Source organism: Streptomyces sp. NPDC029139, from assembly GCF_055564335.1.
Genome location: NZ_JBVHWN010000005.1, coordinates 262,087 through 318,397, shown reverse-complemented (window position 1 = coordinate 318,397; position 56,311 = coordinate 262,087). Strand labels below are relative to the sequence as shown.

General features: G+C 72.2%; 49 protein-coding genes, 2 tRNA genes and 1 pseudogene (1 of these 52 cut by a window edge). 19 read left to right on the top strand and 33 right to left on the bottom strand.

The features are described 5' to 3' along the window. Positions 1-1,298, top strand: partial view of a glycosyl hydrolase family 18 protein gene (locus ACZ4VW_RS15360; protein ID WP_467962352.1) — the 3' portion only. Its footprint begins 400 nt before the window's first position; 1,298 of the gene's 1,698 nt are visible here — the last part of the coding sequence; its start codon lies off the left edge, out of view; the stop codon is at positions 1,296-1,298. Between the two features lie 255 nt (positions 1,299-1,553). On the opposite strand, the gene ACZ4VW_RS15355 is transcribed toward ACZ4VW_RS15360, so the two are convergent. Continuing rightward, positions 1,554-3,419, bottom strand: coding sequence for a putative bifunctional diguanylate cyclase/phosphodiesterase (locus ACZ4VW_RS15355; protein ID WP_467962350.1), 1,866 nt, complete (start codon positions 3,417-3,419; stop codon positions 1,554-1,556). A gap of 393 nt (positions 3,420-3,812) precedes the next feature. On the opposite strand from ACZ4VW_RS15355, the gene ACZ4VW_RS15350 reads away from it, so the two are divergent. Next, a complete protein-coding gene (locus ACZ4VW_RS15350; RefSeq protein ID WP_467962348.1) occupies positions 3,813-5,036 on the top strand; it encodes a M6 family metalloprotease domain-containing protein in 1,224 nt (407 codons plus the stop codon). A 59-nt stretch (positions 5,037-5,095) separates the two neighbouring features. On the opposite strand, the gene ACZ4VW_RS15345 is transcribed toward ACZ4VW_RS15350, so the two are convergent. From ACZ4VW_RS15345 to ACZ4VW_RS15330, 4 genes are all read right to left on the bottom strand, one after another. Beyond that, positions 5,096-5,169 (bottom strand) — tRNA-Lys (locus ACZ4VW_RS15345). Then, the gene (locus tag ACZ4VW_RS15340; RefSeq protein WP_467962346.1) at positions 5,160-5,831 is read right to left on the bottom strand and encodes a bifunctional DNA primase/polymerase; all 672 of its coding nucleotides are present in this window, start codon (positions 5,829-5,831) and stop codon (positions 5,160-5,162) included. The genes ACZ4VW_RS15345 and ACZ4VW_RS15340 overlap by 10 nt, the downstream gene beginning before the upstream one ends. A 226-nt stretch (positions 5,832-6,057) precedes the next feature. Next, a complete protein-coding gene (locus ACZ4VW_RS15335; protein WP_467962344.1) occupies positions 6,058-6,414 on the bottom strand; it encodes a hypothetical protein in 357 nt (118 codons plus the stop codon). A gap of 85 nt (positions 6,415-6,499) precedes the next feature. Beyond that, positions 6,500-7,114, bottom strand: a complete 615-nt coding sequence (locus ACZ4VW_RS15330; RefSeq protein WP_467962342.1) for a TetR/AcrR family transcriptional regulator — start codon at positions 7,112-7,114, stop codon at positions 6,500-6,502. Between the two features lie 69 nt (positions 7,115-7,183). Here ACZ4VW_RS15330 and ACZ4VW_RS15325 point away from each other — a divergent pair, with 69 nt between their 5' ends. Then, positions 7,184-7,789: a peroxiredoxin-like family protein gene (locus tag ACZ4VW_RS15325; RefSeq protein ID WP_467962340.1), complete on the top strand. Its 606-nt coding sequence runs from the start codon at positions 7,184-7,186 to the stop codon at positions 7,787-7,789. A gap of 16 nt (positions 7,790-7,805) precedes the next feature. On the opposite strand, the gene ACZ4VW_RS15320 is transcribed toward ACZ4VW_RS15325, so the two are convergent. The 4 genes from ACZ4VW_RS15320 to ACZ4VW_RS15305 form a co-directional block, all read right to left on the bottom strand. Then, positions 7,806-9,143, bottom strand: coding sequence for an AAA domain-containing protein (locus ACZ4VW_RS15320; protein WP_467962338.1), 1,338 nt, complete (start codon positions 9,141-9,143; stop codon positions 7,806-7,808). After that, positions 9,140-10,729, bottom strand: coding sequence for a hypothetical protein (locus ACZ4VW_RS15315; RefSeq protein WP_467962336.1), 1,590 nt, complete (start codon positions 10,727-10,729; stop codon positions 9,140-9,142). The genes ACZ4VW_RS15320 and ACZ4VW_RS15315 overlap by 4 nt, the downstream gene beginning before the upstream one ends. A gap of 133 nt (positions 10,730-10,862) precedes the next feature. After that, the gene (locus ACZ4VW_RS15310; RefSeq protein ID WP_467962335.1) at positions 10,863-12,020 is read right to left on the bottom strand and encodes a hypothetical protein; all 1,158 of its coding nucleotides are present in this window, start codon (positions 12,018-12,020) and stop codon (positions 10,863-10,865) included. Further along, entirely contained in the window at positions 11,953-12,798 is an 846-nt protein-coding gene (locus tag ACZ4VW_RS15305; protein ID WP_467962333.1) for a phosphatase PAP2 family protein, read from the bottom strand. Before ACZ4VW_RS15305 ends, ACZ4VW_RS15310 begins: the two co-directional genes overlap by 68 nt. A gap of 130 nt (positions 12,799-12,928) precedes the next feature. Between ACZ4VW_RS15305 and ACZ4VW_RS15300 the strand changes: the two genes are divergently transcribed. Then, positions 12,929-13,522, top strand: a complete 594-nt coding sequence (locus ACZ4VW_RS15300) for a histidine phosphatase family protein (RefSeq protein WP_467962331.1) — start codon at positions 12,929-12,931, stop codon at positions 13,520-13,522. A 66-nt stretch (positions 13,523-13,588) separates the two neighbouring features. Here the strand turns inward: ACZ4VW_RS15300 and ACZ4VW_RS15295 are convergent, their stop codons facing one another. Continuing rightward, complete coding sequence (locus tag ACZ4VW_RS15295) at positions 13,589-14,875, bottom strand: tetratricopeptide repeat protein (RefSeq protein ID WP_467962329.1); 1,287 nt, start codon at positions 14,873-14,875, stop codon at positions 13,589-13,591. Between the two features lie 225 nt (positions 14,876-15,100). Between ACZ4VW_RS15295 and ACZ4VW_RS15290 the strand changes: the two genes are divergently transcribed. Next, positions 15,101-15,538, top strand: a complete 438-nt coding sequence (locus ACZ4VW_RS15290) for a hypothetical protein (protein ID WP_467962327.1) — start codon at positions 15,101-15,103, stop codon at positions 15,536-15,538. Between the two features lie 30 nt (positions 15,539-15,568). Continuing rightward, the gene (locus ACZ4VW_RS15285) at positions 15,569-16,444 is read left to right on the top strand and encodes a spermidine synthase (RefSeq protein WP_467962325.1); all 876 of its coding nucleotides are present in this window, start codon (positions 15,569-15,571) and stop codon (positions 16,442-16,444) included. Between the two features lie 96 nt (positions 16,445-16,540). Here ACZ4VW_RS15285 and ACZ4VW_RS15280 read toward each other — a convergent pair whose 3' ends face one another. Then, positions 16,541-17,083 carry a hypothetical protein gene (locus ACZ4VW_RS15280; protein ID WP_467962324.1) on the bottom strand — a complete coding sequence of 181 codons (543 nt, stop codon included), beginning with the start codon at positions 17,081-17,083 and terminating at the stop codon, positions 16,541-16,543. Between the two features lie 68 nt (positions 17,084-17,151). Here ACZ4VW_RS15280 and ACZ4VW_RS15275 point away from each other — a divergent pair, with 68 nt between their 5' ends. From ACZ4VW_RS15275 to ACZ4VW_RS15265, 3 genes are all read left to right on the top strand, one after another. After that, complete coding sequence (locus ACZ4VW_RS15275) at positions 17,152-17,862, top strand: response regulator transcription factor (protein ID WP_467962322.1); 711 nt, start codon at positions 17,152-17,154, stop codon at positions 17,860-17,862. Beyond that, positions 17,859-19,289 (top strand): sensor histidine kinase, encoded by a 1,431-nt coding sequence (locus tag ACZ4VW_RS15270; protein WP_467962320.1) that lies wholly within the window; start codon positions 17,859-17,861, stop codon positions 19,287-19,289. The genes ACZ4VW_RS15275 and ACZ4VW_RS15270 overlap by 4 nt, the downstream gene beginning before the upstream one ends. A 142-nt stretch (positions 19,290-19,431) precedes the next feature. Beyond that, positions 19,432-20,922 (top strand): glycoside hydrolase family 18 protein, encoded by a 1,491-nt coding sequence (locus ACZ4VW_RS15265; protein WP_467962318.1) that lies wholly within the window; start codon positions 19,432-19,434, stop codon positions 20,920-20,922. Between the two features lie 109 nt (positions 20,923-21,031). On the opposite strand, the gene ACZ4VW_RS15260 is transcribed toward ACZ4VW_RS15265, so the two are convergent. From ACZ4VW_RS15260 to ACZ4VW_RS15235, 6 genes are all read right to left on the bottom strand, one after another. Continuing rightward, positions 21,032-21,787 carry an alpha/beta fold hydrolase gene (locus ACZ4VW_RS15260; RefSeq protein WP_467962315.1) on the bottom strand — a complete coding sequence of 252 codons (756 nt, stop codon included), beginning with the start codon at positions 21,785-21,787 and terminating at the stop codon, positions 21,032-21,034. 173 nt (positions 21,788-21,960) lie between these two features. Continuing rightward, positions 21,961-23,841, bottom strand: coding sequence for a rhamnogalacturonan lyase (locus ACZ4VW_RS15255; RefSeq protein WP_467962313.1), 1,881 nt, complete (start codon positions 23,839-23,841; stop codon positions 21,961-21,963). A gap of 115 nt (positions 23,842-23,956) precedes the next feature. Next, positions 23,957-24,029: transfer RNA gene (locus ACZ4VW_RS15250), tRNA-His, on the bottom strand. Between the two features lie 187 nt (positions 24,030-24,216). Next, positions 24,217-24,819, bottom strand: a complete 603-nt coding sequence (gene orn, locus ACZ4VW_RS15245) for an oligoribonuclease (protein WP_467962311.1) — start codon at positions 24,817-24,819, stop codon at positions 24,217-24,219. Positions 24,820-24,983: 164 nt separating this feature from the next. Continuing rightward, positions 24,984-26,150, bottom strand: a complete 1,167-nt coding sequence (locus tag ACZ4VW_RS15240) for a helix-turn-helix domain-containing protein (protein WP_467962309.1) — start codon at positions 26,148-26,150, stop codon at positions 24,984-24,986. A gap of 398 nt (positions 26,151-26,548) precedes the next feature. Then, complete coding sequence (locus ACZ4VW_RS15235) at positions 26,549-26,977, bottom strand: hypothetical protein (RefSeq protein WP_467962307.1); 429 nt, start codon at positions 26,975-26,977, stop codon at positions 26,549-26,551. Between the two features lie 334 nt (positions 26,978-27,311). Between ACZ4VW_RS15235 and ACZ4VW_RS15230 the strand changes: the two genes are divergently transcribed. Beyond that, the gene (locus tag ACZ4VW_RS15230; RefSeq protein WP_467962305.1) at positions 27,312-27,833 is read left to right on the top strand and encodes a universal stress protein; all 522 of its coding nucleotides are present in this window, start codon (positions 27,312-27,314) and stop codon (positions 27,831-27,833) included. A gap of 163 nt (positions 27,834-27,996) precedes the next feature. After that, a complete protein-coding gene (locus ACZ4VW_RS15225) occupies positions 27,997-28,563 on the top strand; it encodes a GPR1/FUN34/YaaH family transporter (protein ID WP_467962303.1) in 567 nt (188 codons plus the stop codon). A gap of 208 nt (positions 28,564-28,771) precedes the next feature. Here the strand turns inward: ACZ4VW_RS15225 and glmS are convergent, their stop codons facing one another. Then, positions 28,772-30,589 (bottom strand): glutamine--fructose-6-phosphate transaminase (isomerizing), encoded by a 1,818-nt coding sequence (glmS, locus tag ACZ4VW_RS15220; RefSeq protein ID WP_467962301.1) that lies wholly within the window; start codon positions 30,587-30,589, stop codon positions 28,772-28,774. 33 nt (positions 30,590-30,622) lie between these two features. Continuing rightward, the gene (locus ACZ4VW_RS15215) at positions 30,623-30,898 is read right to left on the bottom strand and encodes a hypothetical protein (protein ID WP_128979109.1); all 276 of its coding nucleotides are present in this window, start codon (positions 30,896-30,898) and stop codon (positions 30,623-30,625) included. 193 nt (positions 30,899-31,091) lie between these two features. Here ACZ4VW_RS15215 and ACZ4VW_RS15210 point away from each other — a divergent pair, with 193 nt between their 5' ends. After that, positions 31,092-32,705 carry a beta-N-acetylhexosaminidase gene (locus ACZ4VW_RS15210; RefSeq protein ID WP_467962298.1) on the top strand — a complete coding sequence of 538 codons (1,614 nt, stop codon included), beginning with the start codon at positions 31,092-31,094 and terminating at the stop codon, positions 32,703-32,705. Between the two features lie 65 nt (positions 32,706-32,770). On the opposite strand, the gene ACZ4VW_RS15205 is transcribed toward ACZ4VW_RS15210, so the two are convergent. The 10 genes from ACZ4VW_RS15205 to ACZ4VW_RS15160 all read right to left on the bottom strand — a co-directional run bounded on the left by ACZ4VW_RS15205 (position 32,771) and on the right by ACZ4VW_RS15160 (position 45,629). Then, the gene (locus ACZ4VW_RS15205; RefSeq protein WP_467962296.1) at positions 32,771-34,543 is read right to left on the bottom strand and encodes an IucA/IucC family protein; all 1,773 of its coding nucleotides are present in this window, start codon (positions 34,541-34,543) and stop codon (positions 32,771-32,773) included. Beyond that, positions 34,540-35,070: a GNAT family N-acetyltransferase gene (locus ACZ4VW_RS15200; RefSeq protein WP_467962294.1), complete on the bottom strand. Its 531-nt coding sequence runs from the start codon at positions 35,068-35,070 to the stop codon at positions 34,540-34,542. The genes ACZ4VW_RS15205 and ACZ4VW_RS15200 overlap by 4 nt, the downstream gene beginning before the upstream one ends. Next, positions 35,067-36,350, bottom strand: coding sequence for a lysine N(6)-hydroxylase/L-ornithine N(5)-oxygenase family protein (locus tag ACZ4VW_RS15195; RefSeq protein ID WP_467962292.1), 1,284 nt, complete (start codon positions 36,348-36,350; stop codon positions 35,067-35,069). Before ACZ4VW_RS15195 ends, ACZ4VW_RS15200 begins: the two co-directional genes overlap by 4 nt. Continuing rightward, a complete protein-coding gene (locus tag ACZ4VW_RS15190; protein WP_467962290.1) occupies positions 36,337-37,776 on the bottom strand; it encodes a pyridoxal phosphate-dependent decarboxylase family protein in 1,440 nt (479 codons plus the stop codon). The genes ACZ4VW_RS15195 and ACZ4VW_RS15190 overlap by 14 nt, the downstream gene beginning before the upstream one ends. 127 nt (positions 37,777-37,903) lie before the next feature. After that, positions 37,904-38,755, bottom strand: a complete 852-nt coding sequence (locus tag ACZ4VW_RS15185) for a siderophore-interacting protein (RefSeq protein ID WP_467962288.1) — start codon at positions 38,753-38,755, stop codon at positions 37,904-37,906. A 4-nt stretch (positions 38,756-38,759) separates the two neighbouring features. Continuing rightward, entirely contained in the window at positions 38,760-39,806 is a 1,047-nt protein-coding gene (locus ACZ4VW_RS15180; protein WP_467962286.1) for an ABC transporter substrate-binding protein, read from the bottom strand. A 177-nt stretch (positions 39,807-39,983) separates the two neighbouring features. Further along, positions 39,984-41,144, bottom strand: coding sequence for an acyl-CoA dehydrogenase family protein (locus ACZ4VW_RS15175; RefSeq protein WP_467962284.1), 1,161 nt, complete (start codon positions 41,142-41,144; stop codon positions 39,984-39,986). Between the two features lie 2 nt (positions 41,145-41,146). Beyond that, complete coding sequence (locus ACZ4VW_RS15170; RefSeq protein ID WP_467962283.1) at positions 41,147-42,085, bottom strand: hydroxymethylglutaryl-CoA lyase; 939 nt, start codon at positions 42,083-42,085, stop codon at positions 41,147-41,149. Then, positions 42,082-44,010, bottom strand: coding sequence for an acetyl/propionyl/methylcrotonyl-CoA carboxylase subunit alpha (locus tag ACZ4VW_RS15165; protein WP_467962281.1), 1,929 nt, complete (start codon positions 44,008-44,010; stop codon positions 42,082-42,084). Before ACZ4VW_RS15165 ends, ACZ4VW_RS15170 begins: the two co-directional genes overlap by 4 nt. An 11-nt stretch (positions 44,011-44,021) precedes the next feature. Then, positions 44,022-45,629 (bottom strand): carboxyl transferase domain-containing protein, encoded by a 1,608-nt coding sequence (locus tag ACZ4VW_RS15160; RefSeq protein WP_467962279.1) that lies wholly within the window; start codon positions 45,627-45,629, stop codon positions 44,022-44,024. Positions 45,630-45,716: 87 nt separating this feature from the next. Between ACZ4VW_RS15160 and ACZ4VW_RS15155 the strand changes: the two genes are divergently transcribed. After that, positions 45,717-46,364 carry an SACE_7040 family transcriptional regulator gene (locus ACZ4VW_RS15155; protein WP_467962277.1) on the top strand — a complete coding sequence of 216 codons (648 nt, stop codon included), beginning with the start codon at positions 45,717-45,719 and terminating at the stop codon, positions 46,362-46,364. A 21-nt stretch (positions 46,365-46,385) separates the two neighbouring features. Beyond that, on the top strand, positions 46,386-47,159 hold the full coding sequence (locus ACZ4VW_RS15150) for a phosphatase (protein ID WP_467962275.1): 774 nt from the start codon (positions 46,386-46,388) through the stop codon (positions 47,157-47,159). A gap of 33 nt (positions 47,160-47,192) precedes the next feature. On the opposite strand, the gene tesB is transcribed toward ACZ4VW_RS15150, so the two are convergent. The 3 genes from tesB to ACZ4VW_RS15135 form a co-directional block, all read right to left on the bottom strand. Beyond that, positions 47,193-48,059, bottom strand: coding sequence for an acyl-CoA thioesterase II (tesB, locus tag ACZ4VW_RS15145; protein ID WP_467962273.1), 867 nt, complete (start codon positions 48,057-48,059; stop codon positions 47,193-47,195). Then, the gene (locus ACZ4VW_RS15140) at positions 48,060-49,217 is read right to left on the bottom strand and encodes an acyl-CoA dehydrogenase family protein (protein ID WP_467962271.1); all 1,158 of its coding nucleotides are present in this window, start codon (positions 49,215-49,217) and stop codon (positions 48,060-48,062) included. Positions 49,218-49,357: 140 nt separating this feature from the next. Continuing rightward, positions 49,358-50,560: a helix-turn-helix domain-containing protein gene (locus ACZ4VW_RS15135; protein ID WP_467962269.1), complete on the bottom strand. Its 1,203-nt coding sequence runs from the start codon at positions 50,558-50,560 to the stop codon at positions 49,358-49,360. Between the two features lie 166 nt (positions 50,561-50,726). Here ACZ4VW_RS15135 and ACZ4VW_RS15130 point away from each other — a divergent pair, with 166 nt between their 5' ends. From ACZ4VW_RS15130 to ACZ4VW_RS15120, 3 genes are all read left to right on the top strand, one after another. Further along, positions 50,727-51,335 carry a hypothetical protein gene (locus ACZ4VW_RS15130; protein ID WP_467962267.1) on the top strand — a complete coding sequence of 203 codons (609 nt, stop codon included), beginning with the start codon at positions 50,727-50,729 and terminating at the stop codon, positions 51,333-51,335. 130 nt (positions 51,336-51,465) lie between these two features. Beyond that, on the top strand, positions 51,466-52,107 hold the full coding sequence (locus ACZ4VW_RS15125; RefSeq protein WP_467962265.1) for an RNA polymerase sigma factor: 642 nt from the start codon (positions 51,466-51,468) through the stop codon (positions 52,105-52,107). Between the two features lie 2 nt (positions 52,108-52,109). After that, the gene (locus ACZ4VW_RS15120) at positions 52,110-53,216 is read left to right on the top strand and encodes a CU044_5270 family protein (RefSeq protein ID WP_467962263.1); all 1,107 of its coding nucleotides are present in this window, start codon (positions 52,110-52,112) and stop codon (positions 53,214-53,216) included. Here the strand turns inward: ACZ4VW_RS15120 and ACZ4VW_RS15115 are convergent. Beyond that, a complete protein-coding gene (locus ACZ4VW_RS15115) occupies positions 53,205-54,695 on the bottom strand; it encodes a PucR family transcriptional regulator (RefSeq protein WP_467962261.1) in 1,491 nt (496 codons plus the stop codon). The genes ACZ4VW_RS15120 and ACZ4VW_RS15115 overlap by 12 nt on opposite strands. Before the next feature lie 183 nt (positions 54,696-54,878). Between ACZ4VW_RS15115 and ACZ4VW_RS15110 the strand changes: the two are divergent. Together ACZ4VW_RS15110 and speB are read left to right on the top strand one after the other, a co-directional pair. Then, positions 54,879-55,133, top strand: a pseudogene (locus ACZ4VW_RS15110) (sodium:solute symporter); the annotation flags it as partial. Positions 55,134-55,217: 84 nt separating this feature from the next. Continuing rightward, positions 55,218-56,213: an agmatinase gene (gene speB / locus ACZ4VW_RS15105; protein WP_467962259.1), complete on the top strand. Its 996-nt coding sequence runs from the start codon at positions 55,218-55,220 to the stop codon at positions 56,211-56,213. Positions 56,214-56,311 lie beyond the last annotated feature (98 nt).

The following is a 56,311-nucleotide window of genomic DNA, read 5'->3' as shown; positions in this document are numbered from 1 at the left end:
ACCAGCCGATAGTGGGCGTCTTCAACCAGTTCAAGGAGCTGAAGGCGAAGCACCCCCACCTGAAGATCAACATCTCGCTGGGCGGCTGGACCTACTCCAAGTACTTCCACGACGCGGCCAAGACGGACGCCAGCCGCAAGAAGTTCGTGGCCTCCTGCGTCAAGCAGTACATCCAGGGCGACCTGCCGGTCGAGGGCGGTTACGGCGGTCCGGGCACCGCGGCCGGCATCTTCGACGGCATCGACATCGACTGGGAGTACCCCGGCTCGCCCGACGGCCACCTCGGCAACCACTACGGCCCCGAGGACAAGGCCAACTTCACCCTGCTCCTCGCCGAGTTCCGCAAGCAGCTCGACGCCTACGGCGCGGCGAACGGCGGCAAGAAGTACCTGCTCACCGCGGCCCTCCCGGCCGGCCAGGACAAGATCAAGCACATCGAGACGGACAAGATCGGCGCGTACCTCGACTACGCGAACATCATGACGTACGACATGCACGGCGCCTGGGACGGCGACGGGCCGACGTACCACCAGTCCCCGCTCCACTCCGGCGCCGACGACCCGACCGACCCGATCAAGCCGGGCACCGAGAAGTACTCGATCGACAACGCGATCGACGCCTGGATCGACGGCAAGCCGGCCTACGGCATCGCGGGCGGCTTCCCGGCGAACAAGCTGACGCTGGGCTACGAGTTCTACTACCGCGGCTGGAAGGGCGTCCCGGCCGGCGCGACCAACGGCCTCGCGCAGCCGGCCACCGGCGCCTCGGCGGCCCGTCCGGTCAGCCAGCAGGCGGGCATCGCGCACTACAAGGAGCTCGGCGGCATCGTCGACAACCCGGCGACGACCTTCTGGGACGACCAGGCCAAGTCGGCCTACTTCTACAAGGACGGGGAGTTCTTCACCGGCCTCGACCAGCGGACCATCCAGGCCCGCGCCGACTACGCGCACCAGCGCGGCCTGGCCGGCGCGATGATGTACTCGCTCCTCGGCCTGGACACCAACACCACGCTCTTCAACCAGATCGTGACCGCGGTCGGCTCCTCCCCGACCCAGCCCACGCCCACCCCGACGCCGACCGTCACCGCCCCCACCACGGGCCCGACGCCGACGCCGACGCAGACCACCACGCCGCCCACCGGCTGCACCGCCCCGGCGTACGTGGCCGGCACGACCTACACCGGCGGCCAGCTGGTCTCCCACAAGGGCCGCACCTGGAAGGCCCAGTGGTGGACCCAGAACGAGGAGCCGGGCACGACCGGCGAGTGGGGCGTCTGGAAGGACCAGGGCGCCTGCTAGGCCGTGTCCGGAGAGTAGCGCTGTCTGCCCGCAGGGCAGGGCCCGCGGCGTCTGGTGCGTGCGATCGCAAGGCGGAGGGCCGCCCTCGTACTGGGCGTACTGGGGCGATCCGACAACGCAGCGAGCGGGCGTGCCAGGCGTCGCGGGCCAGGCGGGACTTTCCGGACACGGCCTAGTGCCCCACTGAGCTGACCACTGCCCCCGCCCGGGATGTCCCTCCCGGCCGGGGGCAGTTCCATGCCCCCGCGTACGGATTCAGACGGGCAGCGGAGCGGACCCGATCAGCTCCGCGATACGGTCCGGGGCCACCGCGCGCGAGTACAGCCAGCCCTGGCCCGTGTCGCAGCCGATGCGCCGCAGCCGGGTCGCCTGGCCCGAGGTCTCCACGCACTCGGCGGTGACCGTCAGGCCCAGCCGGTGCGCGAGCTGGACCAGGGCCTCCACGATCAGCTCGTCCGCCGGGTTGGCGTGCGCCTCGTCCTGGAAGCCGCGGACGAAGGAGCCGTCCAGCTTGAGCACCGAGACCGGCAGCCGGCTCAGATACGCCAGGTTCGAATAGCCCGTGCCGAAGTCGTCGATCGCGATCCGCACGCCCATGTCGCTCAGCGCCTGGAGCGCCTGGAGCGGACGGCCCGCCGAACCCATCACCGCGGACTCGGTCAGCTCCAGCTGGAGCAGATGCGGCGCGAGGCCGGTCTCCGCCAGGATGCCCGCCACGTCCGCCACCAGGTCCGAGTCCCAGACCTGACGTACGGCCACGTTGACGCTCACGAACAGCGGCCGCTCGCGCGGATGGTCCTTCTGCCACTGCCGGGCCTGCCGGCACGCCGTGCGCAGCACCCACCGCCCGAGGTCGACGATCGACCCGTCCTCCTCGGCGATACCGATGAACCGATTCGGCGCGAGCGTGCCGAACTGCGGGTGGTTCCAGCGCACCAGCGCCTCCACCCCGTGCACCGCCCCGTCCGCGAGACCCACCAACGGCTGGTACTCCAGCGCGAACTCGCCGCGCTCCACGGCCGGTCGGAGGGTGGAGGAGAGCGCCTGCCGGGTCATCCGGTGCGCGTTGCGCTCGGGGTCGAACAGGGTCCAGCGGGCCTTGCCGTCGGCCTTCGCCCAGTACAGCGTCGTATCGGCGGCCTGCATCAGCCCCGTCGCGGTCGTCCCGTGGGCGCCCCGCTCCACCACCCCGATCGAGGCCGAGACCGAGAGCCGCTGTCCGGCGAGGTCGAAGGGCCGCTGGAGCGCGCAGAGGACGGACTGCGCCAGATCCGCGAGCTGTTCGGTCCCCGTGGAGTCCTCGACGAGGATCGCGAACTCGTCGCCGCCGAGCCGCGCCACCAGGTGCCCGCCGCTCCTGGTGTACCCGTCGCTGTCCGCACACTCCGTCAGACGGGCGGCCACGGCGGCGAGAAGCCGGTCCCCGACCCGGTGCCCCAGCGTGTCGTTGACCGCCTTGAAACCGTCGAGATCGAGGTAGCAGAGACCGATCCGCCCTGTTCCGCCATGCCCGTACGACTCATAGGACTCGTAGGACGATCGGATGTCCGGGCTCTCCTCCTCGTGGGAGGCCGCCTCCAGGGCCGCCGAGAGCCGCTCGAAGAACAGGGTGCGGTTGGGCAGCCGGGTCACCGGGTCGTGCATCTGGAGGTGGCGGAGCCGCGCCTGCAGTTCACGCCGGTCGCTGATGTCCGCGATCGAGAGGAGGACCCGGCGGCTGTCGGGTACGGGGGAGACGGTGACCTCGGCCCAGAGCGAGCGCCCGTCGGGATGCTTGAGCCGGCGCGTGCAGCGGAAGCGGGAGCGCCGGCCGCGCAGCACCTCGCGGTACGCGTGCCGGGTGCGGCCGTCGGAGGTCAGGTCGACGAGGTCGGCGGCGGCCTGCTCGGTGAGCGCGCCGGTCTCGGTGCCGAGGAGGCTGCCGAGCGCGTCGTTGGCGGAGACGACGAGGCCGTCCTGGTCGACCACGGCCATGGCGAGCTGGGAGGCCCGGAAGGCGGCCCGGTAGTCGTGGAGTTCGACGTCGACCGCAAGGTTGTGATCACGCTCCGTGATCGGGGGCGCGGGCTCCCGTGCGGTCGAGAGCTGGGCGTGCACCGGTCCTTCGGGGGTTCCGCTCACCGCTCGCTCCCGTAGTGCAGTTGGGCCGTACAGACGTGGTCGGGATGGGTCGGGATGGGGTCGGCCAAGGAAAGTGTGCCGATCATAGGGGCTGCGCCGGGGGTCATTCCAGCTCCGTGGGCGCCCTCCCGCTCCGCGGGGCCGTGCGGCTCGCCCCCGCGGCCATCCGGACGATCGTTTCTGCGCGGGTCTGACATGGGACGGCGACGGCCTGACCGATTGTGACGTTCCGTGAGCCGTTGCCCGCTCGTGTCGCGTCGACCCCGTGTCGCGCCCTCACCCGACTGGGGCAGCGGAAAAGTGCGAAACCTCCCAAACCCCCACAAGGTGGGTGGGGTATCCCGCAATCCGGAGCCGGAGGTCTACGTGAGGGGTCAGCAGACACCCGAGGGAGTGGAACGTCCGCGGCTGCGCGCCCCCGCCGCCGCCTTCACCTCCCTCGTGGCGCTCGCCGCGACGGGGCTCGTGGCGGGCCCCGCCGCGGGCGCGCCGACGGCCGGTCCCTGCGCCCTGCCGCGTACCGCCGCCCATCACTCCCTGGGCCTGGACACCTGGAACGGCTCCTACCCCAAGCCCGTCCGCTCCCTGGACGCGGTCATGATCTTCCTGTCCTTCCCCGACTCCACCCCGCTGATCGGCACCGACGAGCTGGCCGCCGACCACTTCCCCGCCACCAGCGACTTCTTCCGGCGCGCCTCGTACGGCCGCTTCACGCTCCGCCCGGACACCCGGCGCGAGTGGATCCGGATGCCGAAGCCCTCCACCTCGTACGCCATACAGCGCGACTGGGACGCGGGGAAGCGGACGGCGTATCTGCGGGACGCCCTGGCGGCGGCGAACGACACGGTCGACTTCTCGCGGTACGACATCGTCTACCTGGTCGCCGACCCGGACGCGCCGGGCGTGGACTCCGACGCCACGAAGGTCGTGAACCTGGAGCACCCGCTCACCGTGGACGGCACGGACGTCAAGCGGGTCGTCACCGTCTTCGAGCGGCATCCGCCGGACCGCAACGTGCTGGCCCACGAGACGGGCCACGTCTTCGACCTGCCCGACCTCTACCACCGGCCGACGGACGGCAAGGGCGACTGGGACACCCATGTGGGGGACTGGGACGTCATGGGCAGCCAGTTCGGCCTCGCCCCGGACCTCTTCGGCTGGCACAAGTGGAAGCTCGGCTGGCTGGACCGGAACCAGGTGACCTGTGTGCAGGGGCAGGGCAGCCGGCTGTTCAGCCTGGAGCCGCTGGCGGCGGCGCCGGTGCCCGGCGGCACGGTCGGGAACCGGCTCGCGGTCGTACGGACGGGCACGGGCACCGCTCTCGCGATCGAGGCCCGCGGCTCGACCGGCAACGACCAGGACACCTGTACGGAGGGGGTGCTGATCTACCGCGTGCGCAACGAGGCGGCGTCCGGGGACGGCCCGGTCGAGGTCGTGGACACCCATCCGCGGACGGATGCCTGCTGGGACCGCTCGGTGTACCCGCCGCTCGCCGACGCGCCGCTGGGGGTGGGCGAGACGTTCACGGTGCCGGGGGAGGGCACCCGGGTGGAGGTGGCGGACCGGACGCGGGCGGGTGTGTGGACGGTGAAGGTCACCCTGCCGGAGAAGTCCTGAGGCGGCGGAGCGCGCACACGAAGAAGCCCCCCGCTTCCGCGAGGGGCTTCTCCCGTCTGTGCGCCGCCAGGGACTCGAACCCCGGACCCGCTGATTAAGAGTCAGCTGCTCTAACCAACTGAGCTAGCGGCGCCTGCTGACGTCGTAGACCTTAGCATCCTGATCGGCGGGAGGAAAAATCGATATCCGCACGTCGGCGGCGGAGGCCGCCCGGACCGCCCGGACGCAGGCCCAGAGCATGACCTCGGGGCCCGGAAGCCAGGGATGACGCGTGTCGGGTGCGACGACCCAGCGGGGGCCGGCGGGCTCGCGCGGGGTCAGCGGAGGGATGGTCACGGCGTCGCCGGTGCCGTGGCAGAGCGGCGGCGGGACGGTGTCACCCCACTCCTCCCACTCGAGCAGCGACGGTAACCGCTGGGCGGTACCGGGCGCGGCGAACAGGAGCATCCGGCCCCGGTACACGGCGACCGGTCCGGTGCCCGGACCTTCCGTCCAGAGCCGGTCGAGCATCCGGCGCCCGAAGATCGTGTCCACGTTCACGACGTCGAAGACCGTGCCGCAGGGGAGAACGGCGGGGGCCGCGGGCCGGGCCTCCCACAGGGCGAGCGTGGAGCGCGGGTGGGAGGCGGCGGAGGCGAGCCAGTCGGCCCCGGCACAGGTGACGTGCGCGGTGTGATGCCGGCCCTCGTCCTGCTCCCGCAGGAACCGGAAGATGTCCGCCCGGTCGGCGCGCCGCTCGTCGGTGTCGCTCTGGGTCGGGCTCAGGGGGGTCTCGTCTCGCAGCCATGCACTCATGGAGCCAGATCTACCGGGAGTGACGACTCCGTTTCCGAGAGTTGGCGGAAACCCGGACACGGACGGTGTCGGAGGAGTATCTTTCGCCCCGGCATATGCCAGGTGCGGGCGGCCCGCGGCGGGTGCCCCCAGGCCGTGCCTGGACGGGCCGAAGCCGTGGGGCGACAGTCCGCCGGGCCCGTGACGGCCTGGCCCGTGACCCCTGGCCCGTGACCCCTGGCACGTCCTAGTCGTCCTGGGGGATTCCGCCCGTACGGATCAGGTCGCGGCCGAACTCGATCATCCGGCGCGCGTAGTCCTCGGTCCACTCCGCCCGCTCGGCGACGTCCGCGGGCGTCAGCCGGTCGAACCGGCGGGGATCGGCGAGCTGCGCGGCCGCCATCGCCTGGAACTCGATCGCGCGGTCGGTCGCCGCCCGGAACGCGAGCGTCAGCTCCGTCGCCCGGGCCAGCAGCTCGCGCGGGTCGTCGATCGACTCCAGGTCGAAGAAGTGCTCCGGGTCGGCGGTCGCCTCGGCAGGCTCGAAGATCAGCGGTGCGGGCCGGAGGCGCCGCTGCTCGTTCCGCTCCGCGGATTCCGCCATCGTCCTTCTCCTCCTCGCACACACGCGGCCCGGAGACCCGGGCCGACTTCCATTGTCCAGCCTCGCGCAAGGGGGCCCGGTGGCATCAGTCGCCGAGGCCGCGCAGATACACCGCGAGCCCGCCGAAGAACTCCCGTTCGGCGTCGATGCCCGGGGCGTGCCGGGCGGCCTCCGTCATGTAGGGGAAGCGGTCGGCCGGCAGCTCCGCGATGGCGGTCGTTCCCGCGCCGGCGAGCGACCCGAGGTGTTCGAGCTGGATCGCCCCGACGACGTAACCGACCAGGCCGCGCAGGGCGAGGACCCGCTGTTCGCCCTCGATGCCCGCCTCGGCCAGGATCCCGAGCACCGACTCCGACCAGCGCAGCAGCCCGGGGAGGCGGTGCCGGTGGGTGACGGTCAGCGGGACGGCGGCGGGGTGGGCGTCCACGCTGTCGCGCAGCCGGCTGACCATGACCTCGACCCGCTCCCGCCAGGGCGTGCCGGGGGCGGGCGGGGCCGGGTCGACCGTGCTCAGGACGCGCTCGACGACCAGCCCTTCCAGCTCGTCGCGGTCGGCCACGTACCGGTAGAGCCCCATGGTGCTCATGCCGAGTTCCTTGGCGACGCTGCGCATGGACAAGCCGGTGAGGCCGTCGCGGTCGATGACGGCGAGGGCGGCGGTGGCCAGTTGGTCCTGGCTGAGGGAGCGGGGGCGCGGCACGGGTTGACAGCGTACGCCATACGCCTAAAACTCGTAGGAGTACGACGTACGCCTACGTGGAGGTGTTCCATGGCCCTGCCCGGACGACGACTGCGGCCCGGCTCTCCGGCCCCCGTCCTCTGGCTCGACCCGCTCCTCGGGCCGCCGGTCGACATCCCGGACCCGGCACGCCTCGTCCACCTGCAGTTCCGGCGCTTCGCCGGCTGCCCCGTCTGCCACCTGCACCTGCGGTCGGTGGCGCGACGGCACGAGGAGATCGAGGCGGCCGGCATCCGCGAGGTCGCCGTCTTCCACTCACCGCCCGAGGAACTGGCCCCGCACCTGGACGGCCTGCCGTTCCCGGTCGTCGCCGATCCGGACAAGCGGCTCTACAGGGCGTTCGGGGTCGAGTCCTCGCCGAGGGCGCTGCTCACCCCGCGGGCGTGGGGGCCGCTTCTGCGGGCGGTGACCGTCGGCACCTGGGAGATGCTGCACGGCCGCGCCCGCCCGCCGGTGCTCCGCCCGCGCGGCGGCCGGCTCGGTCTGCCCGGCGACTTCCTGATCGGGACCGACGGCCGGATCGTCGCCGCGAAGTACGGCGAACACCTCGACGACCAGTGGACGGTCGACGAACTCCTCACCCTGGCCGCCCGCACCCCGAGCCCCGAGGTCCCCGTCCCCCCGTCAGTCGGCTGACCCGCCGCGACGCCGTTCAGGGACGCCAGCTCACCCGGTGCTCCGCCAGATGGGACAGCACCGCGTGGTTCGCCTCCCAGCCGTCCGGGAACTTGACCGTCACGCCCAGCTGGACCGGTTCCGTCGACGGATGGTCATCCAGGAGGTCCGCCACGCCCGCGCGGCAGACCACGACGCAGGCGTGGCGGTGCCGGGAGGCCAGGACGCACAGGCGGCCCGTCTCCAGGTGGAAGGCCGTGGCGTCCGGGCGGCCCGAGAGCGGGTGGAGGACCACCGTCACGTCGTACTCCCGGCCCTGGAGACGGTTCGCGGTGTCCACCGTCACGCCCGAGACGCCCAGCTCCGTGAGCGCCGCGCGGACCGCCGCCGCCTGGTCGCGGTGGGCCGTGCCGACCGCGATCCGGTCCGGGGTCAGCGGCACCGGGTCGGGCGAACGCTCCGAGACGGCCGCACCGCCCCGGTCCAGCAGACGGCGCACCACCAGCGCCACGGCGCCGACCGCCTCGGGATCCGTGCGCGGGGTGTGGCGCGCGGGCAGTTCGAGCAGCCCCCACCCCGACTCGGCCGCCTCGTCCAGGACCCGGTCCGGGCCGGAGCCGTCCGACGCCACCCCGAAGCTCAGCCGCCGGTCACCGTGGCCGGTGCCGCTGCGGAAACGGGTGTACGGATAGAACGCGTCGGACACCAGCGGCGCGGCCGAGGCCGGCAGCCGCCAGGACACCGGCAACCGGTGCTGGGGCAGGTCCGGATTGTGGGCGAGCAGCGTCGAGACCGCGCTCGCCGACGGGTCGTACGCGAGCCCCGCCCACTGCTCCGCGCCGACCACCGAGAACGGGTCCAACTGCCCCGGGTCGCCCACGAACAGCGCCCGCTCGAAGAGCCCCGCCACCGCGAGCAGCGCGTCCGAGCGCATCTGGTACGCCTCGTCCACGATCGCGTGTGCCCACGGCTCGACGTTCTTGACGTGCGCCCATTTCGCGGCCGTGGAGATCGTCACCGGAAGTCCGGCCAGATCGCCCGCCTTCGACGACTTCCGTACGTTCTCCAGACCGTCGAGCGCCTTGTCGTACGGATCGCTGTCGTTCGAGTGCAGCCGGCCCACCGGAAGCTCGGGCTCCTTCTCCGCCAGCCTGAGGACCAGGTCGTCCACCTGCGCGTTCGTCTGCGCCACGACCATCAAGGGTCGCCCCGCCGCCGCCAGTTCGAGCGCCGCCCGCACGACGAGCGTCGACTTGCCGGCACCGGGCGGCGAGTCGACGACCACGCCCCGGGCGTCGCCGTGCAGCGTGTCGGCCAGGATGCCGGCCGTCGCCCGTGCGGCGGCCGACGAGGGATCGAAGACGTCGGGGGTCACAGCAGGTCCTCCGTGGTCACGGCATCGGGCATCTCGGCGGTGTCGGAGCGCGGCGGTCCGCCGTGCGTCCAGGGCGTCTCCTCCGGGTCCGGCAGCTTCGCCCCCACCCGCTGGTCGTGCTCGAACAGCGTCCAGGCGATCCGCTCGCCCTTCTCCGGAACCGAGCCCTCCGCGGGCTCCTTGGACCGGCCCATCCTGTCCAGGACCCGCAGCACCAGGGAGCCGTCCTCCTCGTGCCGCACGAACTCGGCCGTCTGCGGCTTGCCTTCGAGCGAGCGGTACGCCTTCACGCCCTGGCCCAGGTGCGGCCGGTCGTCCGTCCGGACGGTCAGCAGCGGGCGCGGCGCGGGCCGCTTCGACTCCGACCAGGCCATCGTCACCTCCACCACCTCCGCGACGAACGCCTCGCCCGACAGCCGCCGCCCCGCGAGCACCAGCGGATCGTCGAGCGCCTCCTGGGCGTCCAGCTGACCCTGCGCGGACTCGCGCGCCGCCAGCTTCTGGGCCGCCGTCACCGCGTCGTCGCGGCGCGGCTGCGGCGGCTCGCCCGCCACGACCCGGTCGCGGTGGCCGGTGAACGACCAGCGGTCGCGGGTCCAGCGGTCCGCGACGCGGGCACCCTCCGGCAGCTCCCGCAGCAGACCCAGGGAGCGCCACACCGCGTCCCAGGTGGGCGTGAGCTGCGAGGCGATCAGCCGGCGGACCTCGCCCTCCGCACGGTGCAGTTCGCCGAGCCGCTCGTCGGCGCTCTCCCCGTCCTCCGCCGCGGCCAGCGCCTGCCGTGCCCGGTCGAAGCGCTCGATCGCGGGCGCGAGCAGCCGGTTGTCGAAGGCCGGGTCGGTCGCCGGACCGGCGGGCGGGCACAGCAACTGCCCGTCGCGGTCCCGGCCGAGCTCGGCCCGCAGCGCCGCTTCGGCCCCCGTGTCCCCCTCCGGGGGATCGATCCAGGACAGCAGCGCGCCCAGGTGCTGGTCCTCCAGGGAGGACTGGCCCGTCGCCCAGTGCCGGTTCAGCAGGTCGGTCGCGGCCAGCAGCAGTGAGGAGCCCGGCACCCGGGCGCGCTCGCCGAAGTGGGTCAGCCAGCGTCCGAGGAGCGGCACCCGCGGCGGCGCCGGGAACGGCGTCTCCGGGTCCTGCTCCACCGTCCGCCGGAACCGCATCGAGCGCCCGAGGAGCCGTACGTACTCGATGCCCGCCCGGCTCGGCACGATCAACTGCGGCGCGTCCGCGCACAGTTCGACCTCGACCTTGACCTTCTTGCCGGTCTCCGGGTCGGTCTCGTTCCTCTCGGCGGCCTCGACCGCGCCGGTGAACGAGTCGATGTACGGCAGGACCTCCTCGGCCAGGTCGGCGAGGAACGCGAACCGCAGGTCCCGGTCGCGCGGCTGCGCGACGACGAGCAGCCGCGGCTTCTCGGGGTCGGTCCCGACCAGCGCGCCGAGCGGTGCGCCCGCCTCGCCGGCCGTGGTGAGCGGCACGAACACGAGCGGCCGGTCCGCCAGATGCCGGTGGCGGACCGTGGCCAGCGGCTGCGCCCGCCCGGACTCGACGGCCTCCAGCCGGGCGAGCGTGGAGATCAGCGACATCAGAGCCCTCCTCGTCCGCCGCGGCCGGTGCCGATCCCGGTCCCGGTTCGGATCCCGGTCCCGGCCCCGGCGCCGATCCCGATCCCGGTGTAGGGCGTCCCGGCCGGAACGGGACCGCCCGTCCCCCGCGCGCTCAGCATGCGAACGCCTCCCGCACGGGCACACCGGCGGCCGCCGCCCGGCCCGCCTCGATCGCCTCGGTCCGCAGCGCCTGGGCCCGGCGCAGCGCGTCGACCGTCGGGTCCTCCGCGTCGCCCTCCTCGCCGCGCGCCGCCGCCAGCACCGCCCCGATCGTGGTCAGTCCGCCCAGCTCGCCGCGGACCGACCGGCCCAGCGCCTCCACCGCGCCCGCGAGCCGCGCCCGCTCCCGGCAGTGGAAGGCCAGCTCGCAGGCGGACAGGCACTCCGGCGCGTACGCGTGCGGAACCGTCTCCACCGCCGAGGCCAGCTCCTCCGCCGAGCACGTCTCCACATCGAAGGTGACGCCCTCCGGCAGCGCGGAGGCGATGTCCTCGATCCGGGTCAGCCGGTTCAGCTGCCGGCGGGTCACGGACAGCTGCTTGCGGACGTCGACGACCGAGGCCGTCGGCAGGTTGGAGAAGTCCTTCGGGCAGACGAGCAGCACCGAGTGCGCCACCGCCGCACCCTCCGTCCGGTCCGCGACCCGCTCCAGGGCCAGGACGTACACCGCCGCCTGGCGGGCCGCCGCGCCCACCTTGGAGGCGTCCGCCGAACCGTCGATCATCGGGAAGGACTTGATCTCCACGACCGTCCACCGGCCGTCGGGGTGCACCACCACCGCGTCGGGCTCCAGGTAGGCCGGGGAACCGGCCACGTCCAGGGCCAGCATCGGATGGCCGAGCAGCGTCCACTGCCCGGCCGCGGTCGCCTCGCGCAGCGCGAGGGCGGTGCGGGCCGTCCGGCCCTCGGGCCCGGCCGCGGCCAGATCCGGCACCCGCACCGTCCCGGGCTCCTCGATGCCGAGGAGACGCAGCAGCTCGCGCCCGCCGTCCGCCGTGACCTTCGCCTCGAAGGCGTTGCCCCGCATGAACGCGAACTGCGACTGCCCGAACGCCGCCGGCGAGCCCAGCTTCGAGGCGAGGGCGGCCTTGTCGACCCCGGCGCCGTCGAGCAGCGCACGCCGTCGGCAACCGGGGTTGGCGGCCAGCGCCGCCAACGCCCGCGCGTCCAGCGGATGCGGCACCACCGCCGGTCCGCGCAGCTCAGCGAGCCGGTGCCGGAGTGTCGTCTGCGGAGGTCGAGGAGCTCCGCTGCCCAGGGATTCGCTCACCCGCGGAAGTCTCCCATCCGCCACTGACAAGCGGGGCCCTGCCCGGGTGCGGGGTGGCGCGCACCCGGTGCGCGAGGCGCAGCGCGGGCGCGGTGAGCAGCAGTCCGAGCCCCATCACGGCCGCCCCCGCGACCGCGTCGAGGAAGTAGTGGTTCGCCGTGCCCATGACGATCACCGTGGTGAGCAGCGGGTAGGCGACGCCGAGGGCCTTCAGCAGCGGCGTACGCCCGTACCGCCACAGCAGCACCCCGCACCACAGGGCCCAGCCGACGTGCAGGCTCGGCATGGCCGCGTACTGGTTGGTCATCGCCCCCATCCCGCGCGGCGCGCTGGCCTCGGCGCCCCACCAGCCGTACGAGCTGAACTGCGCCATCGTGTCGACGAAGCCGTGGCGGGCGTCGAGGAGCCGGGGCGGGCAGGTGGGCAGCAGGGTGAAGCCGACCAGGCCGAGGAGGGTGGAGAGCATCAGCCAGGTGCGGGCGGCCCGGTAGCGGCCGGGGTGGCGGCGGAAGAGCCAGACCAGGACGGCCGGCGTGACGAGGTAGTGCAGGGAGGCGTACGCGAAGTCGGCGGGGATCGCCAGGGCGGGTGTCTCGGTGAAGAGCCGGTTGAGCGGGTGCTCGGCGTTCAGGTGGAGGGCCTTCTCCAGGTCGAGGATGGCCAGACCGTGATCGACGGCGCTCCGCACGTCACCGCGGGCGAGCAGCCGGCCGCAGGAGTACGCCGCGTACACGACACCGATCAGTAGCGCTTCCGCCCACCAGCGCGGCCTTCCCATGCCCGGTCCCCCCTTGTTCGACCGAGGGAAGGGACGCCGGGAACAGGACGGAGGTTGCCCCCGCGTCGCCGTCGGTTCACGTGCGGGATGATGGGTGTGCATCCGAAACGTGAACCTCTGGAGCCCCTTCATGGCACCGCGCATGCTGCTCGCCCGGCACGGCCAGACCGAATGGTCGCTGCTCGGCCGGCACACCGGCAGGACGGACATCCCCCTGCTCGACGAGGGCCGGCGCGGCGCCAAGCTGCTCGGCGAGCGGCTGCACAGGGCGCCCTGGAACGGCCTGCCGGACGTGGAGATCCGCACCAGTCCGCTGGCACGCGCGCGGGAGACCTGCGACATCGCCGGCTTCGGGGAGCGGGCCCAGGAGTGGGACGCGCTCATGGAGTGGGACTACGGGGCGTACGAGGGGCTGACCCCGCCCCGCATCCAGGAACTCAGTCCGGGCTGGCTGCTGTGGCGTGACGCCGTGCCGGACGGCGAGAGCCTGGCGCAGGTCTCGGCGCGGGCGGACGAGGTCGTCGAGTGGGCGCGGTCGGCGGAGCGGGACGTGCTGGTCTTCGCCCACGGGCACATCCTGCGCACGATAGCGGCGCGCTGGCTGGGCGAGGACATCTCCTTCGGCGCCCGCGTCCGCCTCGATCCGACGAGCCTGTCGGTACTGGGCTGGGCGTACGGGGCTCCGGCGCTCGAGCGCTGGAACGACACGGGCCACATGGAGTGACCCTGGCCGGCCGCGCCGGGGTGCGGTGACCAGCGGCGCCGGGCGCACGACCGGCCGCGCCAGGACTCAATGAGCCGCCAGGACCCGGCGGGTCTCCGTCAGGATGGTGCGCACACGGGACGACTGGACGCCGTCCAGGGAGTCCACCACCCGGCGGGCCTCCGCCGCCGCCTCGTCCGGGCGGCCCGCCTGGGCCAGGTCGCTCGCCAGCTGGGCGCGGTAGAGCGCGAGGTTCCGGGCGAAGTGCGGGTTCTGGAGGACCGTCGCCCGGTGGGCGTGGCGGACCGCGCGGTTCCAGTCGCCCAGCGTCGACCAGCACTGGGCCTCCAGGGCCTCCATCTCCGGCTCCCCGAAGAAGGACATCCACTCCGGGTCGCTGTCGCTCTGCCCCCGCGCGAAGTGGGTGTGCGCGCGGCCCAGCGCCTGCTCGCAGGCGGCGCGGTCGGCGAGCCCCGCCCAGGCGCCCGCCTCCCGCAGACAGAGCAGCGACAGAAGCCGGTCCGAGGAGAGCGGCTGCGCCGCCCGCAGACCGGCCTGGGCCGCCCGGACCGCCTCCCGGTACCGCCCCGCGTCCCTGGCAAGGAACGACGTGTTGCAGAAGGCGTGCGCCTCCAGGGCCGGATCGCCGGCCACGCGCGCGGTGGCGAGTGCCTCCGCGTAGTGCGAGCGGGCGTCTTCGAGGCGGCCGGAGTCATGGGCCAGCCAGCCGACGGAGAGGGCCAGCTCGCCCGCGCCCGCGTGCAGCCGGTCCTCGGTGGAGCGCCGGGCCGCCGTGCCCGCGTCGAGCAGGGCGTACGCCGCCCGCAGGGGCTGAGCGGCGGATTTGTACAGCCCCTCGGCGCCGTGCCGGTCGTCGAGCAGCCGGATCTGCCGTACGGCTTCCTCGACCGCCCGGACCTCGGTCTCGCCGATCCGGTGGGCTCCCCGAGGGGAAGGGATCGCCGCGGCGGTGCCGCCGAATCCCAGTGAAACGGCCGCCATGGTGACGGTGCCGCTCGTCATGAATGCGCGACGCAGCACGTCGCTCTCCTCATCGTTCCGGGTCGTGACGGCGGGTGGGGGCGGTGCCCCGGCCGAGGCGGCGTGCCGTCGGCCGCGTACCGCCTCCCGCGCCGAGAAGCCCAGGTCCGCCAGGCCGAGACCGGGGAACATGTGCAGGAACACCCGCTCGTACGCGTAGTTGGGACAGCGGATCTCCCCCGCCTCCACACGTCCGATGTAGCGGGCGTCGCAGGCGACCTGCTCGCCGATCTCCCGCGCCGCCCGGCGGACCGCCGCGGCGAACTCCGCCGGCGAGTGCTGTCCGCGGAGCCTGCGGAAGGCGAGATTGGGAACTGCCCGTGACATCGCCATGGCCGAGCCCTCTCCTGGTGCTGCCGGTGTTCCGGCGGGGCAAGAACGTACCTGCTGTGACCGCACGCATACGCAGAGTTTGGCTACAAATCGGATATCTCACGCGTGATCTGCCATGAACTGCCATCCTTTGCGGCGGCGTGCCGCCGTAGCCGTTGACGCGTACGGGCGTTGAACCATGCGGAGAGACGGAACGTGTCTTCTCAGGAGCAAGGAGGGGTCCCCTTGTTGGAGATCGGATCGCAGTCGACCGCACGCCACGTACCCACCCCGGACGCGAGCGCCCCGCACGCCACCCCCTGCGACCTGGTGACCGTCCCGGTCCGGCAGGGCCTGGAAGCCGTGGACATCCTGCGCCGCGGCGGAGCCCCCGTCGTCGGCCCGGTGCTGCACGACGGGGCCTGCGACACCCTCGGCTTCCTCGTCCCGCCCGGCACGGCGGAGGGCTGGGACATGCCGGGCAGCGCCTGTACGCAGACCTCGGGACGGGGCCTGCGCCTCCCCGTACTGCCGGAGCTCCCCGAGCCGGCCGGGGACACGCCCCGCCCCGCCGGCTGGCTGCTGCCCCCCGGGGACACCGGCCAGGTCACCGACCCCGCGGTGCTGCGCGAGGCCCTCGGCCAGGCCGCCCGCCTGATCGAGGCGGCCGACGGCTGCCGCTGAGCGGGCGGGACATCGCCGCGAACGCCGATAATGGGGCTCGTGGCCAGGAACAGAACACGTGAGAAGGCGGCAGCGGCCGCCGCCGTCGTCGAGGCCGTCGACGGCGGACTCGCGGAGCTCATACCCGACCGGGAGCGGTCCCGCGGCTGGACGCTGCTGATCGACGGCGCCCCGCAGTCGCACGTGGACCTCGACGACCCGGCCCATCTCTCCTTCGAGTACCAGCGACGCCTCGGCCACATCGCCGACCTCGCCGCCCCGCCGAACCGGCCCCTCCAGGCCGTCCACCTCGGCGGCGGAGCCTTCACCCTCGCCCGCTACATCGCCGCCACCCGGCCCCGCTCCACGCAGCAGATCGTGGAACTCGACGGGCCGCTGGTCCAGCTCGTCCGCCGCGAACTGCCCCTCGACACGTCCGCCCGCATCCGGGTCCGGTCCATCGACGCGCGGGCGGGCCTCGCCAAGGTCCAGGACGGCTGGGCGGACCTGATCATCGCCGATGTGTTCAGCGGGGCGCGGACCCCGGCGCATCTGACCAGCACCGAGTTCCTCGGCGAGGTCCGCCGGGCGCTGAGGCCCGGCGGGTTCTATGCCGCCAACCTGGCCGACGGCCCGCCGCTGACCCATCTGCGCGGCCAGATCGCCACCGCCGCCGCCGTCTTCCCCGAGCTCGCGCTCACGGCCGACCCGACCGTGCTGCGCGGCCGCCGCTTCGGCAACGCCGTGCTGCTCGCCTCCGACCGCGAGCTGCCCGTCGCCGAACTGACCCGCCGGGTGGCGACGGACCCGCACGCCGGCCGGGTGGAGCACGGCCGGGCGCTCGCCGACTTCACCGGCGGAGCGGCCCCGGTCACCGACGCCAGCGCCAAGCCCTCGCCCGTACCGCCGGCGTCGGTCTTCCGCTAAGGGCGTCTCGCCGGGCTCGCCGGGCTCGCCGAGTTCGCCGGGCTCGCGGGCCGGGCGGGACTTTCGCGGTACGCCCCCCCTGGAGCCCTGGCGTACCTACCGGTCCTCGATCTCCACCCGGGGCGCGGTGTCGTGCCAGACGCAGAAGACGGACAGTTCGCGGCCGTCCCTGGTGAACGTGACCCGGATCCAGGTCGGCTGCTTCCAGACCTGCATCTGCCAGCCCGAGGACGGCGTCGCCGAGACCAGCTCCGCCGAGGTCGCGCCGAGGTCGAAGACCACCCGGCCGCCGTCGACGGCGTAACTCTTGACGGTGCCGCCGTCCTCGGGCGGCTTGGTGGCGGCCGGCCTGCGCGAGGGCGTGGGGGACGGCGAGGAGGTGGTGGGGGAGTCGCTCGGTGCGGGCTCGGTCGACGGGGCGGTCGACGGGGCCTTCGGCCGCTGGGTGGACGAGGACTGCGGATCGCCGCCTGCGGCCGGTCCGTCGGTGGTGCCGGCCGGAATGGGCAGGGCGCGCGGCGGGTCGTACACCGTGCCGGCCAGCACCGTGTGCACACCCCACCACGAGAGCGTGACCGCCGCGCCCGTGGCGAGCGACCACGCCATGGCGTGAACGAGTCCTCTCCGCATCCGGGCCATACTGCACCACCGTCCGCGGAGGCGTCCCCCAGGGTCCGGGTTCCCCCACATGGCGTACGGTGCGGGCCATGGCAAGTGTGCTCGTGGTCGAGGACGACCAGTTCGTGCGCTCGGCCCTCATCCGGCATCTGACCGACGCCTCCCACACCGTACGGAGCGTCGGCACGGCCCTGGAGGCGCTGCGCGAGGTCGCCCATCTCCGTTTCGACGTGGTCATCCTGGACCTCGGACTGCCCGATCTGGACGGGTCCGAGGCGCTGAAGATGCTGCGCGGCATCACCGACGTACCGGTGATCATCGCGACCGCGCGGGACGACGAGACGGAGATCGTCCGGCTCCTCAACGACGGCGCGGACGACTACCTCACCAAGCCCTTCTCCGTGGAGCACCTGTCGGCGCGGATGGCCGCCGTGCTGCGGCGCTCACGCACCGCGGCCGGGGAGGCGCCGCCCTCGCGGGTGATCCAGGTCGGCGGTCTGTCGATCGACCCCCTGCGGCGCCAGGCCGAGCTCGACGGGACCCAGCTCGACCTGACCCGCCGGGAGTTCGACCTGCTGGCCTTCCTCGCCGGGCGGCCCGGGGTCGTCGTGCCGCGCAAGGAGCTGCTCGCCGAGGTCTGGCAGCAGTCCTACGGGGACGATCAGACCATCGACGTCCATCTGTCCTGGCTCCGCCGCAAGTTGGGCGAGACGGCCGCCCGCCCCCGTTACCTGCACACCCTGCGAGGGGTGGGCGTGAAGCTGGAACCGCCGCGCGAGCACCAGGAGTTCCAGCCGTGAGATGGGCTCTGGTCAAGGTGGCGCTGGCCGTCACCGCCATGGTCGTCGTCGCCTTCGCCGTACCGCTCGGCCTCGTCGTCAAGGAGATGGCGCGCGACCGCGCCTTCTCCAACGCCGAGCGGCGCGCCGCCGGGCTAGCACCCGTGCTCGCGATCACCACCGACCGGGAGGAACTCGACCGGGCGGTGGCCACCACCGAGGACGGCGCCGCCGGGCGGATGGCCGTCCATGTCCCGGCCGACGCCTCGACCGCCTCCTCGGCCGACGAGCCCGGCAGGAAGGCGCTGGAGATCGGCACCCGACGGGCCGACGAGAAGGACCTGCGGACCACCCGGGAGCTGGGGCGGGCCACCATCGCCGAGGTGGAGGGCGGCTCCGTGCTGCTCCAGCCCACCGCGCTCGGCTCCGGACAGGTCGCCGTCGTCGAACTCTTCGTCCCCGAGGGCGAGGTCACCAACGGCGTCGCGACCGCCTGGCTCGTGCTGGCCGGCGTGGGTATCGCACTGATCATCGGCTCCGTCGCCGTCGCCGACCGGCTCGGCGTCCGTATGGTCCAGCCCGCCCAGCGGCTCGCGGGCGCCGCCCACGACCTCGGCGAGGGCCGGCTGGGCGCGCGCGTTCCCGAGGAGGGGCCGCCGGAGCTCAAGTCGGCGGCGATCGCCTTCAACTCGATGGCCGACCAGGTCGTCCAGCTCCTCGCCAACGAACGGGAACTGGCCGCGGACCTCTCCCACCGGCTGCGCACCCCGCTGACCGTGCTCCGGCTCAACGCGGCCTCGCTCGGCTCCGGTCCGGCCGCCGAGCAGACCCGGGCCGCCGTCGCGCAGCTGGAGCGCGAGGTCGACACCATCATCCGCACGGCCAGGGACGCCAAGCCGCAGACGCAGGCGACCGGCCCCGGCGCGGGCTGCGACGCCTCCGAGGTCGTACGGGAGCGCATGGACTTCTGGTCCGCGCTCGCCGAGGACGAGGGGCGCAAGGTACGCGTGGCGGGCATCGAACGCCCGGTACGCATCCCGGTCGCCCGTCCCGAACTCGTCGCCGCGCTCGACGCCCTGCTCGGCAACGTCTTCCGCCACACCCCCGAGGGGACGGCCTTCTCCGTGGACGTCCACAACGGCGACGACGCCGTCATCGTCCTCGTCTCCGACGCCGGTCCCGGTATCGCCGACCCGGCCGCCGCGCTGGCCCGCGGCAACAGCGGCCACCGCGACGGCTCCACCGGCCTGGGCCTCGACATCGTGCGCCGGATGGCCGAGTCCACCGGCGGAGACGTGCGCATCGGGCACTCGGTGCTCGGCGGCACGGAGGTCCGCGTCTGGATCGGCCTGGACGGCCGCCGCTCCGGCGGAGCGGGTCTCCGCCACGGCCGGCGGGGGCGCCGCAAGCGCCCCGGTCAGGGCGCCCGGCGGGCCGCGGAGCTCTGAACCTTTCCCGGACCCGATGCCTTCCTTAAGCGGAGCCTAAGGATCCTCAACCGGCGCTCCCCGTAGGCATTTGTCCGGTTCCCGCTCGCTAGCGTGCTGCCGCACCCCTTCCCCACCCCCGGCACACAGAGGCAGGCACGCGATGGGACCCAGTTCGCACCGGCGCAGGACGAGCGCCAGGACCAAGGCCATCGGCGTGGTCGTCGCCGCGGCGGTGACCGGGGGCGTGGCGTTCGCGCTCACGGGCACCGCCCAGGCGGCGGCCGTCGGCGCCGCGTACACCAGGACCAGCTCCTGGGACGGTGGCTACACCGGTCAGTACGTCGTCACCAACGAGACCTCCAGCGTCCAGTCGGGGGGCTGGACGCTGGAGTTCGACCTGCCCGCCGGGACGACCATCGGGTCCTTGTGGAACGGCGAGCACACCGTCTCCGGCCGGCACGTCACCGTGAAGCCCGCGAGCTGGAACAAGGAGCTCGCTCCCGGCCAGTCGGTCACCGTGGGCTTCGTGACCTCGGCGTCCGGCACGGCGGGCGACCCCGCCAACTGCCTGATCAACAAGGCGAGCTGCTCTGTCGGGGGCGCGACCCCGACGCCGAGCGGCCGTCCCACCGGGCAGCCGACCGCCACGGCCACGCCGTCGGCCACTCCGTCGACCTCGGCGACGCCCACCTCGAAGCCCACCGCGACCGCCACCGCCTCCCCGAAGCCCACGGCGACCGTCACCGGCGCCCCGGGCGCCTCCGCGAAGTACGCGCCCTACGTCGACACCTCCCTCTACCCGACGTACGACCTGCTCGCGACCGCCGACGCCACCGGTGTGAAGGAGTTCAACCTCGCCTTCATCACCTCCGGCGGCTCCTGCGCCCCCCTGTGGGGCGGGGTCACGGACCTCGCCGACGACAAGGTGGCCGCCCAGATCGGCGCACTGCGCGCCAAGGGCGGCGACGTCCGGGTCTCCTTCGGCGGCGCCGCCGGTCACGAACTGGCCCTGAACTGCTCGACCTCCGCCGACCTCGCCGCCGCGTACGGCAAGGTCGTCGATCAGTACAAGCTGACCAAGGTCGACTTCGACATCGAGGGCGCGGCCCTGCCGGACACCGCCGCCAACACCCGCCGCTCGCAGGCCATCGCCCAGCTCCAGAAGTCCCACCCCGGCCTGGACGTCTCCTTCACCCTGCCGGTCATGCCCGAGGGCCTGACCCAGCCGGGCGTGGACCTCCTCGCCGACGCGAAGAGGAACGGCGTCCGCGTCGACGCCGTCAACATCATGGCGATGGACTACGGACCGGCCTACAGCGGCGACATGGGGCAGTACGCGATCCAGGCGGCGACCGCGACCCAGGCCCAGATCAAGGGCGTGCTCGGCCTGTCAGACGCGGCTGCCTGGAAGGCCGTCGCGGTCACCCCGATGATCGGCGTCAACGACGTCACGACCGAGATCTTCCGGGTCGACGACGCCACCCAGCTGGTGGACTTCGCCAGGTCCAAGGGCATCGGCTGGCTCTCGATGTGGTCCTCGACCCGCGACAAGCAATGCGCGGCGGGCGCGGTGAACCACGCGGACGCCACCTGCTCCTCGATCCTCCAGCAGCCGCTGGCCTTCACGAAGGCGTTCTCCGCCTACCGCTAGGACATGACCGCCGTCGCGTCGGGGAGCCTCCGCGCCGGCGTAGTGAAGAAGTTCTCGACACGCCTCGCGCTCTGCGGAGTGGGCACTGTCGCCGCCGGCCTGGAGCCGTTCAGCCCTCCACCTCGCCGAGGAACTCGTCGATCAGCTTCCCCCACACCGCCGGGTTCTCCGCGAACGGCGCGTGGCCGGTGGACAGTTCGGTGAGGCGGGCGCCGGGGATGCCGGCGGCGACCGCGCGGTGCAGGGCGGGGGGCACCAGGCGGTCCTCGGTCGTCGATATGACCAGGGTGGGTACGGTCACCGCCGCCAGGTCGTCCCGGACGTCCGCCCGTGCCACCAGGTCCGCGTGTTCCGGTGTGCCCGGGGGGACCGACTCGGCCGTCATGAGGACGATCTCCTCCACGGCCTGCGGTGTCAGCGGGCCGAGCATGGCGGGGGTGAGGACCAGCGGCACCAGGAGGCGGGCCACCCGTTCACGCTGCCCGTCGGCCGCGAGGTCCCGCCAGAGCAGGGACGTCTGACGGAGCGCGTGGTCCGCGGCGGCGAAGGGCGCGGTCAGTATGAGGGCGGTCACCCGGTCCGGGTGCCGGACCGCGGCGCGGATCGCGACCGTCGTCCCCAGGGAGTAGCCGGAGACCGCGAAGCGGACCACCCCGGCGGCGTCGGCGGCGGCCACCAGTCCGTCCGCCAGCGCGTCCAGTTCGAGCGGCGAAGTCGCCCGCGGTGCCTGGCCCGTGCCCGGCAGATCGAAACCGACGACCTGGCGGCCACCGGAGGCCAGTGTCTCCCTGATCGGGCCGTAGTTGGCCTCGATGGTCCCGCCGGACCCGTGGGCGAGCAAAAGAGCGCGCGCGGAAGTCGTCATCGGAAGGTCCCCCCAGATCTGTAGTGAGCGTTACGGAAATACCGTACAGCAGATTTCATAGCGCTCGCTACAGAAATGGGCCACAGAAATGGGTGAGTTTTCACGCGTCGGCTCGGCCGGCCGGAGCAGCGGGTGGGGGCGCACCCACGCCCGACCGGCCGGATTCGCCCGTCCTACGGGGTCGTGATCAGCGGCCGCGGCGCGGTCCGCATGCCCCCGCCGATGTGGAAGCTCGGGTGCGGGGGCTGGTTGTAGGCGGTGTTCTGCCAGGCGAGCCCCGTGCGGTACATGGGGTCGTGCAGCAGGGTCGTGATCCGCGTCCCCGTCTCGTACGGCGTCGAGTAGATCCGCAGCGCGGTGTTGTCGCTCGTCCGCCACACCACCTCCTCGCGCCAGTCGCCGAGGATGTCGCCCGAGAGCGCGGGCGTGGCCTTCGTGCCGTTGTTGGAGGCCACGCCCGCTCCGGTGAGCAGCCGGGTCTCACCGGCCGTGCCGTACTTGTCGACGCGGGTGCCGTCGAGGAGTTCGCGCGAGGTGTCGCCGTCCCACCAGCTCAGGAAGTTCGCGGACGAGGGTTCGCGGCCCTTGGCTGCCCCGGCCTCGTCCCGTATCGAGGTGTCGGACGAGGACCACACCTCCGCGCCGTCGTTGCCGGCGTGGATGTCCCCGGCGACCCCACGTCCGTTGTCGCAGCAGGCTCCGAGCTGCCAGCGGACGGTGCCGTTCGCGGGGTCGATGTAGAGCTCGGCGGGCTGCGAGGCGGACTCGGACACCTTGAAGTACTCGAGCCCCGCCCTGCCCGGGTCGAGGTCCCCGAGGTGCTGGGCGTCGCCGTGTCCGGTCCGGGTGGTCCACAGGCCACTGCCGTTGTCGTCGACGGCCATCGACCCGTACACGATCTCGTCCCTGCCGTCGCCGTCCACGTCACCGACGGACAGACTGTGCGAGCCCTGCCCGTCGTATCCCTTACCGGCGTTGGTGGAGCTCGACGAGTCGAAGGTCCAGCGGCGGGTGAACTGCCCGCCGCGCCAGTCCCAGGCGGCGATCACGGACCGCGTGTAGTACCCCCGCGCCATGATCAGCGAGGGCCGGGCCCCGTCCAGGTAGGCCGTGCCGGCGAGGAATCGGTCGACCCGGTTGCCGTAGCCGTCGCCCCACGAGGAGACCGTGCCGCGCGCCGGGACGTAGCCGGTGGTGCCCAGCGCGGCCCCGGTGCGCCCGTCGAACATGGTCAGGTACTCGGGCCCGGCCAGCACGTATCCGCCGCTGTTGCGGTGGTCGGCGGAGGCGCTGCCGATGACCGTGCCGCGCCCGTCGACGGTCCCGTCGGCGGTCTTCATCGCGACCTCGGACCGGCCGTCGCCGTCGTAGTCGTACACCTGGAACTGCGTGTAGTGCGCTCCCGAGCGGATGTTGCGGCCGAGGTCGATCCGCCACAGCCGCGTCCCGTCGAGCCGGATGCCGTCGACGATCGTGTTGCCGGTGTATCCGGACTGCGAGTTGTCCTTGGCGTTGGTCGGCTGCCACTTCAGTACGAAGTCCAGGGCGCCGTCCCCGTCGAGGTCACCGACGGACGCGTCGTTGGCCTCGTACGTGTACGCCACCCCGTCGGGTGTCGTACCGCCGGCCGGGGCGCTGATCGGCACGTCCTTGTATCCCGCGCGGAACTGGACGGCGTGCGCCGAGTCGGCCTGCTCGACCCCGCCGACGACGGCGCGGACGGTGTAGTCGGCATGGCTGGGCGCGCCGGCGTGGAAGTAGTTGGTGGACGCGGTCACGGGCGTGGCGTTCACCTTCGTACCGGCCCGGTACACGTTGAAGGCGACGCCGTCCGGGTCGGTGCCCAGCCAGCGCCAGCTCACCAGGTTGCCGGTCCCGGTGTGGACGCTGACCACGCCCCGGTCGAGCCGTTCCACCTGTCGGGCGGTGGCGGCGGACGCGCTCCCGGCGCCGGTGGTGAGCCCGGCGAGGGCGACGACCCCGGCGCACAGGGCGGCGAGCAGGGCGCGGGGCCGGTGGGGGCGGGGATGCGGGCGGGGGTGCGGGTACTGCACGGTTCCTCCTGGGGGGAGAGAGCGTTGCGTACCTCACAGTGGCCGCCGGGCCGGGTTCGGTTGCCCGGGAACGAAAGAGGCCCCGGTTCTCGCGAACCGGGGCCTCGATCTTCAGGGTGAGTAACGGGACTCGAACCCGCGACATCCTGGACCACAACCAGGTGCTCTACCAGCTGAGCTATACCCACCACGACCGGCGGTTTTCCCGAAGGTTTCCCCGACCGGCCGAGAAGAAGTCTACAGGGTCCGAGCGGGTGCTCGCGCCCGCATTGCGTCGGGCGCGAGCCGGAGGTGTTCCGAGCCGGAGGTGTTCCGAGCGGAAGGTCATTCCGACGGGGACGTCATTCCGAACGGAAGGTCATTCCGAGCGGGACGTCACTCCGCCGGCAGCACGTGCCGCGCGGCGATCTGCTTCGCGGTGTCCGAGTCCGGTCCGGGCTGCGGGACGAAGATCGCCTCGCGGTAGTAGCGCAGCTCGGCGATGGATTCGCGGATGTCGGCGAGCGCCCGGTGGTTGCCGCTCTTCTCCGGACTGTTGAAGTACGCCCTCGGGTACCAGCGGCGGGCCAGCTCCTTGACCGAGGAGACATCGACGATCCGGTAGTGCAGGTGGTTCTCCAGAGCCGGCATGTCACGGGCGAGGAAACCGCGGTCGGTGGAGACCGAGTTCCCGCACAGCGGGGCCTTGCGGGGCTCCTTGACATGTTCGCGCACGTACGCGAGTACCTGGGCTTCGGCGTCGGCGAGGGTCGTCCCCCCGGCCAGCGCGTCGAGGAGGCCCGAGGCCGTGTGCATCTGGCGCACGATCTCCGGCATGGTCTCCAGGGACGCGTCCGGCGGGCGGATCACGATGTCCACCCCTTCGCCGAGCACGTTCAGTTCCGAGTCGGTGACCAGTGCGGCCACCTCGATGAGTGCGTCGTCCGTCAGCGAGAGCCCGGTCATCTCGCAGTCGATCCACACCATGCGATCGTTCATGCGCCCTACCTTAGGGGGTGCCCGGCGGACTGGGCCCGGGGCGCGAGACGCCGACGGGCGCCGCGGGAGGTCTCCCACGGCGCCCGTCGGTTCCAGCTGCGCGACTTGTGGCGCGCGGTCCGGTCCGCGGTCCGCCTGCGTCCAGTCTGCGGTCCGGTCTGCCCCTAGGGGGCGCTGCGCTGGCCCGGCAGGGCCGGGCGGCCGGTGGCGTACAGGTCGGACGGCGGCTTACCCGGCTCCAGCGGTCCGCCGGGGCGCCGGGGGACCGAGACCTGCGAGGGCACGACCGGGTCGAGCACCGACGTCGCCGTCTCGGCCTGCGGCCGCCGCGCCCGGTAGGCCGCCCGGTAGGCGGCCGGCGAGGAGCCGAGCTGCCTGCGGAAGTGGCCGCGCAGCGCCACGGGGGAGCGGAAGCCGCAGCGGCCCGCGACCTCGTCGACGGAGTAGTCCGAGGTCTCGAGCAGCCGCTGGGCCTGCAGCACCCGCTGGGTGATCAGCCACTGGAGCGGGGCGGACCCCGTCAGCGAGCGGAACCGGCGGTCGAACGTACGCCGTGACATGTACGCACGGGCGGCGAGCGTCTCCACGTCGAACTGCTCGTGAAGGTGCTCCAGCGCCCAGGCGACGACCTCCGCGAGCGGGTCGGCGCCGATCTCCTCCGGTAAAGACCTGTCGAGATAGCGCTCCTGACCGCCGGTGCGCCGCGGCGGGACGACCAGGCGGCGCGCCAGGGCGCCCGCGGCCTCCGCGCCGTGGTCGGTCCGCACGATGTGCAGACACAGATCGATGCCGGCCGCGGTGCCGGCCGACGTCAGCACGTCCCCGTCGTCGACGAAGAGCTCCCGCGGGTCCACGTGGACCGACGGATAGCGCTTGGCGAGCGTCGGCGCGTACATCCAGTGCGTCGTCGCCGGCCGGCCGTCCAGCAGTCCGGCGGCGGCCAGGACGAACGCCCCGGTGCACAGCCCGACGATCCTGGCCCCTTCTTCGTGTGCCCGGCGCAGCGCGTCGAGTGCCTCCGGCGGTGGCGGCGAGGTGATCGACCGCCAGGCCGGTACGACGACGGTGCCGGCCCGGCTGATCGCGTCCAGGCCGTACGGCGCGGTCAGTTCGAGGCCCCCTGTGGTCCGCAGCGGGCCGTCCTCGCCGGCGCACACGAGCAGCCGATAGCGGGGCACTCCGGCGTCCTGCCGGTCGATTCCGAACACGGAGAGCGGGATGGAGCTCTCGAAGATGGGGCCGCCGCTGAACAGCAGCACCGCGACGACTTCGCGACGGCGGCGCCCGGAAAGCTTCCGTGCGGCCTCCGGTGCGGCGGAGTCCTGGCTCATGACGCTAAGCCCCCCTCGGTGTTCGCGTCTCCCTGGTCCTGTCGCTCCTGCACGTTTCCCCTCGGTTTTGCACGAGACCCCAGTCTTCGATACCCATGATCGAATCTACTGTGTTCCGTGGCGCCGGCGTGACAAGTTCTCCATCCGGCACATTGTCGACAAGGCAACTTGGCGCGAAGCATTCGATCAGGAAGCGTTCCACTCGCGGGCCGCGCAGGGAAGTGCGCCGTGCGCGCATGGCCCGTCCCCGTAGGGTGCGAGCGCCCGCGCAGGGGCTTTCATGCCTGGTGGCACCGGGGTTGAGGGGGTGTTCCGCCAAGGACTCGCCGGTGAGTGGAAGTTGGCTTAAAACATACGGGTGTGGGTGTGCGAACCTGTCAGCTCTACGGGGGGGTTCGTCAGCTCCGTCGGCCGTTCCGCCCGCCCGGCGAGCGCCGTGACCGGGGCCGCGCGGCCTCGGCGCGCAGACCGCGCTCCGCGCGGCGCAGCAGCACCCGGCACACCGCCGTCACCGCCGCGAGCCCGACCGCCGTCCCGGCCGCCCCGCCGAGCGAGGTGCCGTAGACCACGAGGACGACCGGAACGAGGACACAGCAGAAGACCGCCCAGCGGACGACGTCACCCGCCGACTCCGCCGCCGCGCTCGCCGCGCCCGCCTCGCCGGCCGCGCTCGCCGCGCCCGTCGTGGCTCCGCTCCTTCGCGACGGCTCCTGACGGCGACGCCGGCCGGGTGAGGCGGAGGGGGCCGGTCCGGAGGAGGGCGAGGGGGAGGGGACGACGGTGGTGGGGGTGGCGGTGGAGGTGGCGGCGGCCGATGGTGCGGGCACGGGCGGGCTCCCTGCGACGGTGACTGGACCTGTGGGCAACGAGGAGCGGAACGTTCCGGTCACTGCGAGGGGCGCCCGTTCGGCCCCCGTACCGACACCTGTAGGGCACAACCGGCATTGCCATATCGGGACGGGCTCGTGCATGCTCCCTGGGGCGCCGCGCGATCGCCTCGTGCGGTCATGACGGCTCTGGGCAGGAGAGGAGTGTCGCCGTACCCTTGGGGGTATGGGGTTGGGAAGATGATTCCCGGACACAGCTCCACCGCCGACCGTTGTTCCGTACGACGTTCTTCCTCGTTCCCTCTCCACCAGGATCCCCTTCGCCGAGACACCGATGGCCGGTCACGAATCCTCCGAACCCGCTGACCGCAAGCGCGTCGCCGACTCCACGGTCGACCCCCTTGCGGTGGAACAGCCACGCCACTCCTGCGACCCCGCCTTCCGGCACGGAGTGGTCGTCGGCTTCGACGGCTCGACCTCCAGTGAGCGGGCCCTCGCGTACGCCATCGGCATGGCCCGCCGCTCCGGCTCCGGCCTGATCATCGTGCACGTCGCCAACCGGCTGCCGACCACCGTCTGGGCGGGCTGCGAGCCGCCGGTTTTCGTCGACGTGCCGGACCACCGCACCGAGGTGCTCGGTCTGGAGCTCGCCTGCGCCGACTACCTCGCCGAGGTCCCCTGGATCCTCGTCGAGCGCGGCGGCGACATCTGTCACGAGCTGGAGGAGGTCGGCCGGGAGTATTCGGCCGACGCGATCGTGGTCGGCTCCACCCACGGCATCGTCGGCCGGATCTTCGGCTCGGTGGCCGGACGCCTCGCGAAGCGCGCGCAGCGTCCCGTGATCGTCATTCCCTGAGCGCCGGGCAGGCGCTCCGGTTCTCCGACGCTTCGTCAACTCCCTTGGCCTGAGGATAAATTCTGCCTCCGGCAGGTGATTTGTGCGCTTGTGAAGGGTACTTAAAGATTCACCGGAACAAGCAGCTCACGCAGCACAACTGCGCACTTGAAGGGAGCCCGCCGTGGACAAAGACGTCGCCGCGGGAAACACCACTTCCACTCTCGGCCACCTCGCGCTCGGACTGACCCTGCTGGCCTTCGGCATCGGCAGCACCGGCGTGATCGACAACGTCGCGGCCTCCGACGCCGCGGCCCTCGCCACCTGGGTCGGTGGCGTCGCGCTCTTCCTCGTCGGTCTGCTCGCCCTGCACGCCGGCGACGGCGGTACGGGCACGGCCCATGCGGCGCTCGGCGCCTTCTGGTTCACCTGGGGGACCGGGGCGGGCGGCGGCACGTCGGCCGAGGCGGCAGGTCTCTTCCTGCTGCTGTGGGCTCTGCTCGCGCTCACGCTGACCATGGCGGCCGCGGGCAGCGGGTTGTTCGGACAGGGTGTGTACGGGCTGCTGTTCGTCGCGCTGCTGCTGCTCGGCATCGGCGCCCTCGCCGACAACGGCGGGCTGGCCAAGGCGGGCGGCTGGGTCGCGGCGGTCGCGGGCCTCGCGGCCTGGTACGGCGCGACGGCGGCGGTCGCCCACTGGCCGATGTCGCTGAGGAGCGGGGCGGGCAGGGGAGCCCCGGCCGCCGGCTGAGGCAGGGGCGAGTGCACCGAAGGGGAGCACGGTCGACCGCCGACGCGCGCGGCAGGTGACCCGGAGGTGAGCCGAGCCCCGGGAGAAGAAGCAGCGGTCCCTGTGCACGGGTGATGTGCACAGGGACCGCTGTGTGTCCGGCCGGGGGCGGGGACAGGCCGCTTCCCGGCCGTGGTCGAGTCGTCGGGGGGACAGGCCCCGAGGGCTGCTACTCGACCGTGACGGACTTGGCCAGGTTGCGCGGCTTGTCGATGTCGCGGCCCATGGCGAGCGCCGTGTGGTACGCGAGGAGCTGGAGCGGGATGCCCATCAGGATCGGGTCCAGCTCGTCCTCGTTCTTCGGCACGACGATGGTGTGGTCGGCCTTCGCCTGCGGCTGGTGCGCGACGGCGAGGATGCGGCCGCTGCGGGCCTTGATCTCCTCCAGGGCGGCGCGGTTCTTCTCCAGCAGGTCGTCGTCGGGGACGATCGCGACCGTCGGCAGGGCCGGCTCGATCAGCGCGAGCGGGCCGTGCTTCAGCTCGGAGGCCGGGTACGCCTCGGCGTGGATGTAGGAGATCTCCTTGAGCTTCAGGGAGGCCTCCAGGGCGACGGGGTAGCCCCGCACGCGGCCGATGAACATCATCGACTGGGCGCCCGCGTACTCCGCGGCGATCTTCTTGATCTCGTCCTCGGTCTCGAGGATCTCGCTGATCTGCGCGGGCAGCTTGCGCAGGCCCTCGATGATCCGCTTGCCGTCGGTCACCGACAGGTCGCGGATGCGGCCGAGATGCAGGGCGAGCAGCGCGAACGCGGTGACCGTGTTGGTGAAGCACTTGGTGGAGACGACGCAGACCTCGGGGCCGGCGTGCACGTACACGCCGCCGTCGGCCTCGCGGGCGATCGCCGAGCCGACGACGTTGACCACGCCGAGGACGCGGGCGCCCTTGCGCTTGAGCTCCTGGACGGCGGCCAGCACGTCGTAGGTCTCACCCGACTGGGAGACGGCGATGTAGAGGGTGTCGGGGTCCACGACCGGGTTGCGGTAGCGGAACTCCGAGGCCGGCTCGGCGTCGGCGGGGATGCGGGCCATGGACTCGATGAGCCCGGCGCCGATGAGGCCGGCGTGGTACGAGGTGCCGCAGCCGAGGATCTTGATCCGGCGGATGGTGCGGGCCTCGCGGGCGTCCAGGTTCAGGCCGCCGAGGTGCACGGTGGAGAAGCGGTCGTCGATCCGGCCGCGCAGCACGCGGTCGACCGCGTCGGGCTGCTCGGAGATCTCCTTGTGCATGTACGTGTCGTGGCCGCCCATGTCGTAGGAGGCGGCCTCCCACTCCACGGTCTCCGGGGTGGCCGTCGTGGAGGCGCCCGAGGTCGTGTACGTACGGAAGTCGTCGGCCTTGAGGGTGGCCATCTCGCCGTCGTCGAGGGTCACGACCTGGCGGGTGTGGGCGATCAGGGCGGCGACGTCGGAGGCGACGAACATCTCCTTCTCGCCGATGCCGAGGACGACCGGGGAGCCGTTGCGGGCCACCACGATGCGGTCGCTGAAGTCGGCGTGCATGACGGCGATCCCGTAGGTGCCGTCGATGACCTTGAGCGCCTCGCGGACCTTCTCCTCCAGGGTGGTGGCCTGGGAGCGGGCGATGAGGTGCGTGATGACCTCGGTGTCGGTCTCGGAGGCGAAGACGACTCCGTCGGCCTCCAGCTTGGCGCGGAGCTCCTGGGCGTTGTCGACGATGCCGTTGTGGACGACCGCGACCTTGTTCTCGGGGTCGAGGTGCGGGTGCGAGTTGATGTCGCTCGGGGCGCCGTGGGTGGCCCAGCGGGTGTGCGCGATGCCGGTGGTGCCGGTGAAGCGCTTGGGGACACGAGCCTCCAGGTCGCGGACCCGGCCCTTGGCCTTGACCATCTTCAGGCCGGCGGCCTTCGGGCTGGTGATCACGATGCCGGCGGAGTCGTACCCCCGGTACTCCAGCCGCTGCAGACCTTCCAGCAGCAGCGGGGCCACGTCACGCTTTCCGATGTAACCGACGATTCCGCACATAAAGGTGTAACCCCTCCAAGGTAGTGGGCGTGCTCAGCCGTAGACGATGCGGCGCAGCTGCCGGAGCGAAAGCTCCGGGGGCGCCACGGCGCGGTGCGGCAGTTCGGCCGCGATGCGTTCGAAGATCTCGGCGTTCACCGCGCCGCCGGACTGCAGCTCGCGGTGGCGGCGGCGGACGAAGTCCTCGGTCGACTCGTCGAAGTACGCCAGCACGTCGAGGATCACCCGGGCGGCCTCACCGCGCTGGAGCGCGGTGCTGCGCACCAGGTGGTCGATGAGGTCGTCATGCGACGGGCGGCGTTCGAGCACCCGTGAATACTGAGGGGTACCCGGGTGACTTCGCAAGAATCCTGCCCGAAATCGGGCAGAGCCCTCCATGATCACGGTATTGCGGAGCGAAATTGGTCTACACCTTGACCATGCAAGTGGTCCACGGTACGGATGGTGACTGTTCGGATACGCATATCCACAGCCGTGAAGTCCGTCGAAAGGGACCAAGTCTGTGAGACAGCGCAGAACGCTTCCCCGTGTGCTCGGCACCCTCCTCTTCCTGGCGGCGGCCGGCATCTCATGTGTCGGAGCCGCCCACGTGCCCGTTCCCGCCGCCGAAACCGCGCTCCGCCCGCTCGGCCACATCGTGCCCGCCCCCGCGTCCGTCGCGCCCGGCGGAGCGCCGTACACGATCACCGCCGCCACGCCCATCCGCGTCGACGAGGACTCCCGCGAGTCCCGCGCCGTCGCCGACTACCTCGCCGGGATCCTGCGCCCCTCCACCGGCCACCCGCTGCCCGTCCTCGACGAGCGCGCGGCCCGCGGCGGCATCCGGCTCCGCCTCTCCGGGGAGAAGGCCCTCGGCGACGAGGGGTACCGGCTCCAGTCCGGCCCCCTCGGCATCACCCTGACGGCCCATCGGCCCACCGGACTCTTCCGCGGCGTGCAGACGCTGCGCCAGCAGCTCCCGGCGGCCGTCGAGAAGAAGACCGTCCAGCCCGGGCCCTGGCAGGTCGCCGGCGGCACCATCACCGACACCCCGCGCTACGCCTACCGCGGGGCGATGCTCGACGTCTCCCGGCACTTCTTCACCGTCGACCAGGTCAAGCGCTTCATCGACCAGCTCGCGCTCTACAAGATCAACAAGCTGCATCTGCACCTCTCCGACGACCAGGGCTGGCGCATCGCGATCGACTCCTGGCCCCGGCTCGCCACCTACGGCGGCTCCACCCAGGTCGGCGGCGGGCCCGGCGGCCACTACACCAAGGACGACTACAAGGAGATCGTCCGCTACGCCGCCTCCCGCCACCAGGAGGTCGTCCCCGAGATCGACCTGCCCGGACACACCAACGCGGCCCTCGCCTCGTACGCCGAGCTGAACTGCGACGGCGTGGCCCCGCCGCTCTACACCGGCACCAACGTCGGCTTCAGCTCCCTGTGCGTCCCGAAGGAGATCACGTACGACTTCGTGGACGACGTCATCCGCGAGGTCGCCGCGCTGACCCCCGGAAAGTACCTCCACATCGGCGGAGACGAGGCGCACTCCACCCCGCACGTGGAGTACGTCGCCTTCATGAAGCGGGTCCAGCCGATCGTCGCGAAGTACGGCAAGACCGTCATCGGCTGGCACCAGCTGACCGGTGCGACCCCGGCGAAGGGCGCCCTCGCGCAGTACTGGGGACTCGACCGCACGAACCCCGCGGAGAAGGAGCAGGTCGCCGCGGCGGCGCGGAACGGCACCGGGCTGATCCTCTCGCCCGCGGACCGGGTCTACCTCGACATGAAGTACACGAAGGACACCAAGCTCGGCCTGGCCTGGGCGGGCTACGTCGAGGTGCAGCGCTCCTACGACTGGAACCCGGCCGCCTACCTGCCCGGCGCGCCGGAGTCGGCCGTACGCGGCGTCGAGGCGCCGCTGTGGACGGAGACCATCTCCACCGACGCCCACATCGACCAGATGACCTTCCCGCGCCTGCCGGGCGTGGCCGAACTCGGCTGGTCCCCGGCGGCCACGCACGACTGGGAGCGGTACAAGGCGCGGCTCGCGGAGCAGGGGCCGCGGTTCGAGGCGCTCGGCATCGACTACTACCGCTCGCCGCAGGTCCCGTGGCCCGCGGCTGAGTAGAACGAAGCGCGGGCCCGGCGGAGGACCGTACTCCGCCGGACCCGCGCCGGTCTCAGGGGCGTCTCCTAGCGCGCGAAGCGCGCGATCGGGTTCACCAGGTCGCCGACGAGCTGGAGCGCCGCCGACGGGTCCGCCAGGTCCACCATCTGCTTGTTGTTGCGCAGCTGGAGGCGGTTGAGCGCGGAGAGCGCGAAGGTCTCCGCGAACATGTCGTACCGCTCGAACTTCTCGGCGAGCTCCGGCTTCGACTCCTGGTAGTCGCGCACGCACTCCGCGACCGCCCGCCAGAAGTCGTCCTCGTCGAGCACGCCCTCCGCCGCCAGCGTCGCCGCGAGGAAGCGGAAGAAGCAGTCGAAGACGTCCGTGAAGATCGACAGCAGCTTCATGTCCTCGGGGACCTCGGCCCGGACCCGCTCCACGGCCGGCGGCAGGACCGCGGCCGGGTCCATCACGCAGATCTCCTCGGCGATGTCCTTGAAGATCGCCCGGCCGACCGCCCCCCGCTCGTCGAGGACCAGGATCACGTTCTCGCCGTGCGGCATGTAGACCAGGTCGTACGCGTAGAAGCTGTGCAGCAGCGGCAGCAGGTACGCGTCCAGGTAGCCGCGCAGCCACTCCGTCGGCGCCAGGCCCGAGTTCTTGACCAGCGCGCCGGCGAACGACGCGCCCGCGTGGTCGACATGGAGCAGCGAGGCCATCGTCGCCAGCCGCTCGCCCTGGGCGAGGGACGGGACCGGCGACTCGCGCCAGAGCGCGGCGAGCATCTTGCGGTAGGGGGAGTAGCGGTCGGTGGCCGCCTCGTACTCCAAGTGCCGGTAGCCGACCGCCGCCCGCTCGCGGATGATCGAGAAGCGTGCCGCCGCGAAGACGGAGTCGGACTCGATCAGCCGGGCCAGCCAGTCGTTGATCGCCGGCGTGGCCTCCATGTACGCGGCCGAGAGGCCCCGCATGAAGCCCATGTTGAGGACCGACAGCGCCGTCTTGACGTAGTGCTTGGACGGGTCGGAGGCGTTGAAGAAGGTACGGATCGACTGCTGGGCCAGGTAGGCGTCGTCACCCTCGCCCAGATAGACCAGGCGCTCCTGGGCGACCTCGGCGGCGAAGGTGACCGACAGCTTGTTCCACCACTGCCAGGGGTGGGCCGGCATCAGCAGGTAGTCGGCCAGGTCCAGGCCCCGCTCGGCGAGGGTCGCCGCGAAGCCGTCGACCGCGCGGTCGCCCAGCTCGGCGCGGATGAACGTCTCGTACTCGATGCCCGCACCGGCCGTGAAGGTCGTGCGGTCCCGGCGCGCGGCCAGCCAGATCAGGTGGATCTCGCTCGCGGCCTCGGGGGCGTACGCGCGGTACTCGTCCACGCCGAAGCCGAGCCGGCCGTTGTTGGCGACGAAGCACGGGTGGCCCTCGGTCATCCCGGTCTCGATCGCCTGGAAGTCCGCGCGCGCCAGCTCGGCGGAGCTGACCTGAGGCTTGGTCGACTTGTAGGCCGTGCCGGCCAGGGTGGAGGAGATCTCCTCCAGGTAGACCGGCAGGATCTCGTCGCTCAGGCCGAGCGCGCCGCGCAGCTCGGTGATGAACCGCAGGGCGTCCAGCGGGAGCCGCTCCTCGCCCCGGTGGCAGCTGATCGACTCGGGGTGGACCTGCCAGTGGTCCAGCGCGAAGCGGTCGGCGGTGAAGCGGTACTCGGTCGCGCCGTCGTCGCTGAGGACCCGGTAACGGCTCTCTCCCAGCTCCTGCGGGTTGAGCAGCCGCTCGTGGGCGAACTCGGCGAGACCCTTGCGGATCAGCGCGCGGTTGGCGTCGGCCCAGCGGGCCGGGGTCAGGTGCGCCACGGGGTTCATACGGTGGCTCCCACGGCGGTCTCGAACTGTGCGCGGGTGCAGAAGCTCAGCAGGGCCTTCTTCTCCGGCTTCTGGATCTCGCGCTCGGGCACGAAGCCGACGGCCGCGTTGAGGGCGTGGACGGCGGTGTTGCGGACGTCCGGCTCGACGACGACCCGCTCGGTCGCCGGGTCGGCGAACAGCTCGTGCATCACGGCGGTGATGACCTGGCGGGTGAAACCGTGCACGGGGGTGTCGGTGGGCGCGACGAGGAAGTGCATGCCGACGTCGCCGGGGAGCGGGTCGTAGAGACCGACCAGCTCCAGCTGGGTGGGGTCGTAGCGCTCCATGAGGATCGCGGGCACCTCGTCCACGAGGCCGATGAACGCCTGGTGGTGCGGGTTGGCGGCGAACGCCATGTACTCGCGCTCGACGTCCTCCAGTTTCGCGTCCTGCATCATCCAGAAGGCGGCCTTGGGGTGCGTGACCCAGGGGTGGATGAGTTCGGCGTCCGCGAGCGGATCGAGGGGGCGGAAGCGGATGCTCATACGGCGAACTCCTGGAAAGCGATGGTCTTCTCGACGGCGTAGTACTCGGAGCCCAGCATCTGGCCGATGATGTACGCGTTGCGGTACGCGCCCATGCCCAGGTCGGGCGAGGTGATGGAGTGCGTGTGCACGCCGGCGTTCTGCAGGAAGACGCCGCGGCCCGTCGTGTCGATCGAGTAGTTGCGGGCCACGTCGAAGCGGCCCTGTCCGTCCCACCTGAGGCGGTCCCTGACCGGCTCGAGGAAGGCGGGGACGGCGTACCGGTAGCCGGTGGCGAGGATCAGGCCCTCGGTCTCCAGCGTGAAGTCCTTCTGCTGCTCCTCCTGGTGGAAGCCGAGCGTGTACGAGCCGCTCGTGTCGTCGTACGCGGCGGAGAGCAGCGCGGAGTTGGTGAGCAGCCGGGTGGAGACCGGGCCGGCCAGGTTCTTCTGGTAGAGCAGGTCGAAGATGGCGTCGATCAGCTCACCGTCGATGCCCTTGAAGAGGCCCTTCTGCTGGGTCTCCAGGCGGTAGCGGGTCTGCTCGGGCAGCGCGTGGAAGTAGTCCACGTACTCCGGCGAGGTCATCTCCAGCGTGAGCTTGGTGTACTCCAGCGGGAAGAAGCGGGGGGAGCGCGTCACCCAGTTGAGCTGGTAGCCGTGGACGTCGACCTCGGACAGGAGGTCGTAGTAGATCTCCGCCGCGCTCTGGCCGCTGCCGACCAGGGTGATCGACTTCTTCTTCTGCAGCGCCTCTTTGTTCTGGAGGTAGCGCGAGTTGTGGATCAGGTCGCCGCCGAGGTCCTGGCAGGACTCGGGGACGTACGGCGGGGTGCCGGTGCCGAGCACGATCCGGCGGGCGCGGAACGTTTCTCCACCCTCGGTCGCCACCACGTACACCTCCGCGGCCTCGTCGTACGAGACGGAGGCGACGGTCGTGGAGAAGCGGATGCTGCTCAGCTTGGCGGCGGCCCAGCGGCAGTAGTCGTCGTACTCGGTCCGCAGCGGATAGAAGTTCTCGCGGATGTAGAACGAGTAGAGCCGGCCCTTTTCCTTCAGGTAGTTGAGGAAGGAGTACGGGGAGGTCGGGTCGGCCATCGTGACCAGGTCCGACATGAACGGGGTCTGGAGGTGCGCGCCCTCCAGGAACATTCCGGAGTGCCACTCGAAGTCCGGCTTGGACTCCAGGAAGAGACCGTTCAGCTGGTCGATGGGCTCGGTCAGGCAGGCGAGGCCGAGGTTGAACGGACCGAGCCCGATGCCGATGAAGTCGTACGTGTCGGTCGTATCAGGCGTGGACAAGGGTCTCTCCCAGGTACTGCTCGGCGTGGCCGGCTATCAGATCGAGGACGGCGGTGATGTCCGCCGTGGTGGTCTCGGGGTTGAGCAGGGTGAACTTCAGGTACTGGCGGCCGTCGACCTTGGTGCCGGCGACGACGGCCTCGCCGGAGGCGAAGAGCGCCTTGCGGGCGTAGAGGTTGGCCCGGTCGATCTCGGCGGGGGAGGTGACGGCCTGGGGGATGTAGCGGTAGACGAGGGTCGACAGCTGCGGCTCGACGACCACGTCGTAGCGGGGGTCGGCGGCGAGCAGCTCGAAGCCGGCCGCGGCCAGGTCGCAGACCTCGTCGAAGAGCTGTCCGACACCGTCGGCGCCCATCACGCGCAGGGTCATCCACAGCTTGAGCGCGTCGAAGCGGCGCGTGGTCTGCAGGGACTTGTCCACCTGGTTGGGAATCTGCTCCGCCACCGTGCGACGCGGGTTGAGGTAGTCCGCGTGGTACGTCGCGTGGCGCAGGGTGGCGCCGTCGCGGACCAGGACGGCGGAGGAACTCACCGGCTGGAAGAAGGACTTGTGGTAGTCGACGGTGACGGAGTCGGCTCGCTCGATGCCGTCCAGGAGGTGGCGGCGGGTGAGCGAGGCGAGGAGTCCGCAGCCGTAGGCGGCGTCGACGTGCATCCAGGCGCCGTACTCGGCGGCGAGGGCGGCGATCTCGGGCAGCGGGTCGATCGAACCGAAGTCGGTGGTGCCGGCGGTGGCGACGATCGCCATCGGGGTCAGGCCCTCGGCGCGGCAGGCCTCCAGCTCGGCGGCGAGGACGACGGACTGCATGCGCTTGGTCCGGTCGACCGGGATGGAGATGACGGCGTCGGCGCCGAGGCCGAGGAGGGTGGCCGACTTCTGGACGCTGAAGTGGCTGCACTCGGAGGAGAAGATGCGGAGTTTCGCCAGGTCCTTCGTCTTGGCCTCCTCGCGGGCGAGGAGCAGGGCCTGCAGGTTGGACTGCGTACCTCCGCTGGTGAAGACGCCGTCGGCGGCGGGGCCGAGGCCGATGCGGCCGGTGGTCCAGTCGATGAGCTTGCGCTCGATGAGGGTGCCGCCCGCGCTCTGGTCCCAGGTGTCGAGGGAGGAGTTGACCGCCGAGAGGACGGCCTCGCCGACGACCGCCGGGATCACGACCGGGCAGTTGAGGTGGCCCAGGTAGCGGGGGTGGTGGAAGTAGACGGCGTCACGCAGGTAGACGCTCTCCAGCTCGTCGAGTGCCGCGGCGGAGTCGCCGAGCGGCTTGTCGAGGTCGACGGCGTCGACGGTGGGCGCCAGCGCGGCCGGGGTGACACCGGTGAACGGACGTCGCGTCGCGGCGAGTTTGTCCGCCACCCGCTCGACTGCTTCGGTGACGGAGCGCCGGTAGCTCTCCGCCGTGGCGTCGTTGAGCAGGTGCGAGCGCATGTGGGGGGTCCTCCCGGGAACGGGGCTCGATCGGTTTGACTTAGGTTAGCCTAACCTAAGTTTCACACGCAACGACCCCCCGTCCACGAGGGGACGGAGGGTCGTCGTGCGAGTTGGAGCGACGCGGTTACGCGTCCTCCTGCGTCTCGTCCGGCACCTCGCGCAGGGCGTCCTCGGACAGGCCCTTGCGCCAGTAGCCGACGAACGTGACGCGCCGCCGGTCGAGTTCGCGCTCCCGGACGAAGTGCCGTCGCAGCGCCTTCACCGCACCGGACTCGCCCGCGATCCAGACGTACGGGTCCCGGCCCGGCAGCTCGGCGGCGCGCACCGCGTCCACGGCGGAGGGCGCCCCCTCCTCCCGGACGAGCCAGGTGACGGTGGCGTCGGCCTGCGTCGCGAGCTCCTGGCGGTCCCCGGAGTAGGGGACTTCGAGGTAGACGTGGGCGCGGGTCTCGGCCGGCAGCCACTCCAGGATCGCCGAGGCGGCCGGCAGGGCCGTCTCGTCCGCCCAGATCAGCACGGAGTCGGCGCCGTCCGGCAGCTGGAAGCGGACACCGGTGTTCGCGGCGACCGCCGGACCGAGCACGACGACCCGGTCACCCGGCGCGGCGTGCTGCGCCCAGCGGCAGGCCGGGCCGCCGTCCTCATGGAGGGCGAAGTCGATGTCGACCTCGTTCCGCGGCTCCGTGCGCTGCTCGCGGACGGTGTACGAGCGCATCACGGCCCGCTCGTCGTCCGGCATCGCGCGCCAGGCGCCGAGGATCGCGTACATGTCCGGGTTGTCCAGCGGCGGCAGGACGGGGGCGTCCTGGCCGGGGTGCGGCAGGAAGAGGGAGAGCGACTGGTCGCGTCCGCCGGAGGCGAAGGTCTTCAGGTCCTCTCCGGTGAACGTGACCCGGACCAGCGACGGGCCGAGCCGCCTCGTCCGGTCGACCTGGAGGGAGAAGAACTGGAACGGGGCGGTCTCGGCGTTCGTCATGGGGTCAGGCCACCTTCTTCGCGTTCTCCAGAGCCTTCGCCAGGTCCTCCAGGAGCGGGGCGCACTTGGCGTAGGAGTAGATGGGCTCGGTCACGCGCGGGATGACCTGACCGGCCTTGACGGCGGGCAGCGCGGCCCAGGTCGGCTTGGCCTTCAGGGCCTCGGGCTGCAGGGCCGAGGTGCGGTTGTCGAGCATGATGATGTCGGCCTTGTACTTGTCGACGTTCTCCCAGCTCAGCCCCTCGAACCAGCCGCCCTGGTCCAGCTTGGTGGGAACGACCAGGTTGACGCCCAGCTCCTTGAAGTAGAGCGTGTCCGTCGGCCGGACCGGGGTGGAGACGTAGAACAGGTCGGGAGAGCCGGAGCCGATCAGGACCTTGATGTCCTTCTTGCCCTTGGCGGCCTGGCGGACGCGCTCGGCGGCGGCCTCGAACCGGGCCTTGTCGGCGAGGATCTGCTTGGTCTTCACGTCGGCGCCCAGCGAGGCGGCGAGGTCGGCGTGGCGCTGGAGCACGGCCGGCATCGACTTGTCGGAGGCCCACAGGGCGACGCTCGGGGCGACCTTGAGGATCTTGTCCTTCTGCTCCGCCGGGACGTACCAGAGGTCGTTCTTCTCCCACATGTCCGTGATGAGGAGGTCGGGGTTGAGCTTGAGGTACTCCTCGATCTTGAACTCGCCCCAGACGTTGCCGATGACCTTGACCTTGGTGATGTCGAGGTCGCCGGCCTGGACGTCCGGCTTCTTCTCCTTGGTCTTCGGGTCCTCGACGTAGGTCGGGCCGAAGACGCCCTTGACCTCGATGCCGAAGTCCTTGAGGGCGGCGGCCATGCCGGTGAAGGCGACGATGTTCTTCGGGGTGGACTTCGCCTCGACGGCCGTGCCGCGGTCGTCCGTGAACTTCCACGGGCCGGCCTTCTCGGAGGCGCCGGAGGAGGTGCCGCCCTTCGTCTCGGTGCCGCAGGCGGCGAGCGCGGCGCCCAGCCCGAGGGCGCCGCCGGCTGCGAGCAGACCGCGACGGGTGAGATGAGTGGCTCGGGCGTTGCTGGGCATGGAGAGGTCGCTTTCGTACGTGCCGGGTTCGGCCTGGGCAAGTCGAGGGAAGGTTAGCCTAACCTCAGGTGGATCAGTAGAGGCGGGGCCCTGGGGCGTATGTCACATGCCACGGGCAAGGCAAAAGCCCGTCACCCCAGGCCGGGTGACGGGCTTTTCGGTGGCGGGCTCCTCAGGTCAGGCGGAGAGGCCCAACTCCCGTGCGATCAGCATGCGCTGGACCTCGCTCGTGCCCTCGCCGATCTCCAGGATCTTGGAGTCGCGCCACATGCGGGCCACCGGATACTCGTTCATGAAGCCGTAGCCGCCGTGGATCTGGGTCGCCTCGCGGGCGTTGTCCACGGCCACGGTGGAGGAGTACAGCTTCGCCAGCGCCGCCTCCTTCTTGAAGGGCTCGCCCAGCACCAACCGGGAGGCCGCGTCACGCCAGCCGATCCGGGCCATGTGCGCCCGCATCTCCATGTCCGCGATCTTGAACTGGATCGCCTGGTTGTCACCGATCGGCCGGCCGAAGGCGTGCCGTTCCTTCGCGTACTTCACCGACTCGTCGACACAGCCCTGCGCGAGCCCGGTCGCGAGCGCCGAGATCGCGATCCGGCCCTCGTCCAGGATCCGGAGGAACTGGGCGTAACCGCGGCCCTCTTCACCGAGCAGGTTCCCGACCGGCACGCGGACGTCGTCGAAGGACAGCTCGCGGGTGTCCGAGGCGTTCCAGCCGACCTTGGAGTAGGGGGCGGCCACGGTGAAGCCCGGGGTGCCGGAGGGCACGATGATCGAGGAGATCAGCGGCCGGCCGTCGGGCTTGCGGCCGGTGACGGCGGTGACCGTGACCAGACCGGTGATGTCCGTACCCGAGTTGGTGATGAAGCACTTCGAGCCGTTGATGACCCAGTCGTCGCCGTCCCGCACGGCCGTCGTCCGGGTGCCGCCGGCGTCCGAGCCGGCGCCCGGCTCGGTCAGCCCGAAGGCACCCAGGATCTCGCCCGAGCACATCCGGGGCAGCCACTCCTGCTTCTGCTCCTCGGTGCCGAAGCGGTAGACCGGCATCGCGCCGAGGGAGACACCCGCCTCCAGGGTGATGGCCACCGAGGAGTCGACGCGGGCCAGTTCCTCCAGGGCGATGCCCAGCGCGAGGTAGTCGCCGCCCATCCCGCCGTACTCCTCCGGGAAGGGGAGCCCGAACAGACCCATGCGGCCCATCTCGCGGACGATCTCGTACGGGAACTCATGGCGCTCGTAGTAGTCGCCGATCTTCGGCGCGACGACGTCGTGGGCGAACTCCTCGACGGTACGGCGCAGTTCCTCGTGTTCCGACGAGAGACGGTGGTCGAGCGACATGATCAGGACTCCTTGTGGGAGAGGGCGCGAACGGTACGGGAAGGGCTCGGTCGGCCCAGTTGTCCGGCCATCCACACGCTGGTGGCGGTGAGGGCGGCCAGGTCGACCCCGGTCTCGATGCCGAGGCCGTCGAGCATCCACACGAGGTCCTCGGTGGCGAGGTTGCCCGTCGCGCTCTTCGCGTACGGGCAGCCGCCGAGGCCGCCGGCGGAGGCGTCGACGGTGGTCACGCCGTGCTGCAGCGCGGCGAGGGTGTTGGAGAGCGCCTGCCCGTAGGTGTCGTGGAAGTGCACGGCGATACGGGAGACGGGCACACCGGCCTCGTCGAGGCCCTGGAGCAGGGCCCGGACGTGGCCCGGGGTGGCGACACCGATGGTGTCGCCGAGGCTCAGCTCGTCACAGCCCATGTCGGCGAGGGCCTTGGTGACCCGGACGACCTGCTCGACGGGGACGGCGCCCTCCCACGGGTCGCCGAAGCACATCGAGAGGTATCCGCGGATGGTGAGGCCCTGCTCTATGGCACGGGTGACGACCGGCTCGAACATGGCGAGGGCCTCGTCGACGGTCCGGTTGAGGTTGGCCTTGGCGAAGGACTCGGTGGCGGAGGCGAAGACGGCGATCTCGCGGGCCCCGAGAGCCAGGGCCCGGTCGAACCCGCGCTCGTTGGGAACGAGCACCGGCAGGCGGGCCGGCGTCCCCCTGAGGAGGGGGAACAGCTCCTCCGCGTCGGCGAGCTGGGGCACCCACTTCGGGTGGACGAAGCTGGTGGCCTCGACCGTGGAGAGCCCCGCGTCGGCGAGCCGGCGGACGAACTCGGCCTTGACGGCGGTCGGTACGACGGTCTTCTCGTTCTGCAGCCCGTCGCGCGGTCCGACCTCGTGGATCCTCACCCGGGCGGGGAGGCCGGGGGCGGGCACGGTCATGGGCAGGCCCGTGGTCATGATTCCTCCCTCGGGGTCACCACGGCGAGGATCTGGTCCATGGCGACGGTGGCGCCGGGGACGGCGTCCAGCTCGGTGACGGTGCCGGCGTGCGGGGCGGAGATGACGTGCTCCATCTTCATCGCCTCGACGACGAGCAGACTCTGCCCGGCCTCGACCTCGTCCCCGAGCGCCACCTTCACGACGGTGACCGTCCCGGGCATGGGCGCGGCGAGCGCATCGGCCCCGCCGAGGGCCGCGCCGCTGAGGGACGCCTGGACCGGATCGTGGTCCTGCACGTGCCAGGAGTCGCCGTCGCGCCCGAGCCAGTTGCCGCTGCGGTGGAAGTGGTGGACGACGCCGTCCAGCGTGACCGTGACGGAGGTGTCCGTGACCCGGGCGCCCTTCGGCGCCTCGACCATGACGGGTTCGAGTCCCGCCACTCGCAGGGGGAAGGGCAGCGGCGCCGGCCGGCCGCCCAGGCGCCAATTGCTCGGCACCGAGAACGGGTCCGTCCAGCCGTCCCGGGGCGTCGGGGCGAGCCCCGCGAACCGTACGGCCGCCGCGGCCGCGTACACCTCCTCCGGGACGCCGTCCGGGACCATGCCCTCCGCGTCGCGCTCCACCAGGCCCGTGTCCAGGTCGCCCGAGACGACGTCCGGGTGGGCGAGCAGGCGGCGCAGGAAGCCGGCGTTCGTCGGGACGCCCAGGGTGACGGTGTCCGCGAGGGCCGCGCGCAGCTTGCGCAGCGCCGTGGACCGGTCGTTCGCGTGGACGATCACCTTGGAGAGCATCGGGTCGTAGAGGCTGGAGACCTCCGTGCCCCGCGACAGGCCCGAGTCCGTGCGCACCCCGTCGCCCTGCGGCTCGTTCAGGGACAGGACCGTGCCGCCCGACGGGAGGAAGCCGCGGGAAGGGTCCTCCGCGCAGATCCGGGCCTCGATCGCCCAGCCGTCGAGACGGACGTCCGCCTGGGCGAACGACAGCTCCTCGCCCGCCGCCACCCGCAGCTGCCACTCCACCAGGTCGATGCCGGTGATCAGCTCGGTCACCGGGTGCTCCACCTGGAGCCGGGTGTTCATCTCCATGAAGTAGTACGAGGAGGGGTCCACGCCCGGCACGATGAACTCCACCGTGCCCGCGCCGACATAACCGCAGGACCGCGCCGCCTCCACCGCCGCCGCGCCCATCTCCGCGCGGATCTCGGGGGTCAGCAGGACGCTGGGCGCCTCCTCGATGATCTTCTGGTGGCGCCGCTGCAGCGAGCACTCGCGCTCACCGAGGTGCACGACGTTGCCGTGGGCGTCCGCCAGCACCTGGATCTCGATGTGGCGCGGGCGGTCGATCCACCGCTCCACCAGCAGCGTGTCGTCGCCGAACGACGACCGCGCCTCGCGCCGCGCCGCCGCGATCTCGTCGGTCAGCGTCGACAGGTCGCGCACCAGGCGCATGCCCTTGCCGCCGCCGCCCGCCGAGGGCTTCAGCAGGACCGGTGCGCCCAGTTCACGGGCGGCCGCCTCCAGTTCGGGGTCGGCGGCGCCCGGCACGACCGGCACGCCCGCCGCCCGTACCGTCTCCTTCGCCCGGATCTTGTCGCCCATCAGCGAGATCGCGGAAGCCGGCGGGCCGATGAAGACCAGGCCCGCCTCGGCGCACGCCCGGGCGAAGCCCGCGTTCTCCGCGAGGAAGCCGTAACCCGGGTGGACCGCCTGGGCCCCGGTCCGCCGCGCCGCGTCGAGGAGCGCGTCCACCGACAGATACGACGCGGAGGCCGGCGGCGGCCCGATCCGTACCGCCGTGTCCGCCTCCCGTACGTGACGGGCCTCGGCGTCCGCGTCGCTGTACACCGCGACCGAGCGGATGCCGAGCGCGCGCAGGGTGCGGATGACCCGGACCGCGATCTCGCCCCGGTTGGCCACAAGGACTGTGTCGAACATCTGCCGCATCGTTTGGTCCCTCACATCCGGAAGACGCCGAACTGGGGATCACCCAGGGGCGCGTTGGCGCAGGCCGTCAGGGCGAGGCCCACCACCTGGCGGGTCTCCATCGGGTCGATGACCCCGTCGTCCCAGAGCCGCGCCGTCGCGTAGTAGGCGTTGCCCTGGTTCTCGTACTGCGCGCGGATCGGGGCCTTGAAGTCCTCTTCCTCCTCCGCGCTCCACTCGTCGCCGAGCTGGTCCCGCTTGACCGTCGCGAGGACGGACGCGGCCTGCTCGCCGCCCATGACGGAGATCTTGGCGTTGGGCCACATCCACAGGAAGCGGGGGGAGTACGCCCGGCCGCACATCGAGTAGTTGCCCGCGCCGTACGAGCCGCCGACCACCACGGTCAGCTTCGGCACGCGCGTGGTCGCCACCGCCGTGACCATCTTGGCGCCGTGCTTGGCGATGCCGCCCGCCTCGTAGTCCCTGCCGACCATGAAGCCGGAGATGTTCTGCAGGAAGAGCAGCGGGATGCCGCGCTGGTCGCACAGCTCGATGAAGTGGGCGCCCTTCTGGGCGGACTCGGAGAACAGGATGCCGTTGTTGGCGACGATCCCGACCGGGTGTCCGTGGATCCGGGCGAAGCCGGTGACCAGCGTCTGCCCGTACTCCGCCTTGAACTCCTGGAAGCGGGAGGCGTCCACGATCCGCGCGATGACCTCCCGGGCGTCGTACGGGGTGCGGGAGTCCACCGGCACCGCGCCGTAGAGGCCGGCCGGGTCCACCTTCGGCTCCTCGACCGGCTCGACCGACCAGGGGAGCGGGCCGCGCTCGGGGAGCGTGGCGACGATGTTGCGGACGATACGGAGCGCGTGCGCGTCGTCCTCGGCGAGGTGGTCCGTGACGCCGGACGTGCGGGAGTGGACCTCGCCGCCGCCCAGCTCCTCGGCCGTGACGACCTCGCCGGTCGCGGCCTTCACCAGCGGCGGCCCGCCGAGGAAGATCGTGCCCTGGTTCCGTACGATCACGGCCTCGTCGCTCATCGCGGGGACGTACGCGCCGCCGGCCGTGCAGGAGCCGAGGACCGCCGCGATCTGCGGGATGCCGGCGCCGGACATCCGGGCCTGGTTGTAGAAGATCCGGCCGAAGTGCTCGCGGTCCGGGAACACCTCGTCCTGCAGGGGCAGGAAGGCGCCGCCGGAGTCCACGAGGTAGAGGCAGGGGAGACGATTCTCCAGCGCCACCTCCTGGGCCCGCAGGTGCTTCTTCACCGTCATCGGGTAGTACGTGCCGCCCTTGACGGTCGCGTCGTTGGCGACGATCACGCACTCGCGGCCCGAGACCCGGCCGATGCCGGCGATGACACCGGCGGCCGGGGCCTGGTCGCCGTACATCCCGTTCGCGGCGAGCGGGGCGAGCTCCAGAAAGGGCGAGCCCGGGTCCAGAAGCGTGTCCACGCGGTCGCGCGGCAGGAGTTTGCCGCGCGCGGTGTGCCGGGCGCGGGCCTTCTCGCCACCGCCGAGGGCGGCCGCCGCGAGCTTGGCGCGCAGGGTCGCCGCCAGCTCTTCGTGGGCCGCCTCGTTGGCCTGCCAGGCCGCCGACGCGGGATCCGCCGCGCTCGTCAGCACAGGTGCCTGCTGCATCCCTCGAGCTCCCTTGCTCGGTTAATGAGCGTTAACGTATGTCGGTCAGGTTAACGACCGCTAACCGCATTGTCTAGAATCGTTTCCATGACCACCACCGCCAGGACCGACGCCCCCACGCGACGCGAGCAGATCCTCAAAGAGGCCGCTCGCCTCTTCGCCGAGCGCGGGTTCCACGGCGTCGGCGTCGACGAGATAGGAGCGGCCGTCGGCATCAGCGGTCCCGGGCTCTACCGGCACTTCGCGGGCAAGGACGCGATGCTGGCGGAGCTGCTCGTCGGGATCAGCGAACGGCTCCTGGACGGCGGGCGGCTGCGGGTCGGCGAGGGGGAGGACGACCCGCGGGCGCTGCTGGGGTCGCTGATCGACAGCCACATCGACTTCGCGCTCGACGACCGGCCGCTGATCACCCTGCACGACCGCGAGCTGGACCGGCTGAAGGACGAGGACCGCAAGCGGGTCCGGCAGCTGCAGCGGCAGTACGTGGAGCTGTGGGTGGCGGTGGTGCGGGAGCTGTACCCGGCGGCCTCCGAGAGCGAGGCGCGGGCGGCCGTCCACGCGGTGTTCGGGCTGCTGAACTCGACGCCGCACCTGGCGGCGCTGGGCCGGTCGGCCATGGAGGAGCTGCTCAGACGCCTGGCTCACGGGGCTTTCGGGGCCCTGGCGGCCGAAAAGAGCGCCCCGGCCGGGGGCGCGGCGGTTCCGCAGGGCGGAACGATTGCCCACAACCGGTAGCGGTCCTCCAGAATGAGCACCATGCCGATACTCAGTCGCCCCGCCCTCGTCGAGCACCTTGTACGGACCCGGATCGCAGGTGACGTCGCCACCCCGCGCGACAACAACCTCTCCCACTACCGCAAGCTCGCCAACGGCGACCGGCACTACTGGCTCGGGCTGGAGCTGGGCGACCGGTGGACCGACGAGCAGGACGTGCTCGCCGTCATGGCCGAGCGGTGCGGGGTGAACGACGATCCGGCCCACCGCACCGGGCAGGACACCATCGACCCCGAGCTGACCGTCGACGCCCTCGACCGGGCGGCCGCGCGGCTGCGCAAGGCCGCCGCCGGCAAGGAGCGGGTGCTGTTCGCGACCGGGCACCCCGGCGCGCTGATCGACGCCCACAGCCGGGTCGCCGCCGCCCTGCGGGCCAAGGGCTGCGACATCGTGCGGATCCCGGGCGGGCTGATCGCGGACGAGGGGTACGTCGTGCAGTTCGCCGACGTCGCCGTCTTCGAGCGGGGCGCGACCCTCTGGCACACCCATTCGCCGGAACCGATGAACGCGATCCTGGACGCCCTCGGCGAGGCCGGCCGGCCGGACCTCGTCGTCGCCGACCACGGCTGGGCGGGCCGCGCGGGCCAGCGGGGCGTCGACTCCGTCGGCTACGCCGACTGCAACGACCCCGCGCTCTTCATCGGCGAGGCCGAGGGCACGATGCAGGTGACGATCCCCCTGGACGACCACGTCCTGGACCCGCGGTACTACGAGCCGCTCACCGACTACCTGCTCGACGCGTCCGGCCTGCTCTGACGCAGGCCGCCCGGCCGACGCGGGCGATCCGTCTCAGGGTCGCCGCGGGACGCGGACGACACCCTCCTGAATGACGGAGATCGCCAGCTTCCCGTCCTGCGTGTAGATCCGGGCCTGGCCCAGGCCCCGCCCGCCCGAGGCGGACGGGGACTCCTGGTCGTACAGCAGCCACTCGTCCGCGCGGAACGGCCGGTGGAACCACATCGCGTGGTCCAGCGACGCCCCGACGACGTCGCCCACCGCCCAGCCGCCCCGCCCGTGGGCGAGGAGCACCGAGTCGAGCAGCGTCATGTCGGAGACGTACGTCGCCAGGCAGACGTGCAGCAGGGGATCGTCGGCCAGCTTGCCGTTCGTACGGAACCAGACCTGCGAGCGCGGCTCACGCGGCTCCCCGACGGAGCCCCACGGCGGTACGTCGGCGTACCGCAGGTCCACCGCCGCCCGAGCGTCGACCAGCCGCGCGGCCACCTCCGCAGGGAGGTGCCGGGGCAGCATCTCGGCCGCCGTCGGCAGGGACTCCGGGTCCGGCGCGGCCGGCATGTCGTACTGGTGCTCCAGGCCCTCCTCGTACGTCTGGAAGGACGCGGAGAGGTGGAAGATCGGCTGCCCGTGCTGGACGGCGACGACCCGCCGGGTGGTGAAGGAGCGGCCGTCCCGGATCCGGTCGACCTGGTACACGATCGGCGCGCCCGGGTCTCCCGCGCGCAGGAAGTACGCGTGCAGGGAGTGCGCGAGCCGGTCGCCGGGGACCGTCCGGCCCGCCGCCACCAGCGCCTGGGCGGCCACCTGGCCGCCGAAGACGCGGGGGACGAGGGCCGAACGGGACTGCCCCCGGAAGAAGTTCTGCTCGATCTGCTCCAGGTCGAGCAGATCGAGCAGATCGTCGAGCGCTTCGGGCACTTACAGGCCCATCGACTTCGCGATGATCGTCTTCATGATCTCGCTGGTGCCGCCGTAGATGCGGTTGACGCGGTTGTCCGCGTAGAGGCGGGCGATCGGGTACTCGTTCATGTAGCCGTAGCCGCCGTGCAGCTGGAGGCAGCGGTCGATGACGCGGTGCGCGACCTCGGTGGTGAACAGCTTGGCGCTGGCGGCCTCGGCCGGCGTCAGCTCGCCGGCGTCCAGGGCCTCCAGGGCGCGGTCGGCGACGGCCTCGGCCGCGTCCACCTCGGCCTGGCAGGCGGCCAGCTCGAACTTGGTGTTCTGGAAGTGCGCGACCGGCTTGCCGAAGACCGTGCGCTCCTGCACGTACTGCTTGGCGAAGCGGACGGCGGCCTTGGCCTGCGCGTAGGCGCCGAAGGCGATGCCCCAGCGCTCGGAGGCGAGGTTGTGGCCCAGGTAGCCGAAGCCCTTGCCCTCCTCGCCGAGGAGGTCCTCGACGGGCACCTTCACGTCGACGAACGCCAGCTCGGCGGTGTCGGAGGTGCGCAGGCCGAGCTTGTCGAGCTTGCGGCCGATGGAGTAGCCCTCGGACTTGGTGTCCACGGCGAAGAGGGAGATGCCGAAGCGGCGGTCCTCGGCCGTCGGGGCGGACGTACGGGCGCAGACGATCACGCGGTCGGCGTGGACGCCACCGGTGATGAAGGTCTTGGCGCCGTTGAGGACGTAGTGCGTGCCGTCCTCGGAGAGCTTGGCGGTGGTCTTCATGCCCGCGACGTCGGAGCCGGTGCCCGGCTCGGTCATCGCCAGGGCCCACATCTCCTCGCCGGAGACGAACTTCGGGAGGTAACGCTTCTTCTGCTCGTCGGAGGCGAGCATCTTGAGGTACGGCAGGGCGAGCAGCACGTGCACGCCGGAACCGCCGAAGGTCACGCCCGCGCGGGAGGTCTCCTCGTAGAGGACGGCCTCGAACTTGTGCGTGTCCAGGCCCGCGCCGCCGAACTCCTCGGGCACGTTGATGCCGAAGACGCCCAGCTCGCCGAGCTTGTGGTAGAAGTCGCGCGGCGCCTGGCCCGCAGCGAACCACTCGTCGTAGACGGGGACGACCTCGGCCTCGATGAAGGCGCGGATGGTCTCCCGGAACGCCTCGTGGTCCTCGTTGAATACGGTACGGCGCACGAGCCGCCTCCTTCGGAGTCCTGGGTGCTGGGCCTGGATGCCTGACGCGATGTGCCTAAGCGCTTGCTCAGTCAAGTTACCGGTGGGTTCGCGCCGCTGTCCAGATCTGGGGCGCCCAGGGTTGCCCAGATCACGTCCGCTCACCCCCCGGGCACCTCACCGGGGACCCAGCGGAGGCCGACGGAGTCGTACTCCCACACCGGGCGGCCCCGCAGACCGCTCGTCCGGAAGGGCGCGCCGTCCTCGTCGCCGATCCGGACCGTGCCCCGGCGCCCCTCCGAGCTCCACTCCAGCTCCAGGTACCAGCGGCAGTCGCACCCCACCGCCCCCGCCGAGACCAGCAGCTCCTCCGGCTCGGCGGCGCTGACCGCGTACGGGAAGGAGACCGCCGGGAGCGTCCGGCCCTCCTGCCCGGAGGCGTCGTACCCGTCCAGCGCCCGCGCCAACGGCCGCGGCCGGTCCAGGTCCACCTCGAAACGGCGCGGCGTCACCGCCCCGCCGCACCCGCCGCCCATCCGGTACCCGGTCCACGGCAGCGGCGCGCCCCGCTCCACCACCCGCACGTGCAGCGCCTGGAGCACCACCGCCGCCGCGCCCTTCCCCTGCACCGACACCCGCACCAGCGTCTCCCCGCCGTCCACGGCCCCCTGCGCCGCCGCCCAGCTCCGCGCGTCGGCCGACACCGGCGGGGGAGGGGCCGTCCGCTCCACGAGGTAGGTGTGCCCGCACCCGTTCTTCCAGAGGTGCGAGGCGACCGTCCACGTCAGCGGCGCCGGTGGTTCGGCGGCCCGCCCCTGGGTCTTCCCGGGCAGGAGTACGGCTCCGAGCGTCACCGTCCCCACGACCGCCAGCGTTCCGCCGACCAAACCCAGCCACCCCCACCGGCGCCTTGGCCGCTCGGACGGGAGGCCCGGCACGCGCGCGTGCACGGGTTCCAACTCGGGTTCCAACTCGGGCTCGGGCTCGGACGCAGGTTCCGGGGCCGGCGCCGGCTCGGGCGCCAGGGCCGGCTCGGGCGCCAGGGCCGGCTCGGGCTCCGGCTTCGGTTCCGCGTCGGGCACGGGCTCCGCGTCGGGCCCCGGCACCGGAGGGCGACGGGTGCGGTCCGCCCGGCTCCAGGCCACCTCCAGGGCGCGCCGCTCCTCCTCGTCCGCCCCGCACAGCAGGGCGAGGCGGTCGATCACGGTGAACTCCTCCGGGACGGTCGCGCCCGAGCAGTAGCGGTGAAGGGTGGACGCGCTGACGCTCAGGCGCCGGCCCAGCGCCTCGTAACTGCGCCCGTCCCGCGCCTTCAGCGCGCGCACGAACCGCGCGAACTCCTCGACGGCGGCGTCCTTCGGCATTCCATCCCCCTCGACCCTGCGTCCCACCCTTCACGTCCTTGCACGTCAGCGGGGGTGGAATGGTTCCGGGACGGATGGTGGGCGCGTCACCGTTGCAGGCGGCGGGCGCCGGCCCGACGCTGGTGGAGCACTACTGACCGAACGACCCGACGGGGGATCCACCAGCATGAACAAGCTCCGTACCGCACTCGCCACCGCCGCCGCTGCCGCCCTGGGCCTCGCGGCCCTCGCCACGGCCCCGGCGCAGGCCGCTGCCCAGCCCGCCTTCCTCGCCGCCTCCCAGATGCCGCCGTCGTCGACGCCGTGGACCGCCACCCAGGTCTTCGCCGGCATCCCGGAGAACGGCGGCGCCCTCTGCGCCCCGTACAAGATCCCGGCGCAGAACACCCGCTACCGCGAGTTCAGCACCGAGCTCGACACCAACGGCGTCCAGATCACCACCGTCGCCCGCACCGAGGCCGACGCCGTGAAGCTGGTCGACACCCTCCGCAAGGCCCTCGCCGGCTGCGGCCCCCTGCTGGAGCAGCAGAACCCGGGCCTGAACGCCGTCAGCGCCTACCACGGCAAGCTGGCCGTCGAGGAGGGCGCCTGGGTCTACAGCCTGGACACCGCCGACCCGCAGATCGGCATCACCGACATCCACCTCTTCTCCGTCGGCCGCGACGGCCGTACCGTCACCTTCGTCCGCTGGGGACAGATGGGCGACTTCGAGGACGCCCCGCTGACCGCCTTCCGCACGACGACGAAGACCGCCGTGAACAAGCTCTGGTCGTAGCGAGCCCCGGAGCCGACCCGCAGGGTCGGTCAGGCCGCCCGTCCCCAGTGGACGGGCGGCGCGCGCGGTGTGACGTACGTCTCGGGAACCCCGCTGTCTGGAACGACAGCTGACTGAGGTGACAACAACCATGCGCGCGCGCATTCGAGCGGGGGATCCGCGGGCCTTCGCGGAACTCTTCGACCAATACGCGAAGACCGTCTACAACCACGCCTACCGGCTGACCGCCGACTGGTCGGCCGCCGAGGACGTCGTCTCGGCGACCTTCATGGAGGCGTGGCGCGGCCGCGAACGTCTCGACGCGGAAGGCGGCAGCGTACGCCCGTGGCTTCTGGGCATCGCCACCAACCTCACGCGCGCCCAAGCGCGTGGCAACCGGCGCTACAAGGCGGCCGCCGCCGCCGCGGCCGCCCACGCGACGGGCACGAAGGGTGAGGCGGCGGTGGCCGATCACGCCGACGAGGTCGCCGGCCGGCTGGACGACCGCCGCCGCCTCGCCGCCACCGTGCGCGCCCTGGCGGGACTGCGGCGCACCGAACGAGAGGTCCTGAGCCTGTGCCTCTGGCAGGGCCTGGACTACGCGGCGGCCGCGCAGGTCCTCGGCATCCCGGTGGGCACGGTGCGCTCCCGGCTCTTCCGAGCGCGCAAGAAGCTGCGGAAACTCGCCGAGACACAACTTCTCGACGCATTCCGGGAACCCAGGCCGGCCAATCGGCAGACAAGAGGGGACCGCACGATCGCGGCCCGGCCCGCACAGGAAGGAACCCGGTGAACATGCGTCAGTCCCGTTCGAGTCACTCCCGCCTCACGCCTGATGAATGGCACGAGAGCGAGCACCTGCTCTCCCTCGAGGAAGCCGACCTTCCCGCGGGCCGTCATGCCTTTCACAGGGAAGAGCTCATGACCTTCATCCAGCAGGACGTCCACGCCGCGGCCACCGCCGCGCCCGCCTCCCCGTCCGCGCCGCCGGTTCGCCGCAAACTCCCGCGTCTTCGCATCGTCCTGCCCGTCGCCGCGTGCTCGCTGGCCCTCGTGGCCGCGGGCCTCCTCACCGTTGTCGGAAGCGACGCGGACGAGTCAGCGGTGGCGGGCCCCGTGCTCACCGCTCCGGTCGGCGCGGGCACCAGCGCGGGGGTCCCGCAGCTCCTGGAGCGGATCTCCCACGCCTCGGCCAAGGCCCCCCAGGTCAAGGTCGGCGCGGGCCAGTACGTGTACGTCGAGAGCCAGGTGGCCACCACCTACGAGAAGACGGTCGGCGACAGGACCACCCTCGCCAGCGACAAGATCCACCGCCGCCAGGTGTGGATGTCCACCGACGGTACGAAGGGCTGGCTGATCGACCCGGCCGTCTCGCCGCCCGGCGGCGAGAAGCTCGACCGGACCAACGAGAAGGGCGGGAGCGAACCGGCCAACCTCAACGCGCCCACGTACGACTACCTCGCGAGCCTGCCCACCGACCCCGACGTCCTTCTGGCGAAGATCTACAAGGAGACCGCGGGCAAGGGCAACAGCCCCGACCAGCAGGCGTTCACCACCGTCGGTGACCTGCTGAACGAGTCTCTGCCGCCCGCCGCGCTGAACACCGCCCTGTACAAGGCGGCCGCCAAGATCCCCGGCGTCGTCCAGGTCGATGACGCCGTCGACGCCATCGGCCGGCACGGTGTCGCCGTCGCCCGCCTCGACGAGACGTCCGGGGTCCGCACCGAATGGATCTTCGACGCCACGACCTACACCTACCTCGGCGAGCGCACCATCCAGGTCCGGCCCGACGGCGGTGACTCCGGCCTCATCAAGCCCGGCACCATCCTCTTCACCGAGGCCGTCACCCACCGCCGGGCCGTCGACGAGCTGAAGGAGACCACCCCCTCCTCAGGTGTGTGAGAGGCCCGGGGAGGCCGCCTCGGCGGGGGCCGCGTGACCGAGGGCGAACCACAGCTCCATCCGTACGTCCGCGTCGTCCAGGTCCCTGTCGAGGAGCGCGGCGCAGCGGGCGATGCGCTGGCGGACGGTGTTGCGGTGGATGTCCAGGGCGACGGCCGTGCGGTCCCAGCTGCCGTGCAGGGAGAGCCAGGCGCGCAGGGTCTCGGGCAGCGGCTCGGCGAGGGGCGCCAGAACGGCCCGGGCGTACGCCGCCGCCTCCCCGGGGTCCATCAGCCCGGCGAAACCGGCCGGCTGGTGGCGGGCCACCGGCGCCCGGGTCGCCTCCGCCCGCCGTAGCGCCCGCGCGGCCTGCGTGTCGGCGGCGGCGAGGTCGCGGGCCTCGACGGGGGCGCTGGCCCCGAGGACCCAGCCCGGCTGCGGCTCGACCTCCCGCCCGGCGGGCAGCAGGAGCCGTACCGCTCCCTCGGCCGGCGCGTCGACCAGCGGGGTGCCGAGGGCGGACGCCAGCGTGGCCGCGGCGAGGGGGGTGCCGTCACCGCCGTGGGCGTGGACCACCGTCCACGGGCCCGGGCCCAGGGCGGGGGCCGCCTCGGCCGGGGGTGTGCCGAGCAGCAGCCGGACCAGGGCTGCGTCCCGCGCCGAGACGTCCGCGCCGTGGTGCGGTGCGGTCAGCAGGGAGAGCAGGACGACCGCCACCCCGGCGATGGTGTGGTCCCCGGCCTCCCGCCGCTCGGCCGCCGTGCCCAGTGCGAGCCCGTCGCCGCCGCCCAGCGCGAAGGCCGCCAGCCGCATTCCCCCGCCGTCCCCGCTCGCGGACGCCGGGCCGCCGGGGCGTGCGCCCACCACCCCCGCCAGTTCCCGCAGCGCCGTCTCCGCCTCCGCCCCGATCGTCCGGCCCGCCGCCGCGTACTCCGTGCCGTCCGCCGCGTAGAGCACCGCGCGCCCGCCGAGCCGGGACGCCAGCGCGCCGAGCACCGCCGGGACCGGGGCGGGCCGGGCGGCCGCCGTGGCCAGCGACTGCTGCGCCTCCGTCACCCGGCGCAGCTCGCGGTGCCGGGCCTCCGCCATCAGCCGCCACACCGCCCGAGCCACCGCCGTGAAGGGGGTGTGCGGGGGCACCTCGATGAGCGGCAGCCCCTGACGCTCGCAGGCCGCGACGAGCTCCGCCGGAACCGTGTCGTACACCGGCGTCACCCCGAAACCGAGCGCCGCCGCCCCCGCTTCCACCACCCGCTCGACGTAGTGCGCCGGGTCGGAGAGCTGCACGCCCGCCGTCATCAGCAGCTCGCCCCCGAGCAGATACGGAAAGGGGTCGGCCATCTCGGAGGTGTGCACCCAGTGCACGAAGGCGTCGTCCGGTCCGGCCAGCAGCCGCAGCCCCAGATCGCGGCGGCCGAGCAGGGCGGCCAGCGGGACCGGCGGTGCCGGGGGCGTGGGGGTGGGCTCCTGCGCGAGCATGGGCATGGACCCTTCGTACATCCAGAGTGCGGGCAGTGGAGGAAACGTACACTTCAGCGCCGCTCCCCGGCCACCTACTGTCGACCCATCCAGCGGCCGCGGGTACGGGCGGATGTCCCCGCGATCGGTCACTGGAGTGACTCCACCCGCACGACACGCCACCGAAGTGAACGAGGGAGGCCCATGGCCGTCGACCGCACAGTGGTCGTTGCCGGCGGTCTGTCCGTCATCGGCCTGATGTGGGCTTACGGAATCTTGGCAAATGAGCCCCTTTACTATGGTTTGTTGGCCTCACTCGTCGCCTATGTGATCGTTTCCGCGGCGCCCCGTCCGACGAACGCCGCCGTGCTCGCGAACCGGCGGGCCCGGCCGGCGGGCCGGGACCCGGAAGCCGCCCGCGCCACAGGCGGCGAGGCCGACGGGACGCCGGAGCCCGTGCCGGCCGCCCCGACCGGCTGACGCACCGCAGACTCCCGGTCGGGGGCCCCGAGACCCGAGGCCCCCGACCGGACCCCACCGACACACCCCCAGGAGGACCCGACCATGAGCAGCAGCGACCAGAACGCGTTCCGCGGCCCGATCGACTCGTCCCGCATCCCGCGGTACGCCGGCCCCGCGACGTTCGCCCGGCTGCCGCGACTCGACGAGGTCGGCACCGCCGACGTCGCCGTGGTCGGCGTCCCCTTCGACAGCGGCGTCTCCTACCGCCCCGGCGCGCGCTTCGGCGGCAACGCGATCCGCGAGGCGTCCCGTCTGCTCCGCCCGTACAACCCGGCGCAGGACGCCTCGCCGTTCGCCCTCGCGCAGGTCGCCGACGCCGGTGACATCGCCGCCAACCCGTTCAACATCAACGAGGCCGTCGAGACCGTCGAGGCCGCGGCCGACGAGCTGCTCGGCACCGGCGCGCGGATGATGACCCTCGGCGGTGACCACACCATCGCGCTGCCCCTGCTGCGCTCCGTCGCCAAGAAGCACGGCCCGGTCGCCCTGCTCCACTTCGACGCGCACCTCGACACCTGGGACACGTACTTCGGCGCCGAGTACACGCACGGCACCCCGTTCCGCCGCGCCGTCGAGGAGGGCATCCTCGACACCGAGGCGCTCTCCCACGTCGGCACCCGCGGCCCGCTCTACGGCAAGCAGGACCTCACCGACGACGAGAAGATGGGCTTCGGCATCGTCACCTCGGCGGACATCTACCGCCGCGGCGCCGACGAGGTCGCCGACCAGCTGCGCCAGCGCATCGGCAACCGCCCGCTGTACATCTCCATCGACATCGACTGCCTCGACCCGGCCCACGCGCCCGGCACCGGCACCCCGGAGGCGGGCGGCATGACCTCCCGCGAACTCCTGGAGATCCTGCGCGGCCTGTCCTCCTGCAACCTGGTCTCGGCCGACGTCGTCGAGGTCGCCCCGGCCTACGACCACGCGGAGATCACCGCCGTCGCCGCCTCCCACACGGCGTACGAGCTGACGACGATCATGTCCCGCCAGATCGCGGAGAGCCGCGCCGCCGACGCGGGGCAGACCGCGAAGTAGTACCTCGGATGCGGGCCCGCCCCGGCCTGGCCACCCCGCACCGCACGGTCCGCCGTGCCGGGCGGTCGGCGGCCCGACTCCGCCGGACTGGCCCGGGC

Excerpts from the sequence above, each read along its gene's own strand:
- ACZ4VW_RS15340 (WP_467962346.1), bottom strand. The coding sequence starts at position 5,831 with ATGAGTGCATGGCTGCGAGACGAGACCCCCCTGAGCCCGACCCAGAGC.
- ACZ4VW_RS15335 (WP_467962344.1), bottom strand. The coding sequence starts at position 6,414 with ATGGCGGAATCCGCGGAGCGGAACGAGCAGCGGCGCCTCCGGCCCGCA.
- ACZ4VW_RS15325 (WP_467962340.1), top strand. The coding sequence starts at position 7,184 with ATGGCCCTGCCCGGACGACGACTGCGGCCCGGCTCTCCGGCCCCCGTC.
- ACZ4VW_RS15315 (WP_467962336.1), bottom strand. The coding sequence starts at position 10,729 with ATGTCGCTGATCTCCACGCTCGCCCGGCTGGAGGCCGTCGAGTCCGGG.
- ACZ4VW_RS15305 (WP_467962333.1), bottom strand. The coding sequence starts at position 12,798 with ATGGGAAGGCCGCGCTGGTGGGCGGAAGCGCTACTGATCGGTGTCGTG.
- ACZ4VW_RS15300 (WP_467962331.1), top strand. The coding sequence starts at position 12,929 with ATGGCACCGCGCATGCTGCTCGCCCGGCACGGCCAGACCGAATGGTCG.
- ACZ4VW_RS15295 (WP_467962329.1), bottom strand. The coding sequence starts at position 14,875 with ATGGCGATGTCACGGGCAGTTCCCAATCTCGCCTTCCGCAGGCTCCGC.
- ACZ4VW_RS15285 (WP_467962325.1), top strand. The coding sequence starts at position 15,569 with ATGGGGCTCGTGGCCAGGAACAGAACACGTGAGAAGGCGGCAGCGGCC.
- ACZ4VW_RS15280 (WP_467962324.1), bottom strand. The coding sequence starts at position 17,083 with ATGGCCCGGATGCGGAGAGGACTCGTTCACGCCATGGCGTGGTCGCTC.
- ACZ4VW_RS15275 (WP_467962322.1), top strand. The coding sequence starts at position 17,152 with ATGGCAAGTGTGCTCGTGGTCGAGGACGACCAGTTCGTGCGCTCGGCC.
- ACZ4VW_RS15265 (WP_467962318.1), top strand. The coding sequence starts at position 19,432 with ATGGGACCCAGTTCGCACCGGCGCAGGACGAGCGCCAGGACCAAGGCC.
- ACZ4VW_RS15260 (WP_467962315.1), bottom strand. The coding sequence starts at position 21,787 with ATGACGACTTCCGCGCGCGCTCTTTTGCTCGCCCACGGGTCCGGCGGG.
- orn (WP_467962311.1), bottom strand. The coding sequence starts at position 24,819 with ATGAACGATCGCATGGTGTGGATCGACTGCGAGATGACCGGGCTCTCG.
- ACZ4VW_RS15240 (WP_467962309.1), bottom strand. The coding sequence starts at position 26,150 with ATGAGCCAGGACTCCGCCGCACCGGAGGCCGCACGGAAGCTTTCCGGG.
- ACZ4VW_RS15230 (WP_467962305.1), top strand. The coding sequence starts at position 27,312 with ATGGCCGGTCACGAATCCTCCGAACCCGCTGACCGCAAGCGCGTCGCC.
- glmS (WP_467962301.1), bottom strand. The coding sequence starts at position 30,589 with ATGTGCGGAATCGTCGGTTACATCGGAAAGCGTGACGTGGCCCCGCTG.
- ACZ4VW_RS15205 (WP_467962296.1), bottom strand. The coding sequence starts at position 34,543 with ATGAACCCCGTGGCGCACCTGACCCCGGCCCGCTGGGCCGACGCCAAC.
- ACZ4VW_RS15200 (WP_467962294.1), bottom strand. The coding sequence starts at position 35,070 with ATGAGCATCCGCTTCCGCCCCCTCGATCCGCTCGCGGACGCCGAACTC.
- ACZ4VW_RS15190 (WP_467962290.1), bottom strand. The coding sequence starts at position 37,776 with ATGCGCTCGCACCTGCTCAACGACGCCACGGCGGAGAGCTACCGGCGC.
- ACZ4VW_RS15185 (WP_467962288.1), bottom strand. The coding sequence starts at position 38,755 with ATGACGAACGCCGAGACCGCCCCGTTCCAGTTCTTCTCCCTCCAGGTC.
- ACZ4VW_RS15180 (WP_467962286.1), bottom strand. The coding sequence starts at position 39,806 with ATGCCCAGCAACGCCCGAGCCACTCATCTCACCCGTCGCGGTCTGCTC.
- ACZ4VW_RS15175 (WP_467962284.1), bottom strand. The coding sequence starts at position 41,144 with ATGTCGCTCGACCACCGTCTCTCGTCGGAACACGAGGAACTGCGCCGT.
- ACZ4VW_RS15170 (WP_467962283.1), bottom strand. The coding sequence starts at position 42,085 with ATGACCACGGGCCTGCCCATGACCGTGCCCGCCCCCGGCCTCCCCGCC.
- ACZ4VW_RS15165 (WP_467962281.1), bottom strand. The coding sequence starts at position 44,010 with ATGCGGCAGATGTTCGACACAGTCCTTGTGGCCAACCGGGGCGAGATC.
- ACZ4VW_RS15160 (WP_467962279.1), bottom strand. The coding sequence starts at position 45,629 with ATGCAGCAGGCACCTGTGCTGACGAGCGCGGCGGATCCCGCGTCGGCG.
- ACZ4VW_RS15155 (WP_467962277.1), top strand. The coding sequence starts at position 45,717 with ATGACCACCACCGCCAGGACCGACGCCCCCACGCGACGCGAGCAGATC.
- ACZ4VW_RS15150 (WP_467962275.1), top strand. The coding sequence starts at position 46,386 with ATGCCGATACTCAGTCGCCCCGCCCTCGTCGAGCACCTTGTACGGACC.
- ACZ4VW_RS15135 (WP_467962269.1), bottom strand. The coding sequence starts at position 50,560 with ATGCCGAAGGACGCCGCCGTCGAGGAGTTCGCGCGGTTCGTGCGCGCG.
- ACZ4VW_RS15130 (WP_467962267.1), top strand. The coding sequence starts at position 50,727 with ATGAACAAGCTCCGTACCGCACTCGCCACCGCCGCCGCTGCCGCCCTG.
- ACZ4VW_RS15125 (WP_467962265.1), top strand. The coding sequence starts at position 51,466 with ATGCGCGCGCGCATTCGAGCGGGGGATCCGCGGGCCTTCGCGGAACTC.
- ACZ4VW_RS15120 (WP_467962263.1), top strand. The coding sequence starts at position 52,110 with ATGCGTCAGTCCCGTTCGAGTCACTCCCGCCTCACGCCTGATGAATGG.
- ACZ4VW_RS15115 (WP_467962261.1), bottom strand. The coding sequence starts at position 54,695 with ATGTACGAAGGGTCCATGCCCATGCTCGCGCAGGAGCCCACCCCCACG.
- speB (WP_467962259.1), top strand. The coding sequence starts at position 55,218 with ATGAGCAGCAGCGACCAGAACGCGTTCCGCGGCCCGATCGACTCGTCC.